Annotated in this window: 58 protein-coding genes and 1 pseudogene (1 of these 59 only partly in view); 35 read left to right on the top strand and 24 right to left on the bottom strand. The window is 74.2% G+C overall.

Features of this window, described 5'->3' with window-relative positions; translation table 11 throughout:
* Both Cch01nite_RS21760 and Cch01nite_RS21755 read left to right on the top strand, forming a co-directional pair.
* A protein-coding gene (locus Cch01nite_RS21760) for a TetR/AcrR family transcriptional regulator (RefSeq protein WP_203758613.1) crosses the window boundary here: on the top strand, window positions 1–384 show its 3' portion. The gene continues 318 nt to the left of window position 1, outside the view; only the last 384 of its 702 coding nucleotides appear in the window; its start codon lies beyond the left edge, outside the window; its stop codon occupies window positions 382–384.
* Window positions 385–393: 9 nt separating this feature from the next.
* Complete coding sequence (locus Cch01nite_RS21755; protein WP_203758612.1) at window positions 394–1,110, top strand: tyrosine-protein phosphatase; 717 nt, start codon at window positions 394–396, stop codon at window positions 1,108–1,110.
* A 113-nt stretch (window positions 1,111–1,223) separates the two neighbouring features.
* Here the strand turns inward: Cch01nite_RS21755 and Cch01nite_RS23075 are convergent.
* A pseudogene (locus Cch01nite_RS23075) lies at window positions 1,224–1,762 on the bottom strand (family 16 glycosylhydrolase).
* 724 nt (window positions 1,763–2,486) lie between these two features.
* Here Cch01nite_RS23075 and Cch01nite_RS21745 point away from each other — a divergent pair.
* Complete coding sequence (locus Cch01nite_RS21745; protein ID WP_203758610.1) at window positions 2,487–3,794, top strand: carbohydrate-binding protein; 1,308 nt, start codon at window positions 2,487–2,489, stop codon at window positions 3,792–3,794.
* A gap of 67 nt (window positions 3,795–3,861) precedes the next feature.
* Here Cch01nite_RS21745 and Cch01nite_RS21740 read toward each other — a convergent pair whose 3' ends face one another.
* Window positions 3,862–4,782: a helix-turn-helix transcriptional regulator gene (locus Cch01nite_RS21740; RefSeq protein ID WP_203758609.1), complete on the bottom strand. Its 921-nt coding sequence runs from the start codon at window positions 4,780–4,782 to the stop codon at window positions 3,862–3,864.
* An 89-nt stretch (window positions 4,783–4,871) separates the two neighbouring features.
* Window positions 4,872–5,129, bottom strand: coding sequence for a hypothetical protein (locus Cch01nite_RS21735; protein ID WP_203758608.1), 258 nt, complete (start codon window positions 5,127–5,129; stop codon window positions 4,872–4,874).
* Between the two features lie 101 nt (window positions 5,130–5,230).
* Here Cch01nite_RS21735 and Cch01nite_RS21730 point away from each other — a divergent pair, with 101 nt between their 5' ends.
* The 5 genes from Cch01nite_RS21730 to Cch01nite_RS21710 are packed head-to-tail and all read left to right on the top strand — an operon-like array spanning window position 5,231 to window position 8,609.
* The gene (locus Cch01nite_RS21730; RefSeq protein WP_203758607.1) at window positions 5,231–5,863 is read left to right on the top strand and encodes a TetR/AcrR family transcriptional regulator C-terminal domain-containing protein; all 633 of its coding nucleotides are present in this window, start codon (window positions 5,231–5,233) and stop codon (window positions 5,861–5,863) included.
* A gap of 46 nt (window positions 5,864–5,909) precedes the next feature.
* Window positions 5,910–6,806 (top strand): aldo/keto reductase, encoded by an 897-nt coding sequence (locus Cch01nite_RS21725; protein ID WP_203758606.1) that lies wholly within the window; start codon window positions 5,910–5,912, stop codon window positions 6,804–6,806.
* A gap of 31 nt (window positions 6,807–6,837) precedes the next feature.
* Complete coding sequence (locus Cch01nite_RS21720; protein ID WP_203758605.1) at window positions 6,838–7,203, top strand: DUF2255 family protein; 366 nt, start codon at window positions 6,838–6,840, stop codon at window positions 7,201–7,203.
* 39 nt (window positions 7,204–7,242) lie between these two features.
* Window positions 7,243–7,821: a winged helix-turn-helix domain-containing protein gene (locus Cch01nite_RS21715; RefSeq protein WP_203758604.1), complete on the top strand. Its 579-nt coding sequence runs from the start codon at window positions 7,243–7,245 to the stop codon at window positions 7,819–7,821.
* Entirely contained in the window at window positions 7,818–8,609 is a 792-nt protein-coding gene (locus tag Cch01nite_RS21710; protein ID WP_203758603.1) for an SRPBCC family protein, read from the top strand. The genes Cch01nite_RS21715 and Cch01nite_RS21710 overlap by 4 nt, the downstream gene beginning before the upstream one ends.
* Window positions 8,610–8,625: 16 nt before the next feature.
* Here Cch01nite_RS21710 and Cch01nite_RS21705 read toward each other — a convergent pair whose 3' ends face one another.
* Window positions 8,626–10,677, bottom strand: a complete 2,052-nt coding sequence (locus Cch01nite_RS21705; protein WP_203758602.1) for a cellulose binding domain-containing protein — start codon at window positions 10,675–10,677, stop codon at window positions 8,626–8,628.
* Between the two features lie 235 nt (window positions 10,678–10,912).
* Here Cch01nite_RS21705 and Cch01nite_RS21700 point away from each other — a divergent pair, with 235 nt between their 5' ends.
* Complete coding sequence (locus tag Cch01nite_RS21700; RefSeq protein ID WP_203758601.1) at window positions 10,913–11,293, top strand: YciI family protein; 381 nt, start codon at window positions 10,913–10,915, stop codon at window positions 11,291–11,293.
* On the opposite strand, the gene Cch01nite_RS21695 is transcribed toward Cch01nite_RS21700, so the two are convergent.
* Together Cch01nite_RS21695 and Cch01nite_RS21690 are read right to left on the bottom strand one after the other, a co-directional pair.
* On the bottom strand, window positions 11,290–11,676 hold the full coding sequence (locus tag Cch01nite_RS21695; RefSeq protein ID WP_203758600.1) for a RidA family protein: 387 nt from the start codon (window positions 11,674–11,676) through the stop codon (window positions 11,290–11,292). The genes Cch01nite_RS21700 and Cch01nite_RS21695 overlap by 4 nt on opposite strands.
* 142 nt (window positions 11,677–11,818) lie before the next feature.
* Window positions 11,819–13,708 (bottom strand): MSCRAMM family protein, encoded by a 1,890-nt coding sequence (locus Cch01nite_RS21690; protein ID WP_203758599.1) that lies wholly within the window; start codon window positions 13,706–13,708, stop codon window positions 11,819–11,821.
* A gap of 301 nt (window positions 13,709–14,009) precedes the next feature.
* Between Cch01nite_RS21690 and Cch01nite_RS21685 the strand changes: the two genes are divergently transcribed.
* From Cch01nite_RS21685 to Cch01nite_RS21675, 3 genes are all read left to right on the top strand, one after another.
* On the top strand, window positions 14,010–14,444 hold the full coding sequence (locus Cch01nite_RS21685; RefSeq protein ID WP_203758598.1) for a VOC family protein: 435 nt from the start codon (window positions 14,010–14,012) through the stop codon (window positions 14,442–14,444).
* 5 nt (window positions 14,445–14,449) lie between these two features.
* Window positions 14,450–15,091 (top strand): winged helix-turn-helix transcriptional regulator, encoded by a 642-nt coding sequence (locus Cch01nite_RS21680; RefSeq protein ID WP_203758597.1) that lies wholly within the window; start codon window positions 14,450–14,452, stop codon window positions 15,089–15,091.
* Window positions 15,092–15,158: 67 nt separating this feature from the next.
* On the top strand, window positions 15,159–15,938 hold the full coding sequence (locus tag Cch01nite_RS21675; RefSeq protein ID WP_203758596.1) for a class I SAM-dependent methyltransferase: 780 nt from the start codon (window positions 15,159–15,161) through the stop codon (window positions 15,936–15,938).
* Window positions 15,939–15,969: 31 nt separating this feature from the next.
* Here Cch01nite_RS21675 and Cch01nite_RS21670 read toward each other — a convergent pair whose 3' ends face one another.
* Together Cch01nite_RS21670 and Cch01nite_RS21665 are read right to left on the bottom strand one after the other, a co-directional pair.
* Window positions 15,970–16,509, bottom strand: a complete 540-nt coding sequence (locus Cch01nite_RS21670; protein ID WP_203758595.1) for an MOSC domain-containing protein — start codon at window positions 16,507–16,509, stop codon at window positions 15,970–15,972.
* A gap of 72 nt (window positions 16,510–16,581) precedes the next feature.
* Window positions 16,582–17,169 carry a DinB family protein gene (locus tag Cch01nite_RS21665; RefSeq protein WP_203758594.1) on the bottom strand — a complete coding sequence of 196 codons (588 nt, stop codon included), beginning with the start codon at window positions 17,167–17,169 and terminating at the stop codon, window positions 16,582–16,584.
* Window positions 17,170–17,235: 66 nt separating this feature from the next.
* On the opposite strand from Cch01nite_RS21665, the gene Cch01nite_RS21660 reads away from it, so the two are divergent.
* The gene (locus tag Cch01nite_RS21660) at window positions 17,236–17,850 is read left to right on the top strand and encodes an FMN-binding negative transcriptional regulator (RefSeq protein WP_203758593.1); all 615 of its coding nucleotides are present in this window, start codon (window positions 17,236–17,238) and stop codon (window positions 17,848–17,850) included.
* A 54-nt stretch (window positions 17,851–17,904) separates the two neighbouring features.
* Here the strand turns inward: Cch01nite_RS21660 and Cch01nite_RS21655 are convergent, their stop codons facing one another.
* Window positions 17,905–18,819 carry an alpha/beta fold hydrolase gene (locus Cch01nite_RS21655; protein WP_203758592.1) on the bottom strand — a complete coding sequence of 305 codons (915 nt, stop codon included), beginning with the start codon at window positions 18,817–18,819 and terminating at the stop codon, window positions 17,905–17,907.
* 321 nt (window positions 18,820–19,140) lie between these two features.
* Between Cch01nite_RS21655 and Cch01nite_RS21650 the strand changes: the two genes are divergently transcribed.
* From Cch01nite_RS21650 to Cch01nite_RS21630, 5 genes are all read left to right on the top strand, one after another.
* Window positions 19,141–19,587, top strand: coding sequence for a hypothetical protein (locus tag Cch01nite_RS21650; RefSeq protein WP_203758591.1), 447 nt, complete (start codon window positions 19,141–19,143; stop codon window positions 19,585–19,587).
* Window positions 19,588–19,925: 338 nt separating this feature from the next.
* Window positions 19,926–21,347: a cellulase family glycosylhydrolase gene (locus Cch01nite_RS21645; protein ID WP_203758590.1), complete on the top strand. Its 1,422-nt coding sequence runs from the start codon at window positions 19,926–19,928 to the stop codon at window positions 21,345–21,347.
* 101 nt (window positions 21,348–21,448) lie between these two features.
* Window positions 21,449–22,045, top strand: coding sequence for a GNAT family N-acetyltransferase (locus Cch01nite_RS21640; RefSeq protein WP_203758589.1), 597 nt, complete (start codon window positions 21,449–21,451; stop codon window positions 22,043–22,045).
* A 37-nt stretch (window positions 22,046–22,082) separates the two neighbouring features.
* Window positions 22,083–22,739: an NAD(P)H-dependent oxidoreductase gene (locus tag Cch01nite_RS21635; RefSeq protein ID WP_203758588.1), complete on the top strand. Its 657-nt coding sequence runs from the start codon at window positions 22,083–22,085 to the stop codon at window positions 22,737–22,739.
* A 112-nt stretch (window positions 22,740–22,851) separates the two neighbouring features.
* Entirely contained in the window at window positions 22,852–23,454 is a 603-nt protein-coding gene (locus Cch01nite_RS21630; protein WP_203758587.1) for a PilZ domain-containing protein, read from the top strand.
* 7 nt (window positions 23,455–23,461) lie between these two features.
* Here Cch01nite_RS21630 and Cch01nite_RS21625 read toward each other — a convergent pair whose 3' ends face one another.
* A complete protein-coding gene (locus Cch01nite_RS21625; RefSeq protein WP_203758586.1) occupies window positions 23,462–24,229 on the bottom strand; it encodes a helix-turn-helix domain-containing protein in 768 nt (255 codons plus the stop codon).
* A gap of 162 nt (window positions 24,230–24,391) precedes the next feature.
* Here Cch01nite_RS21625 and Cch01nite_RS21620 point away from each other — a divergent pair, with 162 nt between their 5' ends.
* Complete coding sequence (locus Cch01nite_RS21620; protein WP_203758585.1) at window positions 24,392–25,045, top strand: class I SAM-dependent methyltransferase; 654 nt, start codon at window positions 24,392–24,394, stop codon at window positions 25,043–25,045.
* On the opposite strand, the gene Cch01nite_RS21615 is transcribed toward Cch01nite_RS21620, so the two are convergent.
* On the bottom strand, window positions 25,024–25,377 hold the full coding sequence (locus tag Cch01nite_RS21615; RefSeq protein WP_203758584.1) for a helix-turn-helix domain-containing protein: 354 nt from the start codon (window positions 25,375–25,377) through the stop codon (window positions 25,024–25,026). The two genes, Cch01nite_RS21620 and Cch01nite_RS21615, sit on opposite strands and share 22 nt — an antisense overlap.
* A 176-nt stretch (window positions 25,378–25,553) precedes the next feature.
* A complete protein-coding gene (locus Cch01nite_RS21610) occupies window positions 25,554–26,930 on the bottom strand; it encodes an RAD23 family protein (protein ID WP_203758583.1) in 1,377 nt (458 codons plus the stop codon).
* A 175-nt stretch (window positions 26,931–27,105) separates the two neighbouring features.
* Between Cch01nite_RS21610 and Cch01nite_RS21605 the strand changes: the two genes are divergently transcribed.
* Window positions 27,106–28,161, top strand: coding sequence for an SPFH domain-containing protein (locus tag Cch01nite_RS21605; RefSeq protein ID WP_203758582.1), 1,056 nt, complete (start codon window positions 27,106–27,108; stop codon window positions 28,159–28,161).
* A gap of 11 nt (window positions 28,162–28,172) precedes the next feature.
* Here Cch01nite_RS21605 and Cch01nite_RS21600 read toward each other — a convergent pair whose 3' ends face one another.
* The 3 genes from Cch01nite_RS21600 to Cch01nite_RS21590 form a co-directional block, all read right to left on the bottom strand.
* Entirely contained in the window at window positions 28,173–28,583 is a 411-nt protein-coding gene (locus tag Cch01nite_RS21600) for a DUF6314 family protein (protein WP_203758581.1), read from the bottom strand.
* A 35-nt stretch (window positions 28,584–28,618) separates the two neighbouring features.
* Complete coding sequence (locus Cch01nite_RS21595; protein WP_203758580.1) at window positions 28,619–29,431, bottom strand: hypothetical protein; 813 nt, start codon at window positions 29,429–29,431, stop codon at window positions 28,619–28,621.
* 111 nt (window positions 29,432–29,542) lie between these two features.
* A complete protein-coding gene (locus tag Cch01nite_RS21590; protein WP_203758579.1) occupies window positions 29,543–30,616 on the bottom strand; it encodes an Ig domain-containing protein in 1,074 nt (357 codons plus the stop codon).
* Between the two features lie 187 nt (window positions 30,617–30,803).
* Between Cch01nite_RS21590 and Cch01nite_RS21585 the strand changes: the two genes are divergently transcribed.
* The 4 genes from Cch01nite_RS21585 (at window position 30,804) to Cch01nite_RS21570 (ending at window position 34,078) form a co-directional block, all read left to right on the top strand.
* On the top strand, window positions 30,804–31,316 hold the full coding sequence (locus tag Cch01nite_RS21585; protein WP_203758578.1) for a hypothetical protein: 513 nt from the start codon (window positions 30,804–30,806) through the stop codon (window positions 31,314–31,316).
* Window positions 31,317–31,374: 58 nt separating this feature from the next.
* The gene (locus Cch01nite_RS21580) at window positions 31,375–32,433 is read left to right on the top strand and encodes a DMT family transporter (protein ID WP_239071207.1); all 1,059 of its coding nucleotides are present in this window, start codon (window positions 31,375–31,377) and stop codon (window positions 32,431–32,433) included.
* A gap of 89 nt (window positions 32,434–32,522) precedes the next feature.
* Window positions 32,523–32,849 carry a YciI family protein gene (locus tag Cch01nite_RS21575; RefSeq protein ID WP_203758577.1) on the top strand — a complete coding sequence of 109 codons (327 nt, stop codon included), beginning with the start codon at window positions 32,523–32,525 and terminating at the stop codon, window positions 32,847–32,849.
* Window positions 32,846–34,078 carry an RNA polymerase sigma factor gene (locus Cch01nite_RS21570; protein WP_203758576.1) on the top strand — a complete coding sequence of 411 codons (1,233 nt, stop codon included), beginning with the start codon at window positions 32,846–32,848 and terminating at the stop codon, window positions 34,076–34,078. The genes Cch01nite_RS21575 and Cch01nite_RS21570 overlap by 4 nt, the downstream gene beginning before the upstream one ends.
* 18 nt (window positions 34,079–34,096) lie before the next feature.
* On the opposite strand, the gene Cch01nite_RS21565 is transcribed toward Cch01nite_RS21570, so the two are convergent.
* Window positions 34,097–34,579, bottom strand: coding sequence for a YbaK/EbsC family protein (locus Cch01nite_RS21565; RefSeq protein WP_203758575.1), 483 nt, complete (start codon window positions 34,577–34,579; stop codon window positions 34,097–34,099).
* Window positions 34,580–34,886: 307 nt separating this feature from the next.
* Here Cch01nite_RS21565 and Cch01nite_RS21560 point away from each other — a divergent pair, with 307 nt between their 5' ends.
* Window positions 34,887–35,996 (top strand): NlpC/P60 family protein, encoded by a 1,110-nt coding sequence (locus Cch01nite_RS21560; protein WP_203758574.1) that lies wholly within the window; start codon window positions 34,887–34,889, stop codon window positions 35,994–35,996.
* Window positions 35,997–36,075: 79 nt separating this feature from the next.
* Here Cch01nite_RS21560 and Cch01nite_RS21555 read toward each other — a convergent pair whose 3' ends face one another.
* Window positions 36,076–36,948, bottom strand: coding sequence for an RNA polymerase subunit sigma-70 (locus Cch01nite_RS21555; RefSeq protein WP_239071206.1), 873 nt, complete (start codon window positions 36,946–36,948; stop codon window positions 36,076–36,078).
* A complete protein-coding gene (locus Cch01nite_RS21550; RefSeq protein ID WP_203758572.1) occupies window positions 36,945–37,787 on the bottom strand; it encodes an alpha/beta hydrolase in 843 nt (280 codons plus the stop codon). Before Cch01nite_RS21550 ends, Cch01nite_RS21555 begins: the two co-directional genes overlap by 4 nt.
* Before the next feature lie 72 nt (window positions 37,788–37,859).
* On the opposite strand from Cch01nite_RS21550, the gene Cch01nite_RS21545 reads away from it, so the two are divergent.
* On the top strand, window positions 37,860–38,615 hold the full coding sequence (locus tag Cch01nite_RS21545; protein WP_203758571.1) for an MBL fold metallo-hydrolase: 756 nt from the start codon (window positions 37,860–37,862) through the stop codon (window positions 38,613–38,615).
* Window positions 38,616–38,652: 37 nt separating this feature from the next.
* Window positions 38,653–39,399: a glycerophosphodiester phosphodiesterase family protein gene (locus Cch01nite_RS21540; RefSeq protein WP_203758570.1), complete on the top strand. Its 747-nt coding sequence runs from the start codon at window positions 38,653–38,655 to the stop codon at window positions 39,397–39,399.
* Between the two features lies 1 nt (window position 39,400).
* Here the strand turns inward: Cch01nite_RS21540 and Cch01nite_RS21535 are convergent, their stop codons facing one another.
* Window positions 39,401–40,582, bottom strand: a complete 1,182-nt coding sequence (locus Cch01nite_RS21535; protein WP_203758569.1) for a WS/DGAT domain-containing protein — start codon at window positions 40,580–40,582, stop codon at window positions 39,401–39,403.
* 51 nt (window positions 40,583–40,633) lie between these two features.
* Window positions 40,634–42,772 carry an RNA polymerase recycling motor ATPase HelR gene (gene helR / locus Cch01nite_RS21530; RefSeq protein ID WP_203758568.1) on the bottom strand — a complete coding sequence of 713 codons (2,139 nt, stop codon included), beginning with the start codon at window positions 42,770–42,772 and terminating at the stop codon, window positions 40,634–40,636.
* Between the two features lie 128 nt (window positions 42,773–42,900).
* Here helR and Cch01nite_RS21525 point away from each other — a divergent pair, with 128 nt between their 5' ends.
* Window positions 42,901–43,230, top strand: a complete 330-nt coding sequence (locus Cch01nite_RS21525; protein ID WP_203758567.1) for a TfoX/Sxy family protein — start codon at window positions 42,901–42,903, stop codon at window positions 43,228–43,230.
* Between the two features lie 3 nt (window positions 43,231–43,233).
* On the opposite strand, the gene Cch01nite_RS21520 is transcribed toward Cch01nite_RS21525, so the two are convergent.
* Together Cch01nite_RS21520 and Cch01nite_RS21515 are read right to left on the bottom strand one after the other, a co-directional pair.
* The gene (locus tag Cch01nite_RS21520) at window positions 43,234–44,172 is read right to left on the bottom strand and encodes a FliA/WhiG family RNA polymerase sigma factor (protein ID WP_203758566.1); all 939 of its coding nucleotides are present in this window, start codon (window positions 44,170–44,172) and stop codon (window positions 43,234–43,236) included.
* Between the two features lie 243 nt (window positions 44,173–44,415).
* Window positions 44,416–45,102 carry a helix-turn-helix transcriptional regulator gene (locus Cch01nite_RS21515; RefSeq protein ID WP_203758565.1) on the bottom strand — a complete coding sequence of 229 codons (687 nt, stop codon included), beginning with the start codon at window positions 45,100–45,102 and terminating at the stop codon, window positions 44,416–44,418.
* A 76-nt stretch (window positions 45,103–45,178) separates the two neighbouring features.
* On the opposite strand from Cch01nite_RS21515, the gene folE reads away from it, so the two are divergent.
* The 3 genes from folE to Cch01nite_RS21500 all read left to right on the top strand — a co-directional run bounded on the left by folE (window position 45,179) and on the right by Cch01nite_RS21500 (window position 47,899).
* Window positions 45,179–45,751, top strand: coding sequence for a GTP cyclohydrolase I FolE (gene folE, locus Cch01nite_RS21510; protein ID WP_203758564.1), 573 nt, complete (start codon window positions 45,179–45,181; stop codon window positions 45,749–45,751).
* Window positions 45,752–45,779: 28 nt separating this feature from the next.
* Window positions 45,780–46,985 carry an NAD(P)/FAD-dependent oxidoreductase gene (locus Cch01nite_RS21505; protein ID WP_203758563.1) on the top strand — a complete coding sequence of 402 codons (1,206 nt, stop codon included), beginning with the start codon at window positions 45,780–45,782 and terminating at the stop codon, window positions 46,983–46,985.
* A gap of 104 nt (window positions 46,986–47,089) precedes the next feature.
* Window positions 47,090–47,899, top strand: a complete 810-nt coding sequence (locus Cch01nite_RS21500) for a CAP domain-containing protein (RefSeq protein WP_203758562.1) — start codon at window positions 47,090–47,092, stop codon at window positions 47,897–47,899.
* 10 nt (window positions 47,900–47,909) lie between these two features.
* On the opposite strand, the gene Cch01nite_RS21495 is transcribed toward Cch01nite_RS21500, so the two are convergent.
* Window positions 47,910–48,344: a hypothetical protein gene (locus Cch01nite_RS21495; protein ID WP_203758561.1), complete on the bottom strand. Its 435-nt coding sequence runs from the start codon at window positions 48,342–48,344 to the stop codon at window positions 47,910–47,912.
* Between the two features lie 323 nt (window positions 48,345–48,667).
* On the opposite strand from Cch01nite_RS21495, the gene nirB reads away from it, so the two are divergent.
* Both nirB and nirD read left to right on the top strand, forming a co-directional pair.
* The gene (gene nirB / locus Cch01nite_RS21490; RefSeq protein ID WP_203758560.1) at window positions 48,668–51,253 is read left to right on the top strand and encodes a nitrite reductase large subunit NirB; all 2,586 of its coding nucleotides are present in this window, start codon (window positions 48,668–48,670) and stop codon (window positions 51,251–51,253) included.
* Window positions 51,250–51,615, top strand: coding sequence for a nitrite reductase small subunit NirD (gene nirD, locus Cch01nite_RS21485; RefSeq protein ID WP_203758559.1), 366 nt, complete (start codon window positions 51,250–51,252; stop codon window positions 51,613–51,615). Before nirB ends, nirD begins: the two co-directional genes overlap by 4 nt.
* 24 nt (window positions 51,616–51,639) lie before the next feature.
* On the opposite strand, the gene Cch01nite_RS21480 is transcribed toward nirD, so the two are convergent.
* Window positions 51,640–52,626, bottom strand: a complete 987-nt coding sequence (locus Cch01nite_RS21480) for an NAD(P)-dependent alcohol dehydrogenase (RefSeq protein ID WP_203758558.1) — start codon at window positions 52,624–52,626, stop codon at window positions 51,640–51,642.
* Window positions 52,627–52,748: 122 nt separating this feature from the next.
* On the opposite strand from Cch01nite_RS21480, the gene Cch01nite_RS21475 reads away from it, so the two are divergent.
* Window positions 52,749–53,246 (top strand): DUF2975 domain-containing protein, encoded by a 498-nt coding sequence (locus Cch01nite_RS21475; RefSeq protein WP_203758557.1) that lies wholly within the window; start codon window positions 52,749–52,751, stop codon window positions 53,244–53,246.
* Window positions 53,246–53,524 (top strand): helix-turn-helix domain-containing protein, encoded by a 279-nt coding sequence (locus Cch01nite_RS21470; protein WP_203758556.1) that lies wholly within the window; start codon window positions 53,246–53,248, stop codon window positions 53,522–53,524. Before Cch01nite_RS21475 ends, Cch01nite_RS21470 begins: the two co-directional genes overlap by 1 nt.
* Window positions 53,525–53,985 lie beyond the last annotated feature (461 nt).

Genomic DNA, 53,985 nt, shown 5'->3' with positions numbered 1-53,985 from the left:
GCGCAGTTCGGCCTCGCGTTCGGCGCGCCCGTGCCCGGATACCGCGCGCCCGCGGACCGCACGATCGCCGTCGCCGTCCGCCCCGGCAGCCGCGTGATGGGCCTGTACGCCCGCGCCCACGCCGCCGGTCTCGTCGACCCGGACGTCCTGGAGCGCCGCGCCGCGCGGCTCGACGACGGGACCTCCGCCGGCTTCGAGGCCCTCGCGCAACGGCAGTCGTACGCCCTGCCCGTCCCGGCGGTCGCGCTCGCCGTCGACGCCTTCGTCCGCGTGCACGGGTTCACCGTCATGGAGGTGTTCGGCCAGCTCCGCCCGCTCGTCAGCCCGGCCGACGCGTACTTCGAGTCCCTCCTGACGGACACCCTCACGACCCTGGGGCTCTAGGGTCGCCGGGTGCGATCACTGACGTGGGACGGCTACCGCGACGTGCGCGACCTCGGCGGCCTCCCGACGCCCCTGTCGCCCACCGGCGCGACGCACGCCGGCCGGGTCGCCCGCGGGCCGCGGCGCGAGCTGCTCACCGCCGACGGCCGTGCGGACGCCGTCCGCTGGGGCGTCCGGACCGTCGTCGACCTGCGCAACGCCCACGAGCACGGACCCCGACCGGGCGACCCGGACGCCGCGAGCGAGCCGTGGGTCGGCGTGACGGTCGTCCATGCCCCCACCGAGGACCCGACGCACGCGGGGTTCATGGAGACGTGCGGACCGATCCTCGACTCGCCCGCCTACTGGGTGCACAACGCCCGCCTCCTGCCCGAGCACATGAACGCGACCCTCACCGCCGTCGCGACGGCCGAGCCCGGGGTCCTGGTCCACTGCAGCGCCGGCCGCGACCGCACCGGGATGGTCGCCGCGCTCCTGCTCGCCCAGGCGGGCGTCCCGCCCGAGCACGTCGCCGCCGACTGGGCGCAGTCCGTGCGGGCCGTCGCCGGACGCGGCGGCCACGCCGACGACCGCCAGTCGTTCTGGGACGACGCGCAGGTCGAGGCCTTCCTCGCGGAGGCCGTCCCGGTGGTGGAGGAGACCGTCGCGGACGTGAGCGGCGTGCTGGACGTCATCGGGCTGGACGAGCGCGCCCGTGCACGCCTGCGCGACCTGCTCGTCGGCTGACCTCGCCCTCGTCGTCCCGGCCTGCGCGGCTCGGCGCCCGGCGGGACGTCGTCGTCCCGCCGGGCGCCCGCACGACGACGGCCACTCCCCGGCCCTCGTCGCGCGCGGGCCGGTCAGTACCTCGTGTACTTGACCCAGTCGTAGGTCGCGGTGCGCTGCCCGGAGTAGGTGAACGGCCCGAGCCACCCGTCGACGCCGGTCCCGGGCCAGAGGTTCATCATGATGCGCTGCGGGTGGGTGGGCAGCGGCCCGCGCGAGCCGTTCTCCTGGTGCACGAGGGCGCCGTCGACGAACCAGTTGATGGTGCCGCCGTTCCACCACTCGATGGCGTAGTTGTGGTACCCGGCGGCGCGTCGAAGCCCAGGTTGATGACGGTCTCGTGGCCGCCGACCCCGTTGGTGAAGTAGTTGAGCTGCACCTGCCGGGTGTTCTTGCCGAGGATCTCGACGTCGATCTCGTCCCAGGGCTGGCCGTCGCTCGGTCCGGTGTACGTGAAGAACGAGCTGACGGTCCCGGACCCGCCGGACGCGGCCTTCATGCGGGTCTCGAAGCGCCCGTACGTGTAGAGGTCGGTGGAGCGGTACTCGCCGGACGCATACGGCTTGCCGGAGCAGCCGCCCGGGCAGCCGGCGTTGTCGAGGTTGATCCCCATGACGCCCCCGCTGTGCCACACGTGGTCGGCGCGCCAGCCGGCGTTGAACATCCCGCCGTTGCTGTACCCGTCGGCCTTGTACCAGCGGGCGGTGTCGAAGCCGTCGAGGTCGTCGGTGAAGCCGCCGCCGATGGCGGCCTCGGCGGGTGGTGCGAGCGCCGGTGCGACCGCGAGGCCACCCAGGAGCGCCGCGACCAGGGCCAGGCGGCGGAGCGGGGTGGAGCGGTGGTGATGCGTCGTCGTTGATCGCATGCGTACCTCCATTGGTACTGGTGCTGCGTGTGACCCCTCGGCCCAGGGCCTCGCGTCGCCGTCCCCGTCCGAAGGGGACGGCTCGCCGAGCTCGATCAGCTCGCGACGCGTCGTCGGGTCACGGCGGATGGACAAACTGGAAATAGCTGGGATGTACTGGTAGCGCTTCCAGTTCCACCATCGTGACGCTCGGCGAGCTCATGCGTCAAGGGACCGGGACGAGGCAGTCACGCACCATCGACAGCCTCGTCACGCTCGGCTAGACTCGGCGGAAGCATTTTGTTAGGACTCTTTTCAATCACACCGCTCCGCGCGGTGCGTTCGCCACCACCCGTCCGATCCGGTCGTCCGCCCTGATGACCGAGCCGCGCCACCGCAACACCGCCGTCGCCGTGACCGCGCGCTGCACCCGTCCTCGTGACGCCCGGGTGCGGCTCTCCCGTGCACTCCCCCAGCCCACGGAGGGTCCCCTATGACTCGCTTCACCCATCCCCGCCGGGTCGTCGCCGCCGCTGTCGCGGTCGCCGTCACGTCCGGCCTCCTCGTCGCCGGCGGCCTGTCCGCGGCGAACGCCGCCGACACCTGCGCCCCGAGGTCCCGCCCCACGGGCAAGGTCCTGCAGGGCTACTGGGAGAGCTGGGACAACTCCAGCGTCCACCCGGGCCTCGGCTACATCCCCCTCGACGACGCCCGGCAGGCCCAGCACGGCTACAACGTGCTGATGGCCGCGTTCCCGGTGATCCTCCCCGACGGCACGGTCCAGTGGGCGGACGGCATGGACGCGGGCGTCGACGTCCCGACACCCGCGCAGGTCTGCGCCGCGAAGGCCCAGGGCCAGACGGTGCTGCTGTCGATCGGCGGCGCGAACGCGAGCATCGACCTGTCGTCGTCCGCGGTCGCCGACCGGTTCGTCGCCACGATCGTCCCGATCCTCAAGGCGAACAACTTCGACGGCATCGACATCGACATCGAGGCCGGGCTCACCGGCTCCGGCAGCATCGGCACCCTGTCGACGTCGCAGGCCAACCTCGTGCGGATCATCGACGGGATCCTCGCCCAGATGCCGTCCGGGTTCGGCCTGACGATGGCCCCCGAGACCGCTTACGTGACCGGCGGCTCCGTGGTCTACGGGTCGATCTGGGGCTCGTACCTGCCGATCATCAAGAAGTACGTCGACAACGGCCGCCTCTGGTGGCTCAACATGCAGTACTACAACGGCTCGATGTACGACTGCACGGGCGGTTCCTACGCGGCGGGCACCGTGCAGGGCTTCGTCGCGCAGACCAAGTGCCTCGACGCCGGTCTCACGGTCCAGGGCACCACGATCCGGGTGCCGTACGACAAGCAGGTCCCCGGCCTCCCGGCCCAGCCCGGCGCGGGCGGCGGGTACATGACGCCGGCGCTCGTGACGCAGGCGTGGCAGCAGCTCGGCGGCGCGCCCAAGGGGCTCATGACGTGGTCGATCAACTGGGACGGCTCGAAGGGCTGGACCTTCGGCGACAACGCCAAGTCGCTGCTCGGCACGACGTTCCCGTCGCCGACCCCGACACCCACGCCCACGACGACCCCGACGCCCACCCCGACCCCGACCACCAGCCCGACCCCGACCCCGACGCCCACCCCGAGCCCCACGACGGGCGCAGCCTGGGAGCCGTACAAGGCGTACGCGGTCGGCGCCGTCGTCACCTACTCCGGCAAGAAGTACACCTGCCGCCAGGCGCACACCTCGCTGCCGGGCTGGGAGCCGCCGAACGTCCTGGCCCTGTGGCTCCCGTCCTGACCTGAGCGCCCCGGTCGTCGGGCACCGGGCTCCTCGCGCACGTGCGAGGGCCCGGTGCCCGACGGCGTCAGCGGGTCTCCCGGCCGACCTCCGATGCCGCCGTCGCGGGCGGCTCGCGGAGCGTCGTGGCAGCCCAGGACGCCAGCAGCGCGAGTCCGTCGGCCGACGGGCTCCCCGGGACGGCCGAGTAGACGTTGAGCTGCAGGCCGGCGTCGGCGGGCAGCATCAGGGCCTCGTAGTCGAGCTCGAGGAGCCCGACGGCCGGGTGGTGGAAGACCTTGGTGCCGGAGCGGTGGAAGCGGACGTCGTGGGACGCCCACAGGCGGCGGAAGTCCTCGCTGCGGGTGGACAGCTCGCCGACGAGCCCGGTCAGGCGCGTGTCGTACGGGTTGTGCCCGGCCTCGGCGCGCAGGATCGCGACGGCGTCGTGCGCCATCCGCTCGGCCTTCGCCCCCCAGAACGACCGCGCCGCGTCCGGGTCGAGGAACTGGAAGCGGGCGGTGTTGACCGGCGTGCCCGGGGTGTGGGTCGGCGAGTCGTACAGCGGCGCGTACAGGGCACGGCCGAGCAGGTTGGTGCCGAGGACGTCGAGCCGGCCGTTGCGCACGAACGCGGGCACGTCGAGCGCGTCGACGATGCGCTGCACCGCGGGCCGCAGCACGGGGGCGGGGGCCCGCCGGGCGCGGGTGCGGGCGGCGCCGGAGGCGTTGGCCGAGCGGGCCAGGTCGAACAGGTGCCCGCGTTCGGCCTCGTCGAGCTGCAGCGCCTCGGCGAGGGACTCGAGGACCTGCTCGGAGACGCCGGTGAGGTTCCCGCGCTCCAGGCGTGTGTAGTAGTCGACGCTGACGCCCGCGAGCATCGCGACCTCCTCGCGACGCAGCCCGGGCACGCGCCGGTTGCCGCCGTACGCGGCGAGGTTCGCGCGCTGGGGCGTCAGGCGTCCGCGGCGAGTCGTGAGGAACTCACGGGTCTCGGCTCTCAGGTCCATACGTCGACGGTACGTTCCCGGGTTCGCCGTCGGGAGGTACTGGCATGACCGGGCAGAGGCCCGGCCGACGGGTGCGGGTCGGCCCGTCGTCAGACGTCCTGACGGAACAGCGCGGCGATCCGCCGCTGCCAGGCCACCAGCACGCGCGGCGACCGGGGCGAGTAGTTCGCCGGCCGGCCGTGGGAGCGGTGCGCGGCCTGCGCCGTGCGCCCGTGGTGGGCGCCGCCCTGGTGCCCCGCCCGGTGCCCGCCCTGGTGCCCGGCCGCCTGCGGCGTGTGCGCGGGGACGCCGGGGACCCGGTGGGTCGCGTCGTGCAGGGTGTCGAGGAGCGTGTGCTTGTCGGTCATCGTCGTCCCTCTCGATGTCTCTCTCTCACTGATCGACACGAAATCTATCAGCGATAGAGAGCCATCTCAATCACTGATAGGTTCGCCGTGGAGGTGGCCTGATGGCGTTGGACAAGCAGCAGATCGTCACCGAGGCCATCGCGCTCCTCGACGCCGACGGCCTGGACGGCGTGACGCTCCGCAAGCTCGCGGCCCGGCTCGGCGTGCAGCAGCCCACGCTCTACTGGTACCTCCCGAACAAGGCCGCCCTGCTCACCGCGATCGCCGACGCCATCCTCGAGCAGCAGTTCCCCGAGATGGCGCCGCCCGGTCCGCAGGAGCACTGGGACGAGTGGCTGACCGGCCTGGCCGAGCGGCTGCGCCGGGCGCTGCTGGCCCACCCGGACGGCGCGCGGCTCATCTCGACCTCGCAGCTCTCCCTGCGGATGGCCGCCATCTCCGAGCTGGCGATCAGCACCCTGGCCGCCCGCGACGTCCCGCTGCGGCAGGCCCGCCTGATCGTCCTCACCGTGGAGCACTTCACCGTGGGCCACGTGCTCGAGGAGCAGACCGGCCGCCCCGCCGCGGACTCCGCGCAGGACTTCGACCTCGAGGCGTTCACGCAGGCCCATCCCACGGTCGTCGCCGGGATCGCCGAGTACTTCCAGCACGGCCGCACGCCCGACGACCTGTTCCGCGACTGCCTGGGCGTGATCATCCGGGGCGCGGCGACGACCGCGCAGCGACCGGGGTAACAGCAGACCCTCCCTGCCGCGCCCCGACGTTCCTACCGTGGACGGCATGTCGACGATCCCCACCCTCACCCTGAACAACGGCGTGACCCTGCCGGCCCTCGGGTTCGGCGTGTTCCAGACCCCTCCCGACGAGACGGTCGCCGCGGTCCGCACGGCCCTGGACACCGGCTACCGGCACATCGACACCGCCGCCGCGTACGGCAACGAGCGCGAGGTCGGGCGGGCGATCCACGAGTCCGGCGTCGCGCGGGACGACGTGTTCGTCGAGACCAAGGTCTGGGTCTCCGACTACGGGTACGAGTCCACCCTGCACGCCTTCGACAAGTCGGCCGGCAAGCTCGGCCTCGAGCAGCTCGACCTGCTGATCCTGCACCAGCCCGCGCCGGACCGGTTCGACGCGACCGTCGCCGCGTACCGGGCGCTGGAGAAGCTGCTCGCCGACGGCGCCGTCCGCGCGATCGGCGTCAGCAACTTCATGCCGCACCACCTGGAGGCGCTGCTGGACACGGTCTCCGTGGTGCCCGCGGTCAACCAGGTCGAGCTGCACCCGTACTTCACGCAGCCCGACGTCCAGGCCGCCGACGCCCGCCACGGCGTCCTCACCCAGGCGTGGTCCCCGATCGGCGGGATCACGTTCTACCCCGGGTGGGGCGACGAGAACCGGCGCAGCACCCTGAGCGACCCGACCGTCGCCTCGATCGCGACCGCCCACGGCCGGACCCCGGCACAGGTCATGCTGCGCTGGCACCTGCAGCAGGGCCGGTCCGCGATCCCCAAGTCCGTCACCCCGTCCCGGATCGCCGAGAACCTCGACGTGGTCGGCTTCGAGCTGACGCCCGAGGAGCTCGCGGCCGTCGACGCGCTCGACACCGGCGTGCGCGGCGGACCCGACCCCGACGTGCCGCGCCCGGACTTCTTCGACCGCGCCATCCCCGAGGCGTGAGCGCCCCGGCGGGGACCCGAGGAGGCACCCCATGACCGACTGGGACCCGGCCGACCTGGCCGCGATCGACCACGCCGGTGAGCTCCGGCTCGCCGCGCACCGCCCGGACGGGACGCTGCGGCCCGCGACGGTCGTCTGGCACGTCGCCGTCGACGGCGGGCTGTTCGTCCGGTCCGTGCGCGGCGACGACGGCGCCTGGTACCGGGCCGTGCGACGCACCGGCACCGGCACCGTCGACGCCGGCGGGGTGCACGCCGACGTCACCTTCACCCGCGACGACGCGCACGATCCCGCCGTCGACCGCGCGTACCGCGCCAAGTACGGCGACGGCTCCCCCGTCCTCTCGATCACGGCCCCGGCCGCGACCTCGACCACGCTGCGGGTCGACCCACGCTGACCCCTTGACAAGATTTGTTGTCAATGCCACGGTGGCGTCATGCAGGACGTCGAGGTCATCGAGAGCCCGGAAGCGGCCGCGGCCGCCCTGGACCCGGTCCGGGCCCGGCTGCTCGGCGAGCTGGCCGTCCCGGCCTCCGCCGCGGCGCTCGCCGCCCGGGTCGGCATCGCCCGGCAGAAGGTCAACTACTACCTCAAGTCCCTCGAGGCGCACGGCCTCGTGGAGCTGTCCGAGGAGCGGCGGCACGGCGGACTGACCGAGCGGGTGCTGCAGGCGTCGGCTGCGGCGTACGTCGTCTCACCGGCGGCCGTCAGCGCGTCCGCGGCCGACCCGCACGCCAACGCCGACCACCTGTCGGCGGGCTACCTCGTCGCGCTCGCCGGCCGGGTCGTCCGCGAGGTCGGCACCCTGGCCCGCCGGGCCGGCACGTCCGGCGGTCGCGTGCCGACGCTGACGGTCGACACGCAGATCGGCTTCCGCTCGGCCGCCGACAGGGCCGCCTTCGCGGACGACCTCACCGCCGCGGTGCTCGACCTGGCCGCGCGCTACCACCACGACGACGGGCAGCCGTACCGGCTCGTCGTCGCCGCGCACCCCGTTCCCGAGGAGGAGTCATGAGCACGATCACGGACGTCCCGTACCGCCTGGAGTTCAGCGTCGAGGTCCCCGGCACCCCCGAGCAGGTCTGGCAGGCCATCGCCACCGCGACGGGCATGAGCGCCTGGTTCGGGCCGACCGAGCTGGAGGAGCGCGAGGGCGGCGCCCTGCACTTCACCATGGGCCCCGACATGGGCTCCGACGGCCGCGTCACCCGCTGGGACCCGCCGCGCGCGATCGCGTACGAGGAGGACTGGGCCCACCTCATGGGCGTGGAGCCCGACGCCCTCAGCCCGCTGACGTCGGAGTTCGTCGTCGAGGCACGGTCCGGCGGCACCTGCGTCGTCCGCGTCACGAGCAGCGGCTTCGGGACCGGCGCCGCCTGGGAGCAGCCGTGGTGGGACACCCTGGGCCCGAACTGGATGCCGTTCTTCGACAACCTGCGCCTCTACCTGGCGCACTTCCCGGGCCAGCAGGCCACCCAGCTGGAGGCAGCCACCACCCGCCCCGGCGACGCGACGACCTTCTGGTCGGCCCTGCACGACGCCCTCGGGCTGGGCGACGAGGGCACGGCCGTCGAGGTCCGTGGCGCGACCGGCACGGTCGAGCGCGTCGGCGCACGCAACGCGCTCGTGCGGCTCACCGCACCCGTGCCCGGGATGCTCATGGCCTTCGCGTACGACGTCGGCGAGGGCCAGGCCAACGCGGGCGTGCGGGCGTACCTGTTCTCCCCCGACGCGGCGGACTACGTGCGTCGTGAGGAACCGGCCTGGCAGGCGTGGCTCGAGGACCTGTCCGTCCCGGCGTGAGCGCGCACCGGCCGCGTCACGTCGTGGTGCAGACCGTCCCGTTCAGGGTGAAGACGCCCGGCAGCACGTTCGGCCCCGCGTAGTTGCCGACGTAGCCGATGTTGACCGTCGCACCGGGAGCGATCGACGCGTTCCAGTCGACGTTCGTCGCGGTCACGTCCGCACCGTCCGCCGCCCAGGTCGCGTTCCAGCCGCTGCCGAAGCTCAGCCAGGAGCGCGGGAACGTGAAGCCGAGCGTCCAGCCGTCCACCGCGTCGGTGCCGGGGTTCGTCACGTCGAGGCTGCCGACGTACCCGTTGCCCCAGTCCCCGCCCTTCGTCAGGTGCACGCTGCACGTGCTCGACGCCGGGGTGCCGGTGACGAAGGCCGCGGGCGGGGAGGACCAGGACTCGCTGCCGGACCGGTCGCGGGCGACGACCGTGACCGTGTACCGGGTGCCAAGCGCCAGGCCCGTCAGGTCGGCGCTGGTCGTCGTCGTCCGCGCGGCCCGCGTCGAGCCGGTGGCGCCCTGCAGGTACACGTCGTACCCGGCCGCGTGCGGGACGGCAGGCCACGTCACCGTGGCGCGGGAGTCGGTCACGGCGCCGACGGTCGGCGTGCCCGGCGCGGCCACGAGGGCCGGCCGGGACGTCGGGTCGAGCAGGAGCGACGTGAGCGAGTAGGCGGGCAGCGTCTGGCTGGTCGCCGTCCCGGTGTGCACGGTGGTGATCGCGGCGGCGCCGTTCAGGAACGCCCGGACCGCCGGCCGGCCCGGCGCCGGGGCGAAGCCGGAGTAGGCGATCGAGACGGTGCGGGCGTTGTCCGGGTCCTTGTTCAGCAGCAGCACCGACAGCTTCCCGTCGGGGCGGCGCACGGCGTGCCCGGTGACGAGCGGGTCGCCCGTCGTGACCCGGACGAGCTGGTCGCCCGGGTCGGCGAGCCGGTCGAGCATCTGCAGCCCCCGGTACGGCGCGAACGGCGTGTTCAGCGGCGGCTCGCACGTGGTGCCGTCCTGCGAGCAGGTGCCGCTGGAGAACAGGCCCCAGTCGTTGAAGTCCGTCTGACCGGCCACCGTGCTCACCGTGCCCATGCCGTTGCGGACGTTCCACCAGTCGACGTTGACCACCCCCGCACCCCACAGCGAGGCGTAGGCGTCGGCGGCGAAGATCGCGCCGGGCTGCGTCGTGTACGACGCCCCCGCGTTGACCTCCGTCATCGCGATCTGGATCCTGTCCGCCCGCGGTCCGGCGAACCGCGTGAGCTGCGCGCGCGTCAGCTCGGTGATGTCGGTGGCCTGCTGCGGCGCGGCCAGCGTCTGCGCGACGCTCCCGCCGGGGTACCAGTGCAGGATGACGAAGTCGACGGACGGCCCGGCGATCGACAGCACGGTCTCGTTCCAGGTGGCGCTGTCACCGTCCGCGACGATCCCGTCCGGCCAGTTCCCGGGGGTCGTCAGGACGGCGCCGACCTTGATGCTCGGGTCGACCGCCTTCATCGCCCGGGCGTACTCGACGACACCGTTCGCGTACGCCGTCGGCGACAGGTCCTCGTGGTCGTCGGCCTCCCACGCGCTGCCGTAGTGGCCGTTGCCGTAGTTCTCGTTGCCGATCTCCCAGTACTTCACGCCGTAGCGCTTCGTCCTGTTCGCGTACGCGACCCAGTCGGCCGCCTCCTGCGCGGTGCCCGTGCCGTAGTTGGCGATGACGATCGGCTTCGCGCCGGCCGCCTTCAGCGACGCCATGTACGTGTCGAAGTCGGTGTTCGGTGCCACGTAGCCACCCGGTGCCGTGTGGTCCTTCCAGTGGTAGATGTCCGCGTACGAGCCGCCCGGGTAGCGCACCATCTTCACGCCCGGCTCCTTGAGCAGCGCGGACGTCGCGGCGCTGCCGAGCTCGGTGTCCCAGATCGCGTCGTTGACGCCCAGGCCCGTCTCGGGGACCGTCGCCAGCCCGGCCCGGACGTCGACCGTGACCGGGACCGGGGCCGCGGGGTCGGCCGCGGCGGCGGGGAGCGCGCTCGCGGTCAGCCCGGCCGCCCCGAGGGCGGCCGCGGTGAGGACGGCGAGTCGGCGGTGCGGTCCAGCAGGCAAGGGTCCCCCTCGGGCGCCGGGCACGTCGGTGTGCGCGTGGAGGGTATTGCGGGGCACGTGGTGGCCGCGCTGGTCGAAACGCTTCGCAGCCGAGCATCCGGCGTCCGCCCTCGGGCTCGCGCTCGGGATCGGGGCTCCGGGAGACGACTTCTGCCCTAGCGTCGGATCCGGGGCGGGTCGTTCGTAGCACACGTGAGGGCGGCCGCAGGAGGCCGCCGGACAGGGAGCGATGACGATGACGCAGTACCTGATCTCGTTCGACGACGGCGCGATGGACCACATCCCCGACGGGGACTGGGACGACGTCGGCACGGCGTCGCACGAGGTGGTCCGGGAGGCCGTGGACGCCGGTGTGTGGGTGTACGGCGGCGGGCTGCAGAGGCAGCGCGCGAGCGTCGTGGGGACCGACGGGACGGTCACCGACGGGCCTTACCCGGAGACGAAGGAGGTCATCGGCGGGTTCTCGGTCGTCGAGGTGGCCTCGCGCGAGGAGGCGCTGGTCTGGGCCGCCAAGCTCGCCGCCGCCTGCCGGTGCGCGCAGGAGGTCCGGGAGCTCATGCCGGACGACGAGACCGACGAGCTGCTCCGCCGGGCGGCGTCCGTGACCGGCGGCTAGCGGTCGATCGCGGCGACGGCCTCCACCTCGACCCTGGCGCCGAGCGGGAGGCCGGCGACCGCGACGGTCGTCCGCGCCGGGAACGGCTCCGTGAAGACGTCGGCGTACGCCTGGTTCATCGCCGCGAAGTCGTCCATCGACGTGAGGTACACGTTCACCTTCACGACGTCGTCGAGGCCGCCGCCCGCGGCCCGCAGGACCGCGTCGAGGTTGTCGAGCGCGCGGCGCGTCTGCACGGCGACGTCCCCGTCGACGAGGCGGCCGGTCGTGGGGTCGATCGGTGTCTGGCCGGAGAGGAACAGCAGGCCGCCCGCGGTCGCGGCGTGCGAGTAGGGGCCGACCGCTGCCGGGGCGGAGGGGGCGGTCACGGTGGTCCGGGTCATGTGCCCATGCTGTCAGCGCGGGTCCCCGGGCGTCCTTCGCCTGCGCAGCCTCGGCCCGGCCACGTCGACGGACCAGCATCGCCGTCCGCCGAGACGACCTCCCGACCACACGGTCGGGAGGTCGCCCGCGGGAGGTGCCGCGCTACGCCGACCGGCGCCGCAGCACCAGGAGCCCGGCGCCCAGGAGCACCGCCGCGAGGGCGGCGCCGGCGACCCACGCGCCGCCGAACCCGGTGGTGGCGAGCACGCCGGAGCGCTGTGCCGGACGGGCGGACGTCGAGGCGGAGGACGCGGCGGCGGTGGCGGGAGACGGCGCTGCGGCCGCACCCGGCGCGGCGGCCGACGGACCTGCGGGCACCGAGCCGGAGGGGCCGGTGGCCGCGGTGACCGTCACGTCGGCCCACCCCGTGAGGAACCCGCCGGGCGTCGTCACGGCGACGCGGTACGCACCGGCCACGACGCCCGCGGGGATGGTGAACCGGAGCGTCCCGTCGGCGCCGACCTGCCCGTAGCCGAGGCCCTGGAACGCCGCACCGGCGGCGGCCAGCCGGGACGCGACGCCCGGGGCCGCGGGGGCGAGCCAGACGTAGCTCGACGCCGGCTGCTCGAGCCCGGCGATGGCCGCCGTGCCACCCGCGGCGACCGGGCCGGCCACGCTGAGCCCGCCGCGGTTGTCCTCGGTGAGCGCCACGTCCGGCTCCGGCGGCACCCCGGCGAAGGCGTCGGAGAGGACGAGCTCGACGTCGTCGATCGCGCCGCCCGGGCGCAGGTCCAGGACGCGGGCGGTCTCGAAGCTCGTGCCGCCGAGCCACCAGTAGCCGTCGCCCGGCATCGGTGCCCGGAGCCGGTACTCGCCGGCGGGGATCGCGCCGGACGTCGCGAAGTCGGGGCCGTCGGCGTTGTCCTGCGCGGGCACCGACGCGACGACGGACCCGTCCGGGGCCAGGAGCTCGACCGAGATCCCGGGCCCGTCCCACCCGGGCTCCGCGACGACCGAGCCCGAGATCGTGCCGCCCGCGCGCAGGACGAGGTCGGCCACCGTGGCCTCCTGCTGCGCGCCGACCGCCGTCCAGACCGCGCCGCGGACGGCGAGCGCGCCGCCGAGGAACTCCTTGACCGCCCAGTCCGAGCCGGACCAGTGGAAGTCGGGCGCGACCTGCACCGTGTAGGACGAGGCGTCCAGGTTGTGGAACGTGTACGTCCCGTCGGCCGCGGTCGTCGCGTACTCGGCCAGGAACGGCCGGTTGCGACCCGTCCACAGGGCGACCCGCAGACCGGCCACGGGCCGGCCGGCCTCGTCGACCACGCGCCCGCCCAGCCGCGACTCCGCGGACAGCGCCACGTCGACGGGCGGCAACGTGCGAGCCGTGCCGTCGAAGAACAGGCTCCCGTACGAGGTGCCGTCGTAGTTCCACCACGCCGGGGCGAGGCCGGAGCCGTCCGGCGGGGTGACCCTCACCGCGTACGAGTCGGGGCGCAGCCAGCGTGCCGTCCACGTGCCGTCGGCCGCCGTGGTGACCGTGGTGGCGGGCGAGGGGTCGCTCGGCGACCGGTAGAACCCGACGGTCGCCCCGGCGACGGGGGCGCCGGCGGAGGTGACGGTGCCGGTGGCGCCGTTGTCGACGAAAGTGACGTCGAGACCGCTGCGGTCCTCGCCCGCGTCGAGCGTCGGGAGCCACGTGAACGCGTGCGTGCCGTACCGCGTCCCGTTCCAGTACAGGGAGTGCGTGTCGCCGTCGGGGCCGGTGAGGACGAACCGCAGCACGTGCGGCCCGGCCACCACGTCCACGACGCTCCACGTGCCGTCGGCCGCGGTGTACACCGCGGGCGGCCCGTCGCCCAGGACCTGCACCCGGACACCTTCGAGCGGTGCGCCCGTGCCGTCCGTGACGCGGCCGGACAGCGATGCCGTGGCCTCCTGGTCGGCGGCGGCGTCCGTCCCGACGGATGCCCGCTCCGCGGGCCCGGCGAGGGCCTGGGCCCCCACGGCTGGCCACAGCAGCGAGGCTGCGACGACCGCCGTCGCGCCCACGCGGACGGTCCGGCGGAGGGAGCCGGGCCGGGACGGCCGGCTACCGGTCAGGAGGGCGCGGGGGTCGAGGGCGCGTCTGGGCACGGGGCCGCCTTTGCGGGTCGAGGGTGGTGCGGTGCCCGGGATGCCGCACGACGCCGGGACCAGCAGTCAGCAGGAAAGGTACAGGTCAGGGCGAACCCGGACAGGCGAACAGGTCACAGATCGGTCACACTCCGCGCCGCCACCCCTTGACGCGGTACTTGTTTTTTGCAAGCGTGGCATCACGTCCACCTGCCCGCACAGTCCGAGGGAGACCGCCATGTCCGCGCTGTTCGTCAACCTGCCGGTGACCGACCTGGAACGCGCGAAGGCGTTCTACACGGCCCTCGGATTCACCATCAACCCGATGTTCACGGACCACAACGCGGCCTGCGTGGTCATCGAGCAGGACCACAGCGCCCTCATGCTGCTCACGCGCGACTACTTCCAGACGTTCACCGACCTCCCGCTCGGCGACCCCGCGGTGAACCCGTCGGTGTCGACCGCGGTCTTCGTCGAGAGCCGCGACGCCGTCGACGCGGCCGCCGCCGCGGGCCTCGCCGCCGGTGGCTCCGAGCCGCGGCCCGCCTCGGACTACGGCTTCATGTACCAGCGCGGGCTCACCGACCCCGACGGGAACATCCTCGAGTTCGGCTGGATGGACCCGGCCGCCGCCGAGCAGGGCCCCGAGGCCTTCGCGAGCCAGCAGGCCTGAGGTCGATGGCCGCACGCGACTACGGGCAGTACTGCGGCGTCACACGGGCCCTCGAGCTCGTGGGCGAGCGCTGGGCGCTGCTCATCGTCCGCGACCTGCTCGTCGGGCCGCGCCGCTACGGCGAGCTCGCCGCCGGGCTCCCCCGCATCCCGAGCAACATCCTGGCCGCACGGCTCAAGGAGCTCCAGGACGCCGGCATCATCCGCCGGGCGCCACGCTCGCGCGTCATCGTCTACGAGCTGACGCCGTACGGACGCGAGCTCGAACCCGTCGTGCTCGCGCTCGGCGCCTGGGGCTTCAAGGCGATGGGCGACCCGCGCGAGGAGCAGATCATCACGCCCGACTCGATGACGATGGCCCTGCGGACGGCCTTCCGGCCGCACGTCGCGCTGCACCTGCCGGCGACCGTCTATGGGGCACGGCTCGGCCCCGCCGACCTGCTCGTCCGGGTCGACGGCCCCACCCTCGACGTGACCCGGGGCGACGGACCCGCCGACCTCGCCTTCGCCGCCGGCCCGGACATCCACCGGCTCATCTCCGGCGAGCTCGCACCCGACCGCGCGATCGCGACCGGCGTGGTCGAGGTGCTGCGGGGTCCGGGCGCGCTCCTCGAGCGCTTCGCGAGCACGTTCCACCTGGCGGCCTGAACAGCGTCGCGCGACGCCCGGTGGACGCACCCGCCGCGGCCGGCGAGGCGCGTGGTTCCCTGTGCGCGTGGCGAACCGTGCACGTCCAGCAGGCGACTTCGACTACGAGCAGCACGGCGGCGGCTACGCCGTCGTCCGGCGGCCGGACCCACGGATCGCGGCCCGGGTGCACGCGGCGCTCGGCGCCAGCCGGACGGTCCTCAACGTCGGTGCCGGGGCGGGGTCCTACGAGCCCGACGACCGGTACGTGCTGGCCGTCGAGCCGTCGGCGGCGATGCGTGCCCAGCGCCCCGCCGGGGCGGCGCCGGCCCTCGACGGGACGGCGGAGCACCTGCCGTTCGACGACGACACCTTCGACGCGACCATGGCGTCCGTGACCGTGCACCAGTGGAGCGACGTCGAGCAGGGCCTGCGCGAGATGCGCCGGGTGAGCCGCGGACCGGTCGTCGTGCTCACCTTCGACGCCGTGGCGCTCCAGGACTTCTGGCTGGCCGAGTACGTTCCCGAGGTCTTCGCCGCCGAGCTGTCCCGGTTCCCGGCGATCGACCGGGTCGTGGGCGCGCTCACGGCGGGCAGCCGCACCGTCCGCGTCGACGTGGTGCCGGTGCCGTGGGACTGCACCGACGGGTTCGGTGAGGCGTTCTACGGCAAGCCCGAGGCCTTCCTCCGCCCGGAGGTCCGCGCCGCGACGTCCGGGCTCGCCATGGCCGACCCGGGCGCGGTGCATCGCGGGCTCGACCGGCTCGCGGACGACCTGGCCGGCGGGGCGTGGGACGCGCGGCACGGGCACCTGCGCACGCAGCCCGAGCGTGCAGGGGCGCTGCGGCTCGTCGTCGCCGAGGGCTGATCAGGCGGGCGTGGAGGGAGCAGCCCGGGCCTCAGACCCTCGTCAGAGGAAGGTGCGGCCCGGGCGGCAGACGGACCTCGATCGTGTCACCGGACTGCACCGTGCCACCGCGGGAGACGATCCCCATGACCCCGGCCAGCCGCTCGACCGAACCGTCCGCGCGCGGCCGGAGCACCTGCTTGAGCAGGCCGGCCTGGTGGTCGTTGATCTGCTGGCACGGGTTCCGCAGGCCGGTCACGGTCACCACGGCGTCGCCGATGGTCAACCGGGTGCCCACCGGCAGGTCCAGCAGCTCCACGCCGCGCGTCGTGATGTTCTCCCCGAGGTCGCCAGGACGCACCGTGTACCCGGCCGTCGCGAGCTGGTCCAAGAGCTCCTCGTGGATGAGGTGGACCTGGCGCAGGTTCGGCGTCGACGGGTCCTGGGCGACGCGCGAACGGTGCTGCACGGTCGTGCCGGCGTGCGCGTCGCCGTCCACGCCGATGCCCTCGATCAGCAGGATCGACCCGGCAGCGGGCTTGCTGAACGCATGCTCGGCGTTGCGGTGGACGGACACGACGGACGCAGGCACCGGGCCATCATCGACCGGTCGGCGTACGTGGCGCCAGAGCGCCGCGACGCGGGCCGCAGGCTCCCGCGCACGTCAGACGGGTCGGTGGCGCCGGGCAGCGGCCTCGATCCGCGCCCGGTGCCGCGCCCGCTCGGCCGTGATCGCCTCGTCGACGGGCGACGCCGACCCCGGGCCGGTGCTCACGGCGCCGTCGAGCCCCTCGCGCAGGATGTCGGCATGGCCGGCGTGACGGCTCGTCTCGGTCAGGACGTGCACCATCACGTTGAAGAGCAGCACGTCGGGCTGCGGCCACCAGGGCACGTGGCCCGGGGTGTCGACCGGCAGGGCGTCGATGGTCGCGTCGGCGTGGCGGCACGCCTGGTCGTACCGGTCGAGGATCTCGGCCCGGGTCTCGTGCTCGGCGACCCACAGGTGGGCCCGGTTCGCGGCGAAGTCGTCCCACCGGGGGACCGGGTCGGGGAACGGCCGGCCGAAGATCTCGCCGAAGTAGCGCGCCTCGGTGAGGGCGAGGTGCTTGACGAGCCCGAGCAGGTTCGTGCCGGTCTCCGTCAGCGGGCGGCGGACGTCGTGCTCGGAGAGCCCGTCGAGCGTGCCGAGGAGCGACGCCCGGGTCCACCGGAGGTCGCCGTGCAGGTACTCCTTGGCGAAGTCGTCGATCATGGCCCCAGCCTCCCAGCGAGCACGTGGCTCACGATGGAACCTGCGCCGACCCCGAAGGAGCCGTCGATGCGGCACACACCCCGCTACCTCATGACCGACCCGGCCGAGGTCAAGGCGCTGGTCCGCGCCCACCCGTGGGCGACGTTCGTCTCCGCGACGAGCAACGGGCTCGTCGCCTCCCACTACCCCGTGCTGCTCGACGAGACCGGCGGTGACGGGATCGTCCTCCTGAGCCACTTCGGGCGCCCCGACGACGAGCTGCACGAGCTCGGCCGCCACGAGTTGCTCGTCATCGTGCAGGGGCCGCACGACTACGTCTCGTCGAGCTGGTACGAGCCCGGCGACCTCGTGCCCACGTGGAACCACGTGACCGCCCATCTGTACGGCACCCCGCAGATCCTGGGCGACGAGGAGAACTACGCGATCCTGTCGCGGCTCACCGACCACTTCGAGGGCGACCGACCCGGTGCCCGGCACCTGTCCGAGGACGAGGCCGGCACCCGACGCATCGCCCGGGGGACCGTCGGGCTCCGGATGCGCGTCGACAGGTTCGACGCGCGGGCCAAGCTGAGCCAGAACAAGCCCGCGCACGTCCAGCAGCGGATCGTCGACGAGCTCGGGACGACGAACCCGGACCTCGCGGCCGCGATGCGCCGCCCCCGCGAGCTCGGCGAGAGCTGACCTGGGCCGGCCGGCGCCCTGCCCCGTGCTCAGGGCACCGGCCGAGGAGCCGGCTCAGAGCCGTCCGGCGACGACGTTCTCGATCTCCTCGAGCACCAGCTCGGGGCGGTCCTTCGGGACGTCGTGCGAGCTGCCCGTGGCCGTGACGAGCCTGCGGTGCGGCCCGGCCTCGACGAACGACGCGGCGGCGTCCCGCCAGCGCTGGGCGTCCTCCGGGGAGCCCTCGAACGGGGTCCTCTCCGAGACGACGACCGTGGCCGGGACCGTGTCCGGCCACGCGAGCGCGTGGAACGCCGTGCTCGTCTCGACGAAGCTCTCCGCGGTGGCGATGAGCTGGCGGTTCCGCGGGTCGTCCGGGTCCTCCTTCGCCGCGTCGACCTCGGGCTGCGTGGCGGCGGCGAGGCGGGCGACCTCCTCCTCCGTGAAGAACGGGGGCAGGTTCGCGTCGACGAGGACCGCACCGGCGAGCATCGTCGGGTGGCTGCCGGCGAACCAGGTGGCGATCTCGCCGGCCTGGGAGTGGGACACGAGGGTCACGTCCTGCGAGACGCCGAGCTGCTGGAGCCCCGTCTCGAGGTCGCTGACGGCGCTCGCGACGTCCCACGGACCGGGGACCACGTCGCTCCTGCCGAGACCGGCCCTGTCGTAGGTGATGACCGTGGCGCCGGTCGACGCGTGCAGCTGAGGCACGAGGTCCGCCCAGTACGACGCGTCCTCGCCGCCGCCCGAGTCCAGCACGATGGTCGGGCCGTGGCCCGGCGTGACGTAGAAGGCCAGCCGGTGGTCGCCGTTCTCGACCATGTGCAGCGTCGACCCGCTCGACCCGCTCGACCCGCTCGGCTCGCCGGTCGCCCGAGGCGCCGAGTCGGCGTCGCGGCACGCCGAGAGGACGCCGGCCGTCACGGCCAGCAGGGCGAGAGCCGCGACGGCCCGGTGGGCGGGACGGCGGTCGGAGGTGGTGCGGAGCATGGCGGATCCTCTGTGGTGGGGGGTGGGAGACCTGCGATGTCGATCCTCGGGTGGCGCGGACCGCCGCGGAATCCGGCCAGCACCCGAGCCCGTGGTCGGGCTGGCAGGAGCACGGACCGTGGGGTTGGCGGCGGCTCACCTCGTCGCGGCGCGCCCCATCGGTCCGGTACGTGTCCGCCGCGTGGAGGCCTCGCGCACGACCGCGCGGCGGACCTCGAGGCCCTGGTTGGATCGCAGCGTCGTCCGAGCCGAGGTGTTCACCGAGGCCATCGAGCCGCAGGGGGGCGCCTCGTGCATCTGCTTCGCCGTGCCCGCAGGTCGGTGGGAGCGCCACCTCGGCTCGCCGGTGCCCTGCTCGCCGTGGCCGTCGGCGCCGCGCTGCTCGGTGGTTGCGGCTCCGGCGACGACGAACCCGCCGTGACGCTGCCGGGGGTGTGGGAGTCGCGACCCGACGGTGCGTCCACGGCGGAGTTCGACGTCGGAGGCACCGGGTACTTCACGAACTTCCCGTTGTGGTCGGGCGGCACCTGCGACCCCGACCGGGTCGTCCCGTACACGGGCGAGTTCCGGTGGACCGCGATCGACGGCTACTTCCGCGTGGACGCGCCGAACGGCCCCATGCTGTTCCAGCCCCCCGGTCACTTCGGTCAGCCCGACTGGCAGAGGCTGGTGATCAGCCTCTGCGGAGAGCAGACCCCTGACGAGGCGCTCCTCGTCTACGACGGCGGCCCGGACTGGGGCCCCGAGCCGACCCACCAGTCGTCGTGAGCCGGCTCCCGCGCACGCGCGCGAGGGACGGGCCGGCATCCGGTGGTGGCGGATCGGCCTCGCCACGGCCGCCGGTCGACGGTCGCTTCCGGCGCAGGCCCGGGCGTCCGGTAGCCGGGGCGGCGCGCCGACCCGAGCCTCCACTTCACGAAACGTTTCGAGCGCCTGCCGCCCGCGCCCACCGTGACTACGGTCGGACCGCGCATCCACGGCGGCTGGCCAGGACGCGACGCCTGCGCCGCAGCCCTCACGAGGCAGGTGCGCAGCCTCGCGTCGACTGCTCGTCCGGAGAGCCGGGTCCCGCCGCCCGCGCACACCACCACGGACGAGGAGACTTCATGGGAAAGCGCATCAGGGTGGCCGCCCTGCTGTCCGCGGCCCTGCTGGCGACGACGGGGGTCGGCGCCATCGCCGCCACGTCGGCGCAGGCTGCTGCCGGCTGCAAGGTCGAGTACACGGTGACTAACCAGTGGAACGACGGCTTCGGCGCGAACGTCGTGCTCACGAACCTCGGGGACGACGTCAACGGCTGGACCGTCGGCTGGACGTTCCCGTCGGGCCAGAAGGTCACGAACCTGTGGAACGGCACCCTGACCCAGTCGGGCAGCACGGTGTCGGTCAAGGACGCCGGCTGGAACGCCTCCGTCCGCAAGGGCGGCACGGCGAGCTTCGGGTTCAACGGGAGCTGGAGCGGCGCCAACGCCGTGCCCACCCAGTTCACCGTCAACGGCACGGCGTGCACGGGGTCCACCACGAGCACCCCGACCCCGACGCAGACCTCGACGCCCACGCCCACGACCACCACCCCGCCGCCCCCGACGGGGACGACGCCGCTCGCCATCAACGGCCAGCTGCACGTGTGCGGCGTGAACCTCTGCAACCAGTACAACAAGCCGATCCAGCTGCGCGGCGTCAGCACGCACGGGCTCCAGTGGTTCCCGTCCTGCTACAACACCAGCTCGCTCGACACGCTGGCGAACGACTGGAAGGCCGACGTCCTGCGCATCGCCATGTACGTCAACGAGGACGGCTACACGACCAACCCCGCCGCGTTCACGGCGAAGGTCAACGACCTCGTCGACCAGGCGGAAGCGCGCGGCATGTACGCGATCATCGACTTCCACACGCTCACGCCCGGCGACCCGAACGTGAACCTCGACAACGCCAAGACGTTCTTCAAGAACGTCGCCACCCGCAACGCGTCGAAGAAGAACGTCATCTACGAGATCGCGAACGAGCCGAACGGCGTCTCGTGGGACCAGATCCGCACCTACGCGAACCAGGTGATCCCCGTCGTGCGGGCGGCGGACAGCGACGCGGTCGTCATCGTCGGCACCCGCGGGTGGTCGTCGCTCGGGGTCTCCAACGGGTCGAGCTCGGCGGAGATCGTGGCCAACCCCATCGCGTTCTCGAACATCATGTACACGTTCCACTTCTACGCGGCGTCGCACACCGACACCTACCGCAACGAGGTGCGCAACGCGGCGAGCAAGCTGCCGCTGTTCGTGACCGAGTGGGGCACCACGAGCGCGACCGGCGGCGGCACCGTCGACATCGCCAGCTCGACGGCGTGGCTCGACCTGCTCGACTCCCTGAAGATCAGCCACGTCAACTGGACGTACTCCGACGCCGACGAGTCCAGCGCCGCCTTCAAGCCGGGCACCTGCTCGGGCTCGAACTACGGGACCTCACAGCTGTCGCAGTCCGGCCAGTTCGTGCGGAGCCGCATCATGACGGCGGACAGCTTCCCGACGAGCTGACGTCGCCGCTCGGACGCCGCCGCCCCGCAGCACCAGCGCGGGGCGGCGGCGTCGTCCTCAGGGGATGGTCGGGCCGTGACTGCGCCGCTACTGTCGCGAAGATGAGCGACGTCACCGTCGACGGCTGGCGGATCGAACGGCTCGGTCCGCAGACGTGGGACCTGTTCGCGGGCCTGGCCGAGCGGCACAACGGGGTCTGGGGCGGGTGCTGGTGCACCTACTTCCACCTCTACCCGGACCCCAAGGAGGAGCGCCGGGAGATCGGGAACCGCGAGTTCAAGCACCGGCGTGTGCTGGCCGGCCTCGCGCACGCGGCGCTCGTCCTCGACGGCGACGAGGCAGTGGCCTGGGCGGAGTTCGGGCCGGTCGACGAGCTGCCGAACATCCACCACCGCAAGGAGTGGGAGCAGACGGTCACGCGCCGCCCGGACTTCCGGATCACGTGCGTGTTCGTCGACAAGCGGTACCGGCGCCACGGCATGGCGTCGGTCGCGGTGCGGGGTGCGCTCGCGCTGATCGCCGAGGCGGGCGGCGGGGTCGTCGAGTCGTACCCGCACGACCTGCCGCCCGACAAGAAGGTCTCGTCGTCGTTCCTCTACAACGTCACGCGCACCGCGTACGAGGAGCTCGGCTTCACGTACGACCGGCCCAAGGGCCAGGGCAACTGCGTGATGGTCACCGAGGTCGCGCCCGCGTAGCGGTTACCTTGTCCCCCTATCGCGTCGGGGGGACGGCATGGCAGCGGTGGCGAAGGACGAGGCGGCAGCGCCCGTCGTCATGCTGGTGCTCGCGCACCCGCGGCCCGGCAGCTACAACCACGCGCTCGCCGACCGGCTCGGGGCCGCCGTCACGCGCGCCGGCGCGACGCTGCTCGCCCACGACCTGTACGCGGAAGGGTTCGACCCGGTGCTGCGGGCCGAGGAGTCGTTCGTCGTCGGGCGGAGCCTGTCTCCCGCCGGCTCGGGCGACCCCCTGCTGGACCTGCACCGGGCGCACGTCGCGTCGGCGGACGCCCTCGTCGTCGTCCACCCGAACTGGTGGGGCAAGCCGCCCGCGATCCTCGCCGGCTGGCTGGACCGCGTGCTCGTGCCCGGCGTCGCGTACCGGCTGCCCGTGGCGGGCGGGCTCCCCGAGCCGCTGCTCCGGGTGCGGCGCCTCGTCGTGGTCAACACCACCGACACCCCGGCGGAGCGGGAGGTCGCGGACTTCGGCGACCCGCTCGCGGACGTCTGGGAGCGGTGCGTCGGCTCCTACCTCGGTCCGGCCACGGCGCCGACCGTCGTCGACCGCACCGTGCTCGCGTCCGTCAACGAGGCCGACGACGCCCGCCGCGCCCGGTGGCTCGACGACATGGACGACGTCGGCGCGCGGGTGGTCCGCCTCCTGGTGTGACCCGCCCCTCCCGGTGGCCCCTCAGGATCGGCCACGACCCGCCGATGAGAGGTGCGCTGGACCAGCACCCCGCCGCACGGATGCGGCGGCCTCGACCGGACGGATCTCGACCATGCACGACCTCGCACGATGCGCCATCGCGGTGGGTGACCGCGCGCTCGACGGCCACGTGGCCGCGTGCGAGGACGGCACCCTGACCTTCAGCGCCGACCACGGCGTCGTCGGGGCCCTCCGGGAGGGCGACGACGTCCAGGTGCTCGTGCTCGACGAGGTGCGCGGCGAGGTCCGCTACAGCGGCCGGATCGCCGAGGTCGGTGTCACCACCGTGCACGTCGAGGACCTCGAGCTCACGTCGATGCTGCAGAAGCGGCAGGTCGCACGGGTGCGGATCTCGCAGATCTGCGGCGGCGTCGTGCAGGCGGCGGACGGCTCGACCCGGTCGATCAGCTTCGCCGTCGTCGACATCGGCGCGCACGGCATGCGCATCTCCACCAACGCGGGTCTCGAGGAGGAGGACCGCATCACGTTCCGGTTCCCGACCCGCGACGCCTCCGTCCTGCTCGACGCCGAGGTGCTGCGCTCGCAGCGGACCGCCACCGGGGCGACGCAGTACGGCTGCCGGTTCGTCGGGCTCCAGGAGAAGGACGCGGACGCCCTGTTCCGATTCGTGCTGCAGACGCAGGGAGCGCAGCGGCGCTCCCGCCTGCGGGTCTGACGCCTGCTCAGTCCTTCTCGACGCACGCGCCCGGTGCGCGCTGGATCCAGTCGCCCGTCGACACCCAGCCGTCGACGGTCCGCAGGTGCGCGTTGACGACCTCCGGAGGTTCCGGCACCAGGAACACCTCGTCGGGCGCGTACGTCCTGTCGATCACCTGACGCCCCGCACCGGGCTTGTCGGTGAGCAGCACGGGCGCGGGGACGCCGTCGGTCACGACGTAGCGCCACGGGCACAGGCGTGACGCGTCGTGGCCGTCGAGCAGCGCGACGCCCGTGACGGTCCCGGCGGCCGCGAGCGCGACGCCGCCGACCGAGACGATCACCCGGCGTCGGGTCCGGGTCCGGCGTCCCGGGGGCGGGGCGTGCGTGTGAGACCGGGCCGTCTCGTCGGGCGGGACCGTCGGCTCGTCGGCCTGGTCGGTCGCGTCGGCCTGGTCGGTCGCGTCGGCCTGGTCGGTCGCGTCGGCCTGGTCGGTCGCGTCGGCCTGGTCGGTCGTGTCGGCCACGTCGGTCCCCGGCACCGCCCGGTCGTAGCGGTCGAGGCGCTCGCGGCGTGCGTCCTCCCAGAGCGCCCGCAGCTCGTCGGGGCAGCGATCCGCGGCGCGGCACAGCGCCTCGACGACCGACCACGGCGGGGTCGCCGTCCCCGCGAAGTACCGGGAGAGCGACGAGTCGCTCGTCGCCGTCGTCCGCTCGAGCTCCCGCAGGCTCTTGCCGGCGTCGCGGCGCAGCCCGCCGAGCTCCTCCGCCAGCCTCGTCGTTGCCGTGCTCATGAGACCCCCTGCCTCAACCGGACGATTCGGGCAGAGCGTAGGGGTGAGGGGGTCCGCCCGGCGACGATGGGTGAGCGTGGCAACCAACGGCCCCGACGGCCGGACGGGCGCGCGAGCGGTCCGTTCAAGACGGCGGACGGATGCCCGGCGCAGGCTGCGGGCATGAGCGAGAACGCGTTCACCCCTGCCCTCGGCCGCCTGGCGCCGACCCGGTTCTACGACTCCGTGGTCGCCCTCACGCGCGAGCGGCTGTGGCGGACCCTGACCGCCGCGTACGTCGCGCCACGGCCGGACGAGGTGATCGTGGACGTCGGCTGCGGCACGGGCTCGCTCGCGGTCCTGCTCGCGCGGGTCGAACCGCGGGCCCACGTCGTCGGCCTGGACCCCGACCCCGAGGTGCTGGAGGTCGCGCGTCGCAAGGCGGGCGCCGCCGACGCCGCGGTGGACTGGCGGCTCGGCATGGGCGACTCGCTGACGGACCTGTACGGACCGTCGTCGCTGGACACGGTGGTGTCGAGCCTCGTCCTGCACCAGTGCGCGATGCCGGTGAAGCGGGCCGTGCTCGCGTCGGCGTCCGCGGCGCTGCGGCCGGGCGGTCGGGTCGTGATCGCGGACTACGGCCTGCAGCGCACGTCGCGGATGCGTCTGGCGTTCCGGACGGTGCAGCTCGCCGACGGCACGGAGGACACCCGGCCCAACGCCGACGGGGTGCTGCCGGACCTGATGTCGGACGCCGGGCTCCAGGGCGTGCGGGAGGTCGAGGTCGTGCCGACGGTCACCGGCTCGATCTCGATCTACGTCGCTCGCCGGGGCTGATCGCGCAGCACCGGGAGCACGGCCGCCGGGGTGAGGCCCATCATGTCCCGCATCCGCCGCGTCAGGTGCGCCTGGTCCGCGAAGCCCGCCGTGACCGCCGCCTGCGCGGGTGGCTCGCCCGCCTGCAGCGCGTCTGCCGCGCGACGCAGCTGCGCCCACACCCGCCAGCGTGCCAGCGGCATGCCGACCTGGTCCCGCGCCAGCGCCCGCAGCCGCTGCGGCGACAGGCCGACCGTCGCGGCGAGGACCGGGATCGGGACGGCGCGGTCGCGCAGCACGTCCATCGCCGCCAGCAGACGCACGTCGAGCTCCCCCGACGGGCTGCCGCTCATCCGGCCGACGGTGGAACGGGCTGTCCGCCACGGGACCGCGGTACGCCGCGTAGCCGTCACCGACGACGAAGCGACGCTGCACGCGTGGCACCTCCGCCCGGGAACGCCGCGGGACGCGACCCGGCCATCCTGCTGCACCGCCCGCGTCACCCGCAGCCCCGACCGCCCGCGGCGGGTCAGCGGCACGGCAGGCCGCTGTACGACTTGACCGTCAGGACGGTGCCGCGCGGCAGCACAGGGATCACCACGTGGTCCTTCGCGACCACCTCGACCTCCTCGGACGTCGACGTCGCACCCGCCAGCACCACCTGACGGGTCGTCCCGACGGGGGCGCCCTCGGTGTGCAGCGAGGTGCTGCACACGGTGACGACCTCCGCGACGAAGCCGGCGTCCGTGAGCGCGTGCGCCGCGTCCGTGGCCGGCTGCCCGGCGACGTCCGGCACCGCGACGTCGTCGGCCGTGACCGGCGTGGACGGCTCGGTCGGCGCCGGCGTCGAGGGCACCGTCGGCACCGGCGTCGAGGGCACCGTCGGCACCGGCGTCGACGTCGCGGTCGGTGCCGGTGTCGACGGCCCCGTCGGCCCCGCCGGCTCGGACGGGTCGGGGCTCGCGCCGCTCGCCGCCGGTTCGAGGTCGAGGGACAGGGTGAACCCCTGCCCGGCGACCGCGCCCTGCACCTCGACGACGTAGCTGCCCCGCGGGATCGTCGTGTCGACGCTCCCCGTGCCGCGCAGCGGCGCAGTGGCCCACAGCCGCCCCCGGTCGTCCTTGAGCGCCAGTCCGGGGGTGTCCTGCACGGCAGCACCACCGGCGGACCGCACGTGGATGTGCGCCGTCGACCACCGGCCGTCGCTCTCGAACACGAACCCGGCACGCGTCCTGCCGGCGTCGAAGCTCGCCGCCCGTGAGTCGCTCGGGCCGTCGAGCCGCATCGGGGGTGCGGAGTCGACGTACAGCCGGTACGGCCCCTCACCGGTGAGGAGCGTGACGAGCGCCGTCCACGTCGCGTCCCCGGTCAGCACGCCCTCCGCGACGACGGTGCCGTCGTTCTGCTTCTCGCCCTCGATGGGGGTGCCCGAGCCGCGGAGCTGGAGCCGGGCGCTCATCTCCTTCGGGTACCCCTCGAGCGTGATGTAGTACCGGTAGCCGCTGCCGCCCGACAGGAGCGTGCGCTGCGCGAACGGGTGCTGCCCGTCGAGCCGCCCCAACACGAACTCCTGGTCGCCGCCGCGACCCACGAGCACGGTGACCGCGACGACCGCGACGCCGACCACGACAGCGATCAGGTTCTGCCACGCCGCGGAGAGGGCGTTCCAGCCCAGCAGCTTGTGGGTCGTCACCGCGACGGCCAGGCCCCCGAGCAGCGCGACGGCGATGCGCAGCTGCTCGAAGTCGCGGTCGACGATCCCGGAGTCGTCCACGGCCTTGAGCGACTGCTGCATCAGGACCAGCACGACGGCCAGGATCACGACCGCGACCGCGGTCTTCCGGCGCGGGCTGCTCAGGAGCGCGACCGCGCGCCGACCAGCCGCCGTGGCGTGGAGCTCGGACATGGGTCCCCCTGCGGTCTCGTCGCGATCCCTCGGGTATCGGACCTCGGTCCGGGCGCCGTGATACCTCGCCCGACCGGCACGGTCACGCCGGTCCGCACCGTCGACGGCACCGGCACGCTCGTCGCGCGCTGCCCTATGCTCCGCTCACCGTCGACCCCTCAGGAGTGAGCGACCCGTGCCCGGCCTGTTCGTCCTCTCGATCGTCCTGCTCGTCGTCGCGGTGGCGACGGGCGTCGTGTGGCTCAGCACGGGCAGGGGCCGGGCGACCGGTGAGGACCAGGACGTCGTGGTCACCGCCGCCGCTGCGCAGGAGGCCGAGGCCGTCCCCGCCTCGGGCGGCAAGTCCCGTCGCGGCGCCTCCCGGCCCGCCGCGCCGCGGCCGCCGCGCCCCGGCCCCGGGTCCCGCGCCGCCGGCTGGGCGTCCCTGGCGGCGCTCGCGCTCGCCGTCGTGTGCGGGTTCGCCAGCTCGGCGACGATCGTCTCGACGAAGAACGTCGGCATCGAGACGTCGTTCGGGCGCCCCGTCGGCAGCCTCTCGAACGGGTTCCACCTGGTCCCGCCGTGGAACAAGGTCACCGAGATGGACGCGGCGATCCAGACCGACAACCACGTGAAGTCGGACTCCGGGTTCAGCTGCATCACCGTCCGGATCGCGCACCAGGCGACCGCGTGCGTCGACACGTCGATCCGGTGGCGCATCGAGGAGCCTGCGGCCGACGCTCTGTTCCGCGACTACCGGGACTTCGACAACGTGCGGGACAGCCTCGTCACCCGCGACCTCAACGCGGCCCTCAACGCCGTGTTCGAGGACTACGACCCGCTGGCCATCGACAAGGAGGGCAACTCCACGTCGCCCGGGCTCGAGACGCTGTCGACCGACGTGCTCGCCCGGATCCAGGACCAGATCGGCGACGAGATCAACGTGCTATCCGTGATCATCCCGGTCGTGCACTACGACGAGAACACGCAGAGCAAGGTCAACGCGCTGCTCGCCCAGGTCGCCCAGACCCGCATCGCCGAGCAGTCCGTCATCACCGCCGAGCAGCAGGCGCTCGCCAACCGCACGCTCGCCGAGTCCGTGTCGCAGGACCCGAACGTGCTCGTCTCCAAGTGCGTCGACCTGCTCGGGGAGATGGTGTCGAAGGGCCAGTCGATCCCGATCGGGTTCTCCTGCTGGCCGGGCGGCGGGTCGCCCGTCGTCGTCCCCGGGGTCTCGACGCCGGGGAGCTGAGGTCCGGCGCCCTACCGCCGGTACGTCGTCGTGAGGCGGTAGTCCTTGGCCGGCCCGGTGGCGTGCCAGACCTCCTCGAAGCGGTCCGCGCCCAGGAACCGGCCCGTCACCGTGTACGTGTCGCGGCCGCACCCGTGCTCGCCCGACCAGGAGTCGTCGACCAGGTCGAACCGGTAGAACGGGCGGCCGTCGCCGAACAGCACCTCGACCGCCCCACCGGCGGCCGGCTGCAGGAGGAGCCGCCGCTGGGCGGGGCGCTGCGACCCGCCGAACGTCAGCACGCCCTCCTCGACGCACGCCAGGCCGCCGTCGTCCGTCGGATCGAAGCGTGCGGTGCCGCGCAGGACGCCGTCGAGCCCGGCGCGCGCGTCGACGATCGCGCGGTCGATCGACCACTCGCCCGCGAACCTCTCGACGGTCACGGTCACGACGGTCCCACAGCGACGGCGGCGTCCGGCTACCGCCCGCAGCCGACCCGTTCGGCGGCGAACGTGATGTCGTCCAGCCACACGTCGAAGTGGTCGGGCGTCGAGCCGCCCTGGTAGAGCTGCCAGCCCACGCGGACCGTGTCGGCCGAGGGGAGGACGAAGTCGGTCGCGGCTCCGCCGTGGTCGGTCGTCGTGACGGTCAGGTCAGGCTGGGCGGCACCGTCGAACCACAGCGAGACGCGGTTCTCGGGGGCGTCCCACTGGAACTCGACGCACTGCCAGCGGTCCTCGACCGTGGGGGCGGACTCCTGCCAGCTCGTCCAGTCGCCCGTCGGCCCGCCGTCCGCGCCGACGCCCCAGAACGTCGCGTCGGGGCCGACCGTCGGGGCGAACTGCCCGCCGAGCGGCCGCACGACCTCGCTGCTCCCGGCACCGGCCACCTCGACGAGCGTGAAGTGCGCCCAGTCCGGCGCGGTCGGGAAGTCGTCGACCTTGACCCGGACCCGGCCGAAGAAGCTGTTGCCGGGGGCGGCGAGGTCGGGGACCTCGAGGAAGGCCGCGCCGTTGCCCTCGGTGTGCACGTGCAGCACCTTCCCGGCGTGGCCGGAGCGCTCGACCCGCAGGGTGCCGTGCCGGGTGTCCACCCCCCAGTCGAGGCTCGACGCCCCGCCGACGGGCTGCGACTCGAAGTCCTCGCAGAACAGCGCGGCGGTCCTCGCGCACGGGGTCCGGCTGCCGTGCGCGCCGCCGGCCTCGGCGACGGGTGCCGCGGCGGCGGCGGCGCCCGCGGTGAGCAGCGACGCGCCGAGCAGCCCGGCCGTGACCGACGTGGTGATCCTCATGCGCGCGCTCCAGCCGTCCGTCGGGAGTGGGTGCTCGCAGGCTAGGTGGGGCGCTCGACCGGTGTCCTCACCCGAAACGATTGGCGCCGCGGCCCGTCACGTCACGTCACGTCACGTCAGGGTGACGCGGGTGCGGACGGTCAGCCCGTCCGCGTCGGTGACCTCCACGACGACGGCGGCGAACCCCTGCTGCCCCGTCCACGACTCGTCCTCCAGGAAGACCCCGGTGGTCGGGTCGAAGGTCACGCCCTGCGGGAGCTCGGCGGTGCCGCCGGTCGCCGTGTCGTCGAACAGCGGGTCGGTCGAGAGGCGGAACGTGTACGGCGCACGGCCGCCGGAGACGACGGGCACCGCGGAGCCGTCCCACGAGACGTGGACGCCGACCGGGTAGTCGATCGAGAAGCCCGTCGCCGCGGACGCGAGCGGGCAGACGCCGTCACGGCTGCGGCCCGCCCGTCGGCCGCCCGTGTCGTGCCCGTGGTAGACGCCGCGGACCGGGTCCCGGGACACGACGCAGACCTCGTGGTCCGTCGCGACCACGACGAGCGGGATGTGCCCGTACGTCAGCGCCGTCGTGCCGTCCGTCGTCGACAGCTCGTCGCCGCTGTCGTACGTCCCGGAGAGGGCGACGTCGCCCGCGGCCTGCCGTGCGAGCACCACCTGGACCGCGAGCGCCGAGTCCTGGCGGGCGCGGTCGGCCTCGACGGTCGTCGCGACGAACCAGTACACGAGCACCAGCAGGGCGAGCGCGCCGACGACGCAGGCGCCGACGACCCGCCGGTGCCGCATCCGGGCGACGGGACCGACGAACGAGGTCAGGATCGCGACGAGCACGCAGGGCAGCCCGACGACGGCGCCCCACAGGGGCAGCAGCAGCGCGACGGCCCCGACCGCCATGAGCACGGTCGGCAGCAGGGCCCGCCCGACCTTCCAGTACGCGACCGCGACGCCCCCGTTGACCCCGAAGCCGGCGACGAACGCCACGTACGCGATCGCCGGTGCGGGGTCGGAGCCCATCCAGCCGCTGAACGCGACCCACAACCCGGCGAAGGCGGTCCCCACGGCGGCGCCCGCGGCGACGACACCGAGCACCAGCACCACCCACCACGGGCGGTCGCCGAACAGCCGGTCGCGGGTGGACCGTCGCACCGGCCCGACGGAGAGGGGCGGCGCGGCGACGGTCATGGCAGCCGATGGTGCGGGATCGGGCACCGCGAGCGCCAGCGGGTCATGCGGACGGCGCAACCGTGTCACAGGGCTCGGTGGCCGGGGGCGTGCGGCGGCGCGGGGCCACGCGCGGGCGCACGGCCGTCAGCCGGTCAGCGGGTCAGCCGATCGGGCGAACCAGGGCGAATCCGACATCGGGAGTCGGGTGCCCGGGGCACACTCGTTCCCGGCGCGGACCGCGTCGTCACCGACCCAGGAGGACCACCACGTGTTCGGCAAGCGCACGCCCCACGACGACCCGCCGCTCCTGGCGCACGCGGACGACTGGTCGGGCGACCGGCTGACGGCCTTCCAGGAGCGCCTCGCCGTCGCGGTGACGGAAGGTCCGGACGCGGACGGGATCACCGCGATGCTCGACGAGGTCCCGGACACGCCGCGCAACGTCGCGTCGCTGCTCGAGCACCTCGTCGACGAGCACGCGCGGCGCGTGGTCGACGAGGGCCGCGCCCGCGAGGTCGTCCAGGCCCCGGTTCCGGACGGGGCGGTCGCGCGGGTCGGGCACATCCTGGTGGTGCGGTGGCTGGAGCGCCGGCACGACCTGGGCCGCCGGGTGATCCGTCGGGTGGCGCACTCCCCCGCGCCCGCCGTGACGCCGCCCGGGCGGACCGGCCGGCTGCTCGTCCGCCACCTGGCCGTGGAGCTCGCCTCGCCGGCGTGACGCACGCCGGCGGGACGGGCCGTCGCCGCGCGGAGGGCGCGGCCGCGAGAATGGTGCGGTGACCGACTCGTCGCGCGGCCTGCGGAACGTGGGGGTGCGCGCCGCGGTGCTGGCCGCCGTCCTCTTCGGCGCGAGCGCCCCGCTCGCCAAGCTGCTGCTCGGCGAGACGAGCCCGTGGCTGCTCGCCGGCCTGCTGTACGTGGGCGCGGGCCTGGGCATGTGGGGGTGGCGGCGGGTGCGACGCGCTCCCGCGGTCAGGCTCGCGCGCGACGAGGTGCCGTGGCTCGCCGGCGCGATCGCCGCCGGTGGCGTCGCGGGACCGGTCCTGCTGATGTTCGGGCTGTCGTCGATGCCCGCGTCGGGGGCGTCGCTGCTGCTCAACGCGGAGGGTGTGCTCACGGCCCTGGTCGCGTGGGTCGTGTTCCGGGAGGCGACGGACCGGCGGGTCGCGCTCGGGATGCTCGCGATCGTCGCGGGGGCCGTCGTCGTCGCCGTCCCCACGGGGCACGCGGACGTCACCGGCGTGTGGCCGGTGGTCGCCGTGGTCGGGGCGTGCGCGTGCTGGGCGCTCGACAACAACCTCACCCGCAAGGTGTCGCTCACCGACGCGACGTGGCTCGCCGCCGTCAAGGGCACGGTCGCGGGCCCCACCAACCTCGCCGTCGCGCTGCTGCTCGGCGCACGGCTCCCCGGCGTGACGACGACCGCCGCGGCGCTGGCCCTCGGGTTCGTCGCGTACGGGCTGAGCCTGGTGCTGTTCGTCGTCGGGCTGCGGCATCTCGGCACCGCGCGGGCCGGCGCGTACTTCTCCGTGGCACCGTTCTTCGGCGCCGTCCTCGCCGTCGTCCTCGGCGACCCGGTCACGTGGCAGCTGCTGCTCGCGGGCGGGCTCATGGCCGTCGGCACGTGGCTGCACCTCAGCGAGGACCACGCGCACGCGCACACGCACGACGCCGTGACGCACGACCACTGGCACACCCACGACGACGGCCACCACGACCACGACCACGACGAGCCCGTCGCACCGGGCACCCGTCACCGGCACGTGCACGCGCACACCGCGGTGGCCCACTCCCACGCGCACTACCCGGACGCCCACCACCGGCACACCCACTGACGGGCGGTGTCGGATCCGGGCAGAGTCGTTCGTAGCACCGGTGACGGACCGCTCACCCGGGGCGCCCGCCGAGCAGAGGAGATGGCCACATGCAGTACCTGGTGTCCGTGATCGACGACCGGACCGCGTCCGGGACGGACGAGGAGATGGCCGCGATCGACGTGTTCAACGACAGGCTCCGCGCCGGGGGGCACTGGGTGTTCGCCGGCGGGCTCGCGTCGCCCGGCACCGCCACCGTGGTCGACAGCCGGGGCGACGGGGCACCGGTCGTCACCGACGGCCCGTTCGTCGAGACGAAGGAGCACGTCGCGGGCCTGTGGGTCTGGGAGGCCGCCGACCTCGACGAGGCGCTGGCCCTGGCCGTCGACGGGTCGAAGGCCTGCCACCGGAAGCTCGAGGTGCGGCCGTTCCTGTGAGCCCGGCCGACGTCACCGAGGCGATCGTCCGGGCGCACCACGACGAGTGGGCGCGGGTGGTCGCCTCGTTGACCCGGCGGTTCGGCGACCTCGACGTCGCCGAGGACGCGGCGGCCGAGGCGTTCGCGACGGCCGTCGAGCGCTGGCCCGCGGACGGCGTCCCGCCCAACCCGGGCGGCTGGCTGACGACGACGGCGAACCGGCGGGCCATCGACCGGCTGCGGCGCGAGAGCAAGCGGGGCGAGAAGCAGAGGGCGGCGCTGATGTGGCAGGACGACGACCCGGCCCCGGCTCCCGGGCCAGTCGACGACGAGCGGCTCCGGCTGATCTTCACGTGCTGCCACCCGGCGCTCGCCCCGGAGACCCGGGTGGCGCTGACCCTGCGCATGGTGGGCGGCCTGACCGTCCCCGAGATCGCGCGGGCGTTCCTGGTGCAGGAGACCGCGATGGGGCAGCGGATCACCCGCGCGAAGGCCAAGATCCGGGCCGCCCGCATCCCGTACCGGGTGCCGGCGGCCGGCGACCTCCCGGCGCGGGTGTCGGGGGTGCTCGCCGTCCTGTTCCTGGTGTTCAACGAGGGCTACCTCGCGACCGGGCCCGGCACCGACCCGGTCCGCGCGGACCTCACCGCCGAGGCGATCCGGCTCGCCCGGCTGGTCCGCACCCTCCTGCCGGAGGACGGCGAGGCCGCCGGGCTGCTCGCGCTCATGCTCCTCACCGAGGCCCGCCGTCCCGCCCGCGTCGCGGCGAGCGGCGAGCTGGTCCCCCTCGACCGGCAGGACCGGTCGGCCTGGGACGGGGCGCTGGTCGCGGAGGGGCACCGGCTCGTGCGCGAACGGCTGGCCTCCGGCGTGGCCCCGGGCCGCTACCAGGTGCTCGCCGCGATCAACGCCGTGCACACCTCCGCCCCCGACGCACGCGACACCGACTGGTCGCAGGTCGTCGCCCTGTACGACCAGCTCGTCCGCCTCGACCCGTCACCGGTCGTCGCGCTCAACCGCGCCGTGGCGGTCGCCGAGCTCGACGGGCCCGAGGTGGCGCTCGCGACCGTCGACCGCCTCGGCGACGCGCTGGCCCGCTACCACGCCTTCCACGCGACCCGGGCCGAGCTGCTGCGCCGGCTGGGCCGCGACCCCGAGGCGCGCGCGGCGTACGACGAGGCCCTCGCCCTGGCGGGCAACACCGCCGAGACGGCGTACCTCACGCGGCGCCGGGACGAGCTGGGGTAGGGCGGCCGATCCCCGGCCCTACGACTGCGGGCGGTCCTCGCGTGCCCGGGTGACGTCCACCCAGCCCGCACCGGTCAGGTCGGCCAGCTCGGACGGTGTCAGGCGGACCGCGCTGTTCCGGCTCCCGCCCGCGGGGTACACGACGTCGAACGCGCGCAGCGACTCGTCGAGGTGCACCTCGAGGGCGTCGAGGTGGCCGAACGGGCTGACGCCGCCGACGGGCTGCCCGGTGAGCGCCTCGACCTCGGGTGCGGACAGCATCCGCGGCTTGGCGCCGAACTGCCCGCGGAACTTCGCGTTGTCGATCCGTGCGTCACCGCACGCGACGACCAGCAGGGTCCGGTCCCCCGCCCGCAGGGCGAGCGTCTTCGCGATCTGCGCGGGCTGCACGCCCAGCGCGGCCGCGGCCGTCTCGACGGTCGAGGTGTCGGCGTCCGTCTCGATGAGGCGAGGCGCGAGGTCGCGCTCGTCGAGGAAGGCGTGGACTCGCTGCGTGCTCATGGTCTCCCTGGTCGTCTCGTGAGCGCTGGGCCACCGTCCAGCACCCGTGCCGGCCGCGGGCGGCGGACACGTGGGTGAGCCGACGGTAGCGCGGGGTGGGCACGAAGATCTCGCGCTCACGGTGCCGGCCGCTCGACCTGCTCGTGACCGGACGACGACGCGACTCGGGTCGTCCGAACGCCCCGTTTTGTCCCAGGTCTGCCGCTATGGTGCCGTGCGGCGGCCGTCCCGGCCGCGCGAACAGGGGGTGACAGTGGTCAGGGTTCGATCTCTACGCGCGTCGCGACTGGCTGCGACGCTGTCGCTGATGGCGTCGGTGTTCGTGGCGGGGCTGGTGACGGCACCGCCTTCGGTGGCGCTGGCCGAGCCGAACGCTCTCCACGCAGGTGAGCGGCTGAGCTCCGGCGAGCAGCTCGTCTCGCCGAACGGCACGCTCCGGCTGATCATGCAGAGCGACGGCAACCTCGTGCTCTACACGCCGACCTGGAACGTGCGCTGGCAGAGCCGCACGGACGGCAACCCCGGCGCGTTCGCCCAGATGCAGGCCGACGGCAACTTCGTCGTCTACTCGGCAGCCGCCGTGCCCCTGTGGCACTCCGGCACCTACGGGTCGGGCACCGTCGCGGTGTATCTGCAGGACGACGGCAACCTGGTCACCTACACCGCCCAGGGGGTGGCGACCTGGCAGTCCGGGTCCCGGTACTTCCCGGCCCGGATCGACTCCGTCGCCGGGCTCTCGATCGGCCAGGGACTGCAGTCACCGAACGGCGCCTACGTCGCGCTGATGCAGAGCGACGGCAACTTCGTCGTCTACCAGGGCAGCACCGCGACCTGGAACTCGCAGACGGCGGGCTCGGGGGCGAACCGCCTCGTGCTCCAGAGCGACGGCAACCTCGTGCTCTACACGGCCGCGAACGCCGCGGTCTGGAACACGCGCACAGACGGCCGTGGAGCGTCGTTCCTCCAGATGCAGGACGACGGCAACCTCGTCCTCTACACCGCCGCAGCCCAGCCGACCTGGTTCACAGCGCAATACACCGCCCAGAAGTCCCCGGCAGAGCGCGCAGTCGAGTACGCCAAGCTGCAGGTCGGCAAGCCCTACGTCTGGGGCGCCGAAGGGGAGGCGACGTTCGACTGCTCCGGTCTGACGAAGGCGGCGTGGATCCAGGGCGGCTACACGCTCACCCACCAGTCGCAGAAGCAGTACAACGAGGGCGCCAAGTACCCGCTCTCCCAGCGCCAGCCTGGCGATCTCATCTTCTACTACGAGTCCGTCCCGTCGAAGATCACCCACGTGGCGATCTACATCGGCGAGGACCGGATCGTCCACGCAGCGGGGCCGAACAGCGGCGTGAAGATCTCGTCCTACAACTACACGACGCACATCATCGGGCAGGTCGTCCGCCCGACCGGCTGACGTCCCCCGGACCGGGGCTCGACCCGCGGCGGCACGGGCGTGGGACGCACGTCGTCCCACGCCCGCGTCCGTCTCCCGGTCACGTCGACGCGAACCTCCCGACGAGCGCGGGGTCCTCGAACACGGTGATGCCCGCGATCCCGTCGCGGCGCACGTCGAGGACGGCGACCCCCAGGGGCTCGCCGTGCCGCCGCACCACCACGGCAGGGGCGCCGTTCGCGGTCGTGGGCTCCATCGACCACTCGCCGGGCGTCCCCACCGCGTCGGCCAGCACGACGGAGCACGCGGCCTTCCCGGCGAACCAGGCGCCGGCGGGCACGAGCTCGAGGGTCGCGTCGGCGCGCAGCACCGCGGTGAGCAGGCGGACGTCGGCGGTCTCGAACGCCCGCACGTACACGTCGAGCAGCCGGCGGGCGTCGGGCGACGTGGGCTCGACGACGTCGTGCGGGGTCGGCGCGGTCCGGGCGAGCCGGGCCCGGGCGCGCTGCAGGCTGCTCTTCACGGCCGGCACCGTGGTCCCGAGGATCTCGGCGACCTCGTCGGCGGGGAGCTGCAGCACGTCGCGCAGCAGGAGGACGGCTCGCTGCGACGGCGGGAGGGTCTGCATCCCGGCGACGAGCGCGAGGCGCAGGTCGTCGCGGTCGCCCGGGAACGGCTGCAGCCATCGCACGGGCGACAACGCGTGCGCGGCGGCGTGCTCGTCCGCCGCGAGGCCTGACGGCAGCGCCCGGCGCCCACGGTCACGGGCGGCGTCGAGGCACACGTTCGTCGCGATCCGGTACAGCCAGGTGCGCACGGACGAGCGCCCCTCGAAGCCGTCCCACGAGCGGTAGCCGCGCAGGTACGTCTCCTGGACGGCGTCCTCCGCCTCGTCCCACGAGCCGAGCATCCGGTAGGCGTGCGCGGTGAGCTCCGACCGCAGCCCGGCGGACTCCTCCTCGAACGTGGTCACGGGACCAGTGTCGACCGCAGCCATCGTCCCGCCCTCCCGATCGCGTCGTCGGCGACCCGGGTCCGGCCCGCCGCCATCTGGAACGAGTGCACCTGACCGGCGAACTCCTCGAGCCGCACGTCCACCCCGGCGTCGTGCATCCGGCGGGCGAGGGCCCTGCTGTCGTCGAGCAGCGCCTCGTCGGCCCCGACCTGCAGGTAGGTCGGCGGCAGCCCGCCCGGGTCGGCGTGCAGGGGCGCCGCGAGGGGGTCGTGCGGGTCCGTCCCGGCGAGGTACCCGGCGCCGAGCCCGCGCACGAGGGGCCGTGTGAAGAACGGGTCGCGGGCGCCGTCGTACGACGCACCCGTGGCCAGGAGGTCGGTCCACGCCGACATGAGCAGCAGCGAGGCGGGCGGCGGGAGGCCGTCGTCCCGGGCCTGCACCGCGAGCGCCAGCGCCAGGGTCGCGCCGCACGAGTCCCCCGCCACGGCGACCCGCCGCGCGCCGCCGTCGAGCAGCCACCGGTACGCGGCCGTCACGGTGCCGAGCTGGCTCGGGAACACGTGCCCGGGCACCAGGCCGTACTCGACGACGAACGTCGCGACGCCGGACGCACGGGCCAGGTGGCCGAACATCCGACGGTGCGTCCGCACCGAGCCGCTGACGAACCCGCCGCCGTGGACGGCCAGCACGGCCGCACCGGGCAGCTCGTCGCCGGGGTGCAGCCAGAGCCCTGCGGGGTCGTCGACGGGGGCGTCGTCGACGCCGTCCGGCTCGGTGGCGAGCGCACCCCAGTCGACGGGCTCGTCGCGCGCGACGGCCACCCAGTGGGCGCGGTTCGGGTCCTGCGTCGTCGTCATGAGGGGTAGACCGCGCGGAGGTGCCGGAGGAATCGGCGCGCGGCGGACGGGCGCACCTGACACAGTGATCCGGTGCTCGACGAGGTGGCCGACGGGGTCTGGGTCCGGCAGAGCGACTGGGTCTGGAGCAACGCCGTCGTGGTGCGCGCGGACGGCGGGCTGGTCCTGGTCGACCCCGGCATCGCCGGCTCGGACCTGGCCGAGCTCGCCGACGACGTGGACCGGCTCGGCGTCCCGGTGGTCGCCGGGTTCTGCACCCACCCGCACTGGGACCACCTGCTGTGGCACCCCCGGTTCGGCGACGTGCCGCGCTACGCCACCGCCGCGTGCGCCGAGGTGGCCGCCGAGGCCCGGGAGCGCGCGCAGGCGATGGCGGAGCAGAACGCCTCGGGCATCCCGCTGGACCTGGTCGCGCTCCTCACCCCGCTGCCCGCGGACGGCGGGCCCGTGCCGGGAGAGGTCGTCGCGCACGAGGCGCACGCCGCCGGCCACGCCGCGCTCCTGCTCGCGGACCGGGGCGTGCTGATCGCGGGCGACATGCTCTCCGACGTCCTCATCCCGCTCCTCGACGCGCGACGCCCCGGTCAGGTGGCCGCCTACGCGGCGGCGCTCGACCGGCTCGGCAAGGCCGCCCGGCACGTCGACGTCGTCGTCCCCGGCCACGGGGCCGTCGCGAGGGGCCCCGAGGTGGCGGCGCGCCTCGCCGCCGACCGTGCCTACGTGGAGGCGCTGCGGCGCGGGGAGGACCCGGTCGACGCGCGTCTCGACCAGGACTGGCTGTCCGGCCCGCACCGGTCGAACCTGGAGCAGGCCCGACGCACGTCCTGACCGGACGGTCCGTCGGCCCCCGACCGGAGGTCGCGGCATGACGCACCCGTACTTCGGCGCCCCGGGCGGCACCGCCGCGCTCGCGCACCGCGGGTTCTCCCCTGCCGGCCTGGAGAACTCGATGGCAGCGTTCCAGGCGGCCGTCGACCTCGGGTACCGGTACGTCGAGACGGACGCGCACGGCACGGCCGACGGTCGCGCGGTGCTGATGCACGACGCGTCGCTGGACCGCACCACGGACCGCGCCGGGCGCATCGCCGAGCTGCCGTGGGCCGAGGTCCGGCGGGCGCGGGTCGGCGGGGTCGAGCCGGTGCCCGTGCTGGAGGACGTGCTCGGCACGTGGCCGGACGTGCGCGTGAACGTCGACGTCAAGGAACGCTCGGGCGTCGAGCCGGTCGCCGCGGCCATCGAGCGGACCGCCGCGCACGACCGGGTGTGCGTCGCGTCGTTCTCCGCGGCCCGCCGGGACGCGACGGTCGCCCGGCTGTCCCGGCCGGTCGCGACGTCGGCGGCGACCGCGGAGGCGGTGACCTTCCTGCTCACGGGCCGCGTGGCGGCGCGCGGGTTCGACGCCTACCAGGTGCCGTGGCGGTTCCGCGGCCGGCGGGTCCTCACCGGACGGCACGTTCGCGCCGCCCACCGCGCCGGCCGCCCGGTCCACGTGTGGACGGTGAACGACCCGGACGACATGCGGGCGCTGCTCGACGTCGGGGTCGACGGGATCATCAGCGACCGGGCGGACGTGCTGCGCGACGTCCTCGTCGAGCGCGGCCTCTGGGCCTGAGTCAGACCCGGCCCAGCGCGGCGATCTCCCGCAGGCCGTCGCGGAGGTCGTCCGCGAGCGCGCGGGCCCGCCCGGCTGACTCGGGCGAGCACACCACCGCGGCGTCGAGACGGCCGCCGACGGAGACGGCCGCGACGGCGGTCGTCACGTTCCCGACGACGGGGACGAGCGGCACGGTCGCGACGACCGGGACGCCGAGCACCCGCAGCGGGTCGGGCGGCCCCGGGGCGTGCGTCACGACGGTCGAGATGAGCCGCTGCCGCCGGAGCATCATCGGGAGCAGCCCGAGCCGGCGCATCACGAGGACACCGGCCGGGGCGAGCGACCAGGCCCACGGCCGGACGTGCCGTTTGGCGGCCCGGGTGCGGGCCGCGAGCGCGGCGAGCTGTGCGGCGGCCGGTCCGCGCTCCGCCGGGACGGCCACGCGCAGGGCGCCGACCTGGTTCCCGAACGCCGAGCCCGGCACGGTCACGGGCACCGACAGGACGACGCGCCCGCCGGCGGCCCCGCCCGCCCGGCGGAAGGCGCGGCCCCACGCCCACAGCAGCGCGTCGTTCACGGTCGCCCCGCACGTGCGCGCACCGGCGCGCAGGTCCGTGAGGTCGACGCTCACGGGGACCGCCGTGAGCCCGGCAGTCACGGGCCGGACGAGGCGGCTCCGGCCGGGCCGGCCGGCGCGCACCCGCTCGCCGGGCCCGGGCGGCGGGCGGCGCCCCGGCGTGCGCCACGGTGCGGCGGGCGGGCCGTCGGTCAGGTGGTCGAGGAGCAGCCCGAGCACGCTCGGGCCGTTGCCGAGGACGTGCCCGTTGGTCCACACGAGCGCGGACCGCTCGTCGTCCGCGAGGTCCACGAGCGTCAGCCGCCACGCCGGGCGGCCCGCCGGCAGGGGCCGTCGGAGCTCGTCGACCGCGACGTCGACCGGGTCGCCGCCCGGCACGGACCGCACGCGGACGTGCGCGGTCAGGTCCACCGGCCCGGCACGCCAGACGGGTCCCGTGGCCGCCCGCCGGACCTGCTCACCCAGGCGTGGCTCGGCCGCGAGCGCCGACGCCATCCGGGCGCGGACCTCGTCGACGTCCGGCACGGGTCCGGCCACGACGAGCAGCACGGTGACGTTGCGCGGGGAGGGTCCGACGTCCGTCGCGAGCTCCGCGCGGTCGAACACGCTCAGCCGTCCGGGCACAACGCCAGCCTGTCTCCCCGCGCCCGCCGCGGTCAGGTCCGAACGTCCCGGTCAGCTCGTCAGCACGACGAGCTGCCGGGTCGCGCGCGTCATCGCGACGTACCGGTCGACGGCTCCCCGGGTGCCGTCGCCGAACCGCTCGGGGTCGACGAGGACGACGAGGTCGAACTCGAGGCCCTTCGCGGTCTGCGGCGTGAGGGAGCGGACCCGCGGCACCTCCTCGAACGTCGGGTCGCCGATGACGCACGCGATCCCGTCGGCGTCCTCGGCGAGCCACGTCGCGAGCACCGCGGCCAGGTCGGGCGTCGACCCGTGCACGACCGGGACCCCGCTGCTGCGGATCGACGTCGGCACGTTGGCGTCGGGCAGCACGGCTCGGATCACCGGCTCGGCCTGCGCCATCACCTCCGACGGCGTCCGGTAGTTGACGGTCAGGGACCGCACGTCGACGTCGCCGAGCCCGACCCGCCCGAGCCGTTCCTGCCACGACCCGTCGAACCCGCCGCGGGCCTGCGCCCGGTCCCCGACGACGGTCAGGCTCCGCGACGGGCACCGGCTGAGCAGCATCTGCCACTCGGCGTCGGTGAGCTCCTGGGCCTCGTCGACGACGACGTGCGCGAACGGGCCGGCCAGCGCGTCGGGGGCGGGACCGGCGTGCGCGTCCTCGTCGACGAGCGCGGCGCGCAGGTCCTCGCCGCGCAGCATCTTCATCACCTGCAGCTCGGAGTCGTCGGACTCGACGAGGTGCTCGACGACCCGGCTCATCTCCTCCCGCTCGGCAGCGAGCGCGGCCTCCCGACGACGTCGCCGCCGGGACGCCTCCGGGTCGCCGAGCCGTTGCCGGGCGGCGTCGAGCAGCGGCAGGTCCGCGACCGTCCAGGCGTGCGTGTCGTCGCGCTGCAGCGTCCGCACCTCGTCGGGGGTGAGCCGGGGGGCGCACATCCGCAGGTAGGCGGGCACCGACCACAGGTCGGCGACGAGGTCGGTCGCCTCGATGAGCGGCCACGCGCGGTTGAACGCCCCGGTCAGCTCCCGGTTCCGCAGGAGGGCGCGGCGGAGCTGGTCCTCGGGGACGTCCTCGTCGTCGACCTTCGCGACGAGGATCTCGACAAGCTCGTCCCAGACCTGGTCGCGGGCGTCGTTGTGCGGGGTGCCCAGGTCGGGCGAGTCGAACGCGTCGGCCCAGTCCTGGGTGCTGAGCCACAGGTCGGACCAGGGCGTCTCGACGAGCAGGCCTTCCTTGGGCGGCCGCTCGGAGAACCGCACGGCCGGCTCGATCGCCCTCACCAGGTCGGCGGACGACTTGAGGCGCGCCACCTCCGGGTCGGTCTCCGGCCGCGCCGTCGCGCCCTCGGGCACCAGGTCGCGCAGCGTGCAGATCTGCACGCCCTCCTCCCCGAGGCGCGGCAGCACGTCGGCGACGTACGCGAGGTACGGCTCGTGCGGGCCGACGAACAGCACGCCGCCCCGGTGGTGGCCGAGGTGCGGCTCGGAGTACAGCAGGTACGCCGAGCGGTGCAGCGCGACGACCGTCTTCCCGGTGCCCGGACCGCCGTCGACCACGACCGTGCCGCGCGAGCCGCGGCGGATGATCGCGTCCTGGTCGGCCTGGATCGTGCCGAGCACGTCGCGCATCTGCGCCGACCGGCTCGTGCCCAGGCTCGCGACGAAGGCGGACTCGTCGTCGAGCGCGGCGTGACCCACGAGCCCGTCGGGTGTGAACACCTCGTCCCAGTAGTCGCTGACCCGCCCGGCGGTCCACCGGTACCGGCGCCGGCTCACCAGGCCCATCGGGTTCGCGTGCGTGGCGCCGAAGAACGGCTCGGCGACGGGCGACCGCCAGTCCACGAGCAGCCGCCGCCCCGCGCTGTCGGTCAGACCCAGCCGCCCGACGTACACGGGCTCGGCACCGTCGGCACCCACCATGCGGCCGAGGCACAGGTCCAGCCCGAACCGCCGCAGGGTGCGCAGGCGCGACGACAGGCGGTGCACCTCCTGGTCGCGTTCCAGCGCCTGCGTGCCGCCCCGAGCGGGCGCACGACGCGCAGCGCCCAGCCGCTCGGACAGGTCGGCGACCGTCTGCTCCAGGCTCTGGCCGATCGCCGCGAAATGGCGCTCGTCGTCGCCGATCAGGGCCGGGTCGGCCTTGGCGGCGAGACGGTCAGGGAGGTCGAACGCGTCGGTGGGCATGGGCCTCGTTCCGTGGGGTGCGGGGATGAGGCAGGAATTCTGCGCCCCGACGGGGGCCTGGCGGCAAGCCCCCCTGTGCGCTATACGTTGAGAACGGAGGCCCGTCCCGCTCGGTGCAGAGGTGCGCGATGACGAAGGCGACCGACGCCCAGAAGGAGCGGTTCCGCGCGCTGGTCCCCGACGGGCCGGGCGTGCAGGTCAAGCCGCTGTTCGGTCACCTCGGGGCGTACGTGAACGGGAACATGTTCGCGGGCCTGTACGGCGACTCGGTCGGGGTCAAGCTCGACGACGAGGCGCGTGACGAGCTGTCCGCGCTCGACGGCACCGTCCCGTTCAGCCCCGGCGGCAGGCCGATGGGCAGCTACCTCGCGCTCCCGCCGGCCATGCCGCCCGACGAGGCAGCCGGGTGGCTGGTCCGCGCCCGGGACCACGTCGCGACGTTCCCGCCGAAGGGCTGACGCTCAGGCGCGTTCCGCCTCCCGCAGGCGGGTGCGCAGCCGCAGCATCGCGCCGGTGTGCATCTGGGAGACCCGCGACTCGGTGACGCCGAGCACCCGGCCGATCTCGGCCAGGGTCATGCCCTCGTAGTAGTAGAGGACGACGACGATCCGTTCCCGGTCGCCGAGCTGCTCGATGGCGCGGGCGAGCAGGTGCTTGGTCTCGGCGGCGTCGAGGGCGCCGGCCGGGTCGACGCACGCGTGGTCGCGCAGGGTGTCCTTGAACGGGACGCCGCGGTCGCCGGCCATGTCGTCGAGCGCGGACACGTTCACGGTCGCGAGCTTGGCGTACACCGCGCGCAGCTCGCGGACCGGGATCTGCAGGTGCGCGGCCGTCTCCTCGTCGGTGGGGGCGCGGTGCAGCGTCGCCTCGAGCTCGGCGTGCGCCTGGTCGATCGCCCGGGCCTTCGTCCGGACGGAGCGCGGCACCCAGTCGCTCGCCCGCAGCTCGTCGATGATCGCGCCGCGGATCCGCGCGGCGGCGTACGACTCGAACTTCACCTCACGGCCGGCGTCGAACTTCTCGATCGCGTCGATCAGCCCGAACATCCCGTAGGACACGAGATCGGCCTGCTCGACGGTGCGCGGGAGCCGCATGCCGACGCGGGCGGCGACCCGGGCCACGACCGGCGCGTAGTGCAGGATCAGCCGGTCCCGACAGGCCTTCGACCGCGACGCGGCGTACTCGGCCCAGAGCGCGCTCGTCTCCGGGTCCGGCTCGACGACCCGCTCGTCGGGTGCGTCGCCGACGAGCGTGAGGTGCGGCGTCGCGACGGGCTCCTCGACGGGAGACGCCGGCCCTCCGGTGTGCTCACCGTCGGCGAAAGGGTGGGGTACCACCCCCTCGGGCGCCGTGCCCGCGGGCAGGCCGCGCAACCAGTGCACCGCACTGGGGTAGGTCATCGTCGACTCCGATCGGGAAGCGATCTCGTGGGATGGGCGTCCGGGTGCGGGCACGACGGGGCGTGCCCGCCGGCCGCCGGGCTGGAGGGCCGGCAGCCCGGGTGCGTGCGGGGCTTGCGGGGTCCGCCACGCGCTCGAAGACACGAGCGCGTGGGGACTTATGTCAGAAAAGTACGGGGACATGTCCGCCCGATCGCGGGTCCTACGTCCCGGCCCCCGGGACGGGTGCGCCGTCGACGGCCGCTAGGGCCTGGCCGCGAGGACCACGCAGCACCGGTCGGCGCGGGGCTCGAGGCGGGCGTCGACCCGGTCCGGAGCGACCTCGCCGGCCACCGCGGCGACGAGGCAGAGGTTCGCGTGGCAGATGAGCTCGGTCTGCGTCTGCGCCAGTGCGTGGAACGGGCAGTTGTGCAGGTGGACCTCGTCGCCGTCACGTCGCGGCTCGTAGCCGTGGCCGGCGAGGACGTGCGCCGTCGCGTCGAGGGGGTCGGCCCCGTCCGGGTCGGCCGCACGCGCCGCGGCCTGCCCGTACGCCGCGAACGAGCGGTCCACCGCCTCGAGCACGGGCGCGCCGGTGCGCACCGACTCGGCGACCGCGTCGCTGAGCAGCCGGCCGGCGAGCTCGTACTCGCGGTGGGGCAGCGAGACGGCGACCTCGCGGGGCGCTCGCCGGTACAGGGTGGCGGGCCGGCCGGCGCCGGGGCCGGTGCGGCCGGTCAGCCGCGCATGGCTCGTCGCGAGCAGGCCGTCCGTCGCGAGCCGTTCGAGATGGAACCGGGCACGGTGGCGCGGGACGCCGACGGCCTCCGCGGCCTGGTCGCGGCTCACCGGCTCGGGCTGCGCGACGACGAACCGGTACAGCGCGAGACGCACGGGGTCGGCGAGCGCGCCGATGGCCTCGGCGTCCGCGGCGAACGTCCCTGAGCTCACGTGCTCCACCTTCTTGACACTACCGGCGCGGCTTTCTAACGTAAATAAGTATGTTCGATAGAGACGAGGCCCGCCGGTGACGATCACCACGACCCGCGACGAGACCGCGCTCGACGCCGCCGAGGACGCCGCCCGGTCCTTCCTCGAGGCGCTCGGGATCCGCTGCGACAGCCCCGGCACGGAACGCAGCCCCCGCCGGATGGCCGAGGCGTACGCCGCGATGCTCACACCGCGCCCGTTCGAGATGACCACGTTCCCCAACGACGAGGGGTACGACGAGCTCGTCGTCGTCCGCTCCATCCCCGTGCAGTCCCTGTGCGAGCACCACCTGCTCCCGTTCGTCGGCGTCGCCCACGTCGGCTACCTGCCCGGCGGCCGGATCCTCGGCCTGTCGAAGTTCGCGCGCGTCGTCGAGATGTTCGCGCGGCGCCCCCAGGTCCAGGAACGGCTCACCCGCCAGGTCGCCGACTGGATCGACATGGAGCTCGAGCCCCGCGGCGTCGGTGTCGTCGTCGAGGCCGAGCACCTGTGCATGAGCATGCGCGGCGTCCGCGCCGGCGGCACGGTCACCACGACGTCCGCCCTGTCCGGCCTCGTGCGGGACTCCCCCGCCACCCGGGCGGAGTTCCTCGCCGCCGTCCGTCCGTAGGTCGTCGCACCGGCAGCCGGAGGTCGTCATGTCAGGGACAGTCGTCGTCGGGGCCGGGCTCGCCGCCGCGCACGTCGTCGCCACGCTGCGCGAGGAGGGGGACGACCGGCCGATCACCCTCGTCGGCGAGGAGCCGGACCGCCCCTACGAGCGGCCGCCCCTGTCCAAGGGGTACCTCCAGGGGACCACCGGGCGCGACGAGGTGTTCGTGCACGAGCCCGGCTGGTACGACGAGCACGACGTCACCACGCGGTTCGGCACCACCGCACTCCAGGTCGACCGCGCCGCACGGACCGTCGCCCTCTCGGACGGCAGCACGCTCGGGTACGACGACCTCGTCCTGGCCACCGGGTCGCGGCCACGCACGCTCGACGTCCCCGGCGCCGGCCTCGACGGCATCCGCACGCTGCGCCGCCTCGCCGACAGCGACGTCCTGCGCGACGTGCTCGCGACCCCCCAGCGGCTCGTCGTCGTGGGCGGCGGCTGGATCGGGCTGGAGGTCGCCGCCGCCGCACGGCAGGCCGGTCTCGACGTGACCGTGCTGGAGTACGCCGCGCAGCCGCTGCTGCGGGTCCTCGGACCCGAGATGGCCGGGATGTTCGCCGGGCTGCACCGCGAGCGCGGCGTCGACCTGCGGACCGGTGTCGGCGTCGACGGGTTCGAGGGCTCCGGCGGCCGCGTCACCGGCGTCCGGGTCGGCGACGAGCTCGTGCCCGCCGACGTCGTGCTCGTCGGCGTGGGGGCCGCCCCGAACGTCGCGCTCGCGGCCGCCGCGGGCCTGGCGGCGAACGGGGGCGGGATCGCCGTCGACGAGCACCTGCGCACCGCCGACCCGCACGTGCTGGCGGCCGGCGACGTGGCGTACGCCCGCAACACCGCGCTCGGGCACAGCCTGCGCGTCGAGCACTGGGACAACGCGATCCGGCAGGGCGCCCTCGCGGCCCGCTCGATCCTCGGCCGTCCCGACGTGCACGACTGGCAGCCGTACTTCTACACCGACCAGTACGACCTGGGGATGGAGTACGTCGGGTACGCCGACTCGGACGACGCGGTCGTGGTGCGGGGCGACGTCGCCGCCCGGGAGCTCGTCGCGTTCTGGCTGCGCGACGGACGGGTGCGGGCGGCGATGAACGTCAACGTGTGGGACGTCAACGACCAGCTCCGGGCCCTCGTCGGCCGGGAGGTCGACCCCGCCAGGCTGGCCGACGGGGACGTGCCGCTCGACGAGCTCTAGGCCACCCGACGGGCGCCGGCGACCGGTCGTGCCGGACGCGACCGGTTCGTCCCACTCCTGGACAGGTGTTCCACTCGAGATAACGATCCGATAACGTCGCCGGCATGCCTTCGCCGACCGACACCCGCCGCCGCGACCTGCGGCAGCGGGACAGGCGGCGGAGGCGGTCGAAGGTCCGGCCCCGGCGCGTCGTCGTCGGGACCGTGCTCGTCACGGGGCTGCTCGGCGCGGCGGCGGCGCTGAACCCGTTCGCGAGCGCGGAGCAGCCGAGCGTCCGGTTCGAGGCCACGAACGTCGGCGCCCTCGTCGAACGGGCGTCGGACGCGGTCAGCCGTGGGTTCGTCCGGGACGACACCGCCGACCGGGGCGAGCCGACGTCGAGCGCGTCGCCGACGGTGACCGCCACCACGACCGCCGAGGCGTCCCCCGCCCCCGCCCCGTCCTCGGCCGATCCTGCGGACGGCGGCACGGCGGGCACCGGCGCCGCGGCCCCGTCGACCCCGGCGCCCGCCCCCGCCCCCGCCGCGCCCGCACCTGCGCCCGAGGTCCCCGCGACGGTCGCCCTGGCCCAGGAGATCGTCGTCCTCACCAACGCCGAGCGCCGCAAGGCCGGGCTCGGCGAGCTCACGGTCAACGACTGCGCGACGTCGATGGCGGTCGTGCGGACCGACCGGCTCGTCGCCGAAGGACGGTTCGAGCACGACCCGCTCGGTGAGATCGTCGACGCGTGCGGCGTCGGCACGCTCGGCGAGAACCTCGCCCTCGGCTACCCGACCGCCGCCGCCGTCGTGGCCGGGTGGATGGGGTCCGAGGGCCACCGCGCGAACATCCTGCGCCCCGGGTACACGCAGATCGGCGTCGGCTGCACGTCGGGGCCGAAGGGCATGCTCTGCGGGCAGGTCTTCCTCGGCTGACGCCGGCCCCTCAGAAGCTGCCTGACACGACGTTGGTGTTCGCACTGAACCCGAGCAGCGTGGTGACGTGGGCGTACACCTCGTCGGATCCGATCAGGTCCTCGTTGACCGCGCTCCGCGGCACGTCCGTCGAGATGTGGAACGACCCGTTCTGCGTCGTGCCGGACCCGGTGACGCCGAGGACGTCGTCGTAGATCGGGTCGTCCCCGAAGAGCTCGAACGTCACGAGCGTGGAGACGGACAGCGGCCCCGCGATGTGACCGGTGACCGTCACGGTGTATCGCCCGGACACCGACGAGGGTCCGACGAACAGGAACACCTGCGACGTGTCCGGCGACGGGCCGATCCCCGACGTCAGCGGCGCAACGGCGGACGCCGGGACGGCGACCCCGACGACCCCCAGGACGGCGACCCCTGCTGCGAGCAGACCCCTGCGCATGACCATGGCGAACCTCCGTGCCGTGCGTGCCGGTTGCCTCCTGCAACCCGCTGAACCCACGACGAGGACGGCGCACGTCGCCTGATACGTCGCAGGCCGGTCCCCGCGGAACCCTGCCCGGAGGACGGCGACCGTTGCCCTCCGGTGCCGTCACCCCTGCCCGACGGACCGCCCCTCCCGCGCACCCGGCCCACCCGGGCGGGTGCCGCCTCGCGATCTCTCACGGGGGTCCGATCGCGTGTGAGTTTGCGTGGGTCCAACGGCCCGGCCGGGCGGGCGCACGTGCACAGATGCTGGGCGCAGCACCACGTCCCCACGGAAGGTCCCCGATGCGCACCGCTCCCCCTGTGACCCTCGGCCGGGTCGTCGTCGTCGGCGCCGGCATGGTGGCCCACCGCCTCGTCGCCGGGCTGCTGGACCGGGCGCCGGACGACGGGTGGCACGTCACCGTCCTCGGCGACGAGCCCTGGGTCCCGTACGACCGCGTGCACCTGTCGGAGCTGGTCACCGCGGCCCGCACCCCCGACGACCTGGCGCTCGACCCGCACGTCTGGGACGACCCGCGCACGACGCTGCTCGTCGGCGACGCCGTCGCCCGGCTCGACCGCGACGCGCAGACGGTCACGACGCGCGGCGGCCGGGTCGTGGAGTACGACCAGCTCGTGCTCGCCACGGGCTCGTGGGCGTGGACGCCGCGGACGGAGGGCACGGACCTGCCGGGCGTCTTCCGGTACCGCACGCTCGACGACCTCGAGGCGATGCGCGCGTGGGTGGCCGACCGGTCGGCCGTGCTCGGCCGGCCGCTGCGCGGTGCCGTCGTCGGCGGTGGGGTGCTCGGCCTGGAGGCCGCCGCCGCGCTGCAGTCGCTGGGCGCGAGCGCGACGGTCGTCGAGTTCGCCGACCACCTGATGAACGTCCAGCTCGACGCCGGCGGCGGCGAGGCCCTGCGGGTCCTGGTCGACGACCTCGGCATGGACGTCCGCACGTCGATCGCGTGCACGGGCCTCGCAGCCGCGCCCGACGGTTCGGTGGCGACGATGCGGCTGTCCGACGACGACGAGATCCCCGCCGACGTCGTCGTCTTCTCGACCGGTGTGCGGCCCCGGGACCGGCTCGCCCGCGAGTCGGGGCTCGCGATCGGCGAGCGCGGCGGGGTCGTCGTCGGCGCCACGTGCCGCACGTCGGACCCGGCCGTGTGGGCGATCGGCGAGTGCGCGTCGTTCGACGGCGAGTGCACCGGGCTCGTCGCACCGGGCAACGCGATGGCCGACGTGGTCGTCGACCGCCTGCTCGGCGGCCCCCGGCTCTACACGCCCGCACCGGAGGGCACGAAGCTCAAGGGCGTCGGCGTCGACGCGGCGAGCTTCGGCGACGTGTTCGGCCTGACGCCCGGCGCCCTGGAGGTCACGTTCACCGATCCGGTCGCCCGGACGTACCGCAAGCTCGTCGTCTCGGACGACGCCCGCACGCTGCTCGGCGGCGTGTTCGTCGGCGACGCGGCCCTCTACCCGCAGCTGCGCCCGATGCTCGGCCGCCCGCTCGGCGCCGACCCGTCCGCGTTCCTCGCCCCCGAGGGCGGCGCGCCGGAGCTCGGCGGCGACCTGCCCGACGACGTCGTCGTCTGCTCGTGCACCAACGTCACCGCCGGGACCGTCCGCGAGGCCGTCACCGAGCACGGGTGCACCACGGTCGGCGAGGTCAAGGCGTGCACGAAGGCCGGGACGGTCTGCGGCTCGTGCGTCCCCGTCGTCACGAAGCTCGTCAACGCCCAGCTCGAGGCCAGCGGCATCGAGGTGTCCCGGGCCATGTGCGAGCACTTCGCGATGCCCCGCGCCGAGCTGTACGCGCTGGTCAGCGCCGGTGAGCTGCGGACGTTCAGCGAGATCGTCGCGGCCCACGGCACCGGCCGCGGCTGCGCGGTGTGCAAGCCGGTGGTCGCCGGGATCCTGTCGTCGCTGCGCGCCGGCCACGTCCTGTCGCGCGACCACGCGCCGCTGCAGGACACCAACGACCACGTGATGGCGAACCTGCAGAAGGACGGCACCTACTCGGTGATCCCGCGGGTGCCGGGCGGCGAGATCACGCCCGAGAAGCTCATGGCGATCGGTGCGGTGGCCTCCGAGTTCGGGCTCTACACCCGGATCACCGGGGCCCAGCGGATCGGCATGTTCGGGGCCCGCATCGACCAGCTCCCGGCGATCTGGCAGAGGCTGATCGACGCGGGGTTCGAGTCCGGGCAGGCGTACGGGAAGTCGCTGCGGGCCGTGAAGTCGTGCGTCGGGTCGGCCTGGTGCCGGTTCGGGGTCCGTGACTCCGTCGGCATGGGCATCCTGCTCGAGAACCGGTACCGGGGGCTGCGGACGCCGCACAAGTTCAAGGTCGGCGTGTCCGGCTGCGCACGCGAGTGCGCCGAGGCGCGCGGCAAGGACGTCGGCGTCATCGCGACGGCCAACGGCTGGAACGTGTACGTCGGCGGCAACGGCGGCGCGAACCCCCGGCACGCGGACCTGCTCGCGGAGGACCTGTCCGACGACGAGCTCGTGGCCGTCGTCGACCGGTTCCTCGCGTTCTACGTCCGGCACGGCGACCGCCTGCAGCGGACCGCCCCGTTCGTCGCGGACTACCCCGGCGGGATCGACGAGCTCCGCGCGATCCTCGTCGACGACGCCCAGGGCATCGCCGCCGACCTCGAGGCCGAGATCGCCGCGCACGTCGGCGACTACCGCGACGAGTGGGCCGAGGCGCTCGACGACCCCGACAAGCTCGACCGGTTCGCCGCGTTCGTGAACGCCCCCGGCACGGCCGACCCGGACCTGGCGTACACGCCGCTGCGCGGCCAGGTCCGGCCCGCCCGGCCCGGGGAACCCGCCCACCACGACCCGCGCGTCGCCCGGACCCTGGAGGTGACCCGGTGAGCCCCGACGTCAGCACCGGCGTGAGCACCGACGTGTGCGCGCTCGACGCGCTCGTCCCCGAACGTGGTGCCGCCGCGCTCGTCGACGGCGCGCAGGTCGCCCTGTTCCGGCTCGCCGACGACACGGTCCTCGCCGTGCAGAACCGCGACCCGTTCTGCGGTGCGAACGTCCTGGCACGCGGGATCGTCGGCTCGGTCGGCGACACCCCGACTGTCACGTCGCCCATGCACAAGCAGGTGTGGGACCTGCGCACGGGCGCGTGCCTCGACACCGGCGGCAAGGTGCCGGTGGCCGGGTCCGTCGACCTGGCGACGTGGGCCGTCGAGGTCCGCGACGGCCGGGTGGTCGTCACGCACGTCTGACCGCGCGACCCTCGGCCCGCCGGGTCAGTGCGGCGGTGCCCCCGCGGCGTCGACCTCGACGACGACCTTCCCGAGGGCGTGGCCCTCGCCGAGCCGACGCAGCGCCTCGGGCGCCTCGGCGAGCGGGTAGACGCGGTCGACGACCGTGCGGACGTCACCCGCGAGCACCAGCTCGACGAGCGGGGTCACCTGCCGCACGCCGAGCCCGACGGCGAGGACGCGGATCCGCCGGCGCCCCCGGAGACCGACGAGCGGTCCGAGCAGCAGGACCCCGAGCAGGGACCGCAGGGACCCGCCGACGAACAGGTACCGCCCCCCGGGCGCGATCGCGCGGGCGCTGTGCCGCACGGAGCGGTGCCCGGCGAGGTCCAGGACGAGGTCGTAGGTGCGACCGGCGGCCGTGTAGTCGTGCGTCCGGTAGTCGACGACGTGGTCGGCGCCGAGCGAGCGCAGCAGGTCGAGCTTCTCCGCGTTGTCGACGGCGGTGACCTCCGCGCCGTCGAGCTTGGCGAGCTGCACCGCGTACGTGCCCGCGCCGCCGCCGGCGCCGTTGACGAGCACCCGGTCGCCGGGGCGTACCCGGCCCTTGGTGCGGATGCCGTGCAGCGCGATCGCGGCGGCCTGCGGGACCGCGGCGGCCTCGACGTACGTCATGCCGGACGGCATCGGCGCGAGGGCCCGCTCCGGGACGACGACGAGCTCGGCGAGGCCGCCGTTGCGGCCGAGGACGTCGGCGAAGACGTCGTCGCCCGGGCCGACCGCGGTGACCCGCGCGCCGACGGACTCCACGGTGCCGGCGACGTCCGAGCCGAGGACGTGCCGCCGTGGCCGCCGGAGCCCGCCGATCCGCGCGTAGGCAGGGGTGCCGCGCAGGCCCTCCCAGTCGGACGCGTTGAGCGAGCAGGCCCGGACACGGACCAGCACCTCGGCGTCGCGGGGGGCGGGCCGGTCCACCTCGACGAGCCGCAGGACTTCGGGACCGCCGTACTCGGTGTGCACGACCGCCTTCATGGCGGCGACTGTATCGGCGGTCGACGGGCGGGGCACGGGCCAGGATGTTGCCAGCGGCGGATCTTCAACGATAGTTTTCTATCGTTAATCGATAGCCTTCGACCGAGAGGTGGGTGCGTCCCGTGGGCCGTCTGACCGTTCTCGCACTCCGGGTGCTGCTCGTCATGCTGTTCGCCGGGATGCTCGTGATCCAGGGGGTGATCCTGCCGCTGCTCGGCATCGACATCTCCGAGGAGTCGCCCGAGACGGCGACGCTCGGGTGGGTCGTCGTCGGGATCGGCATCGCCGGCGTCCTCACCGTCGAGGTGGCGCTCGTGTGCGTCTGGAAGCTGCTGACGATGGTGAAGCGCGACACCGTCTTCTCCGCGGCGGCGTTCCGGTACGTCGACGTCATCATCGGCTCCGCCGTCGCGGCGACGCTGCTCGCGGTCGCCCTGACGTTCGCGCTCGCCCCCGGGGAGGCCGTCCCGCCGGGGTTCGTCCTCGTCGTCGTGATCGCCGGCGTCGGCACGGCGGGCATCGCGGTGCTCGTCCTGGTGCTGCGCCAGCTCCTCGTCAAGGCCGTCGCGCTGGACTCGACGGCCAGCACGCTCCGTGCCGAGCTCGACGAGGTGATCTGATGCCGATCGTCGTCGACATCGACGTGATGCTCGCCCGCCGCAAGATGTCGGTCGGCGACCTGGCCGACCGCATCGGCATCACGCCCGCCAACCTCGCCGTCCTCAAGAACGGTCGCGCCAAGGCCGTCCGGTTCACCACCCTCGAGGCCCTGTGCGACGCCTTGGACTGCCAGCCCGGCGACCTGCTGCGGCACGAGCCCGACGGGACGGCGTCGGGTGCCGTGCCGACATCCTCGGCCCCCGAGCGGTCCGCCTCCCCGCTGGAGCCCGGCGCGTAGGGACGACCACAGCGGCCGGCCTCCGGTGACCTGCCCGGGAGCCGGCCGCCGACGCGTCCTCGCCGGCGGGCACCGGTCGAATCCTTTCGGAAAGTATCGGCGACGACCTTCAGGCCGCGACACGAGAGCGCGACCGGCCACCTAAACGGTTCATCACCGCATCCGGCTATTCACGAACCCCTCGGCAGGGTTGCAGACTCGGTCGATAACGATTTCGACGGCCCGATCCCGGTCGTGCCGCCGGTCGCCGAGCAGCCGGTGCGCCCGTCACGGACGCGGTACGACCGGCGCGCATCGCTCATCTCCCGGTAAGCACCTGGCACAAAGGAGTGCACGATGACCGATAGTTTCGCCCTCACCCCACCAGCGCGATGGCGCCGTAGGTCCGTACGCGCCCTCGTCGGCCTCGCGGCATCGGCCGCGATGGTCGTCGGCGCCCTGGTCGCAGCCGACCCCGCTTC

The organism is Cellulomonas chitinilytica, from assembly GCF_016862675.1.
GTDB lineage: Bacteria > Actinomycetota > Actinomycetes > Actinomycetales > Cellulomonadaceae > Cellulomonas > Cellulomonas chitinilytica.
This window is presented reverse-complemented; position numbering and strand designations above follow the sequence as displayed.

Coding starts and splice junctions, on each gene's coding strand:
- Cch01nite_RS21495 (WP_203758561.1), bottom strand. CDS start 48,344: ATGGTCATGCGCAGGGGTCTGCTCGCAGCAGGGGTCGCCGTCCTGGGG.
- Cch01nite_RS21655 (WP_203758592.1), bottom strand. CDS start 18,819: ATGCTCCGCACCACCTCCGACCGCCGTCCCGCCCACCGGGCCGTCGCG.
- Cch01nite_RS21615 (WP_203758584.1), bottom strand. CDS start 25,377: ATGAGCGGCAGCCCGTCGGGGGAGCTCGACGTGCGTCTGCTGGCGGCG.
- Cch01nite_RS21595 (WP_203758580.1), bottom strand. CDS start 29,431: ATGAGGATCACCACGTCGGTCACGGCCGGGCTGCTCGGCGCGTCGCTG.
- Cch01nite_RS21520 (WP_203758566.1), bottom strand. CDS start 44,172: ATGACCTACCCCAGTGCGGTGCACTGGTTGCGCGGCCTGCCCGCGGGC.
- Cch01nite_RS21685 (WP_203758598.1), top strand. CDS start 14,010: ATGTCCGCGCTGTTCGTCAACCTGCCGGTGACCGACCTGGAACGCGCG.
- Cch01nite_RS21680 (WP_203758597.1), top strand. CDS start 14,450: ATGGCCGCACGCGACTACGGGCAGTACTGCGGCGTCACACGGGCCCTC.
- Cch01nite_RS21630 (WP_203758587.1), top strand. CDS start 22,852: ATGCACGACCTCGCACGATGCGCCATCGCGGTGGGTGACCGCGCGCTC.
- Cch01nite_RS21565 (WP_203758575.1), bottom strand. CDS start 34,579: ATGAGCACGCAGCGAGTCCACGCCTTCCTCGACGAGCGCGACCTCGCG.
- helR (WP_203758568.1), bottom strand. CDS start 42,772: ATGCCCACCGACGCGTTCGACCTCCCTGACCGTCTCGCCGCCAAGGCC.
- Cch01nite_RS21660 (WP_203758593.1), top strand. CDS start 17,236: ATGCGGCACACACCCCGCTACCTCATGACCGACCCGGCCGAGGTCAAG.
- Cch01nite_RS21620 (WP_203758585.1), top strand. CDS start 24,392: ATGAGCGAGAACGCGTTCACCCCTGCCCTCGGCCGCCTGGCGCCGACC.
- Cch01nite_RS21540 (WP_203758570.1), top strand. CDS start 38,653: ATGACGCACCCGTACTTCGGCGCCCCGGGCGGCACCGCCGCGCTCGCG.
- Cch01nite_RS21665 (WP_203758594.1), bottom strand. CDS start 17,169: ATGATCGACGACTTCGCCAAGGAGTACCTGCACGGCGACCTCCGGTGG.
- Cch01nite_RS21575 (WP_203758577.1), top strand. CDS start 32,523: ATGCAGTACCTGGTGTCCGTGATCGACGACCGGACCGCGTCCGGGACG.
- Cch01nite_RS21590 (WP_203758579.1), bottom strand. CDS start 30,616: ATGACCGTCGCCGCGCCGCCCCTCTCCGTCGGGCCGGTGCGACGGTCC.
- Cch01nite_RS21500 (WP_203758562.1), top strand. CDS start 47,090: ATGCCTTCGCCGACCGACACCCGCCGCCGCGACCTGCGGCAGCGGGAC.
- Cch01nite_RS21745 (WP_203758610.1), top strand. CDS start 2,487: ATGACTCGCTTCACCCATCCCCGCCGGGTCGTCGCCGCCGCTGTCGCG.
- Cch01nite_RS21505 (WP_203758563.1), top strand. CDS start 45,780: ATGTCAGGGACAGTCGTCGTCGGGGCCGGGCTCGCCGCCGCGCACGTC.
- Cch01nite_RS21720 (WP_203758605.1), top strand. CDS start 6,838: ATGACCGACTGGGACCCGGCCGACCTGGCCGCGATCGACCACGCCGGT.
- Cch01nite_RS21640 (WP_203758589.1), top strand. CDS start 21,449: ATGAGCGACGTCACCGTCGACGGCTGGCGGATCGAACGGCTCGGTCCG.
- nirB (WP_203758560.1), top strand. CDS start 48,668: ATGCGCACCGCTCCCCCTGTGACCCTCGGCCGGGTCGTCGTCGTCGGC.
- Cch01nite_RS21525 (WP_203758567.1), top strand. CDS start 42,901: ATGACGAAGGCGACCGACGCCCAGAAGGAGCGGTTCCGCGCGCTGGTC.
- Cch01nite_RS21735 (WP_203758608.1), bottom strand. CDS start 5,129: ATGACCGACAAGCACACGCTCCTCGACACCCTGCACGACGCGACCCAC.
- Cch01nite_RS21610 (WP_203758583.1), bottom strand. CDS start 26,930: ATGTCCGAGCTCCACGCCACGGCGGCTGGTCGGCGCGCGGTCGCGCTC.
- Cch01nite_RS21710 (WP_203758603.1), top strand. CDS start 7,818: ATGAGCACGATCACGGACGTCCCGTACCGCCTGGAGTTCAGCGTCGAG.
- Cch01nite_RS21645 (WP_203758590.1), top strand. CDS start 19,926: ATGGGAAAGCGCATCAGGGTGGCCGCCCTGCTGTCCGCGGCCCTGCTG.
- Cch01nite_RS21635 (WP_203758588.1), top strand. CDS start 22,083: ATGGCAGCGGTGGCGAAGGACGAGGCGGCAGCGCCCGTCGTCATGCTG.
- Cch01nite_RS21715 (WP_203758604.1), top strand. CDS start 7,243: ATGCAGGACGTCGAGGTCATCGAGAGCCCGGAAGCGGCCGCGGCCGCC.
- Cch01nite_RS21730 (WP_203758607.1), top strand. CDS start 5,231: ATGGCGTTGGACAAGCAGCAGATCGTCACCGAGGCCATCGCGCTCCTC.
- Cch01nite_RS21470 (WP_203758556.1), top strand. CDS start 53,246: ATGCCGATCGTCGTCGACATCGACGTGATGCTCGCCCGCCGCAAGATG.
- Cch01nite_RS21700 (WP_203758601.1), top strand. CDS start 10,913: ATGACGCAGTACCTGATCTCGTTCGACGACGGCGCGATGGACCACATC.
- Cch01nite_RS21625 (WP_203758586.1), bottom strand. CDS start 24,229: ATGAGCACGGCAACGACGAGGCTGGCGGAGGAGCTCGGCGGGCTGCGC.
- Cch01nite_RS21550 (WP_203758572.1), bottom strand. CDS start 37,787: ATGACGACGACGCAGGACCCGAACCGCGCCCACTGGGTGGCCGTCGCG.
- Cch01nite_RS21560 (WP_203758574.1), top strand. CDS start 34,887: ATGGCGTCGGTGTTCGTGGCGGGGCTGGTGACGGCACCGCCTTCGGTG.
- Cch01nite_RS21695 (WP_203758600.1), bottom strand. CDS start 11,676: ATGACCCGGACCACCGTGACCGCCCCCTCCGCCCCGGCAGCGGTCGGC.
- Cch01nite_RS21480 (WP_203758558.1), bottom strand. CDS start 52,626: ATGAAGGCGGTCGTGCACACCGAGTACGGCGGTCCCGAAGTCCTGCGG.
- Cch01nite_RS21725 (WP_203758606.1), top strand. CDS start 5,910: ATGTCGACGATCCCCACCCTCACCCTGAACAACGGCGTGACCCTGCCG.
- Cch01nite_RS21740 (WP_203758609.1), bottom strand. CDS start 4,782: ATGGACCTGAGAGCCGAGACCCGTGAGTTCCTCACGACTCGCCGCGGA.